Source organism: Nocardia sp. CC227C (assembly GCF_030767025.1).
GTDB lineage: Bacteria > Actinomycetota > Actinomycetes > Mycobacteriales > Mycobacteriaceae > Nocardia.
The window spans coordinates 1-56770 of sequence record NZ_JASITE010000023.1 but is presented as its reverse complement, the minus strand read 5'-3'; the positions used below and the strand labels follow the sequence as shown (position 1 = coordinate 56770).

Sequence of the window (56770 nt, the reverse complement as noted above, 5' to 3'; positions counted from 1 at the left end):
TCGGATCGGGCCGTAGTTCCTGGTCGGCTCGGAGCCCAGCACGAAATTGCGCCACACGCTCATCAGCGGCACCACCGCGAGATCCTGGTACACGGTGGCGATACCCCGATCCAAAGCCTCACGCGGGGAGGAGAACCGGGTCGCGGCGCCCTCGATCCGCAATTCGCCCCGATCGTGCTGATGCACCCCGGACAGGATCTTGATGAGCGTGGACTTGCCCGCGCCGTTGTCACCGAGCACGCAGGTGACCTCGCCCGCCCGGACCACGGTGGACACCTCCCGCAGCGCCACCACGCCACCGTAGCTCTTGCCGATGTCGACGGTCTCGATGAGTGGGGTGGTCATCGCCGTACCCTTTCCGCCTGCTTCTTGAAAGCATTGTTGACCAGGACGGCCGACAGCAGCAGCACACCGAGGAAGAGCATGAACCAATCGCTGTTCCAGTTGGCGTAGACGATGCCCTGCCGGGCCATGCCGAAGATCAGCGCGCCGATGGCCGCGCCGACCACCGACCCGAAGCCGCCGGTCAGCAGGCAGCCGCCCACCACCGCGGCGATGATGTACTGGAACTCCAGTCCCACCCCCTGATTCGCCTGCACACTGGTGAAGCGCAGCAGATTGCACGCGCCCACCACCCAGGCCGCGAACGCGGTGCCCATGAACAGCAGGATCTTGGTGCGCACGGCGGGCACGCCGACGGCGCGGGCACTGGGCAGCGCGCCGCCCACCGCGAAGATCCAGTTGCCGAAGCGGGTGCGCACCAGCAGCAGGGCGGCCAGCAGGGTCAGCACGATCCACCACACCACCGACGCCTGGATGTGGGCGTCGCCGATATCGGTGGTGGAGGCGAACACCCAGCCCGCCGACTCGTAGCCGTCGGCGCCGCGAATGCCCGAGACCTGCACGGTGCCCGTCGCCAGCCGGGTCACACCGAGATTCAAGCCCTGTAGCGCCAGGAAGGTGCCCAGCGTGACGATGAAGCTCGGCAGGCCGGTGCGCATGACCACCCAGCCGTTCAGCGCGCCGACGGCGAGGGCGAAAACCAGCGAGGCGGCCAGGGCGAACCACACGTTCCAGCCGAGCTCCACCGCCAGCAGCGCGGTGACCAACGCCGTGGACGCGGTCATCACGCCGGCGGACAGGTCGAACTCGCCGCCGATCATGAGCAGCGCCACCGCCACCGCCATGATGCCGAGCGTGGAGGCGTCGTCGAGCCAGTTCGCCACGCCGCCCGGACTGAGGAATTCGTCCGTGATCACCGAAAAGAAGAAGAACACCACCATCGCACCGAGCGCGGCACCGATCTCGGGCCGCACGATGAGCCGCCGCGTCAGCGGCGATCGGTCCTCCTGCCGATCTGCGGAGCCTGCGGGTTCCTTTGTCACAACAGCCATTTCGTTCTCCCGACCGGTGCTCACCGGGTGCCCTGGGCGACCAGGCCGCCGATGGCGTCGACATTGGATTCGTCCACGAAGGCCGGGCCGGTCTGCACCGGACGCCCGCCTCCGACGGTATCGAGATTGGTCTTGTACAGCTCCAGCAGCACCACCGGCAGATAACCCTGCTCGTACTGCTGCTGATCGACGGCGAAGAGCAGACTGCCCGCCCGAATCGCCTCCACCACATCGGTATTCAGATCGAAGGTGGCGATGGCGGCATCCGAGCGCGCCTCCCGGGCGCCGTCCACCGCGCGGGCGGCGATCTGCGAGTTCAGGGTCAGCACGGCGTCGATGGAGCGGTCCGCCTCCAGCGCGCCGCGGATCCGGGCCTGGGCGTCGGTGGGATTGTTGATATCGACCTGGAGGGTGGCGGCATTGCCGAAACCCTGGGTCGCACCCGCGCAACGCTCGTTCGCACCGATATTGCCCGCCTCGTGAATGACGCAGAGCATCTTGGTCTTTCCGGCGTCCTTCAGCCGCGCTCCGGCGGCCTCGCCCGCCAGCCGCTCGCTCTGGCCGACGTGGCCGATGGCGCCGAACTCGGCGCTCTCGGACTCACCGGAATTGATGGTCACCACCGGAATGCCCGCCGCCACCGCCTTTTCCACCGATTCGCGCAGAGCGTCCGGGTTGGCCATGGAGACCACCAGGCCGTCCACGCGCTGGGCCACGGCATTGTCGATGAGCTTGGCCTGCTGGCTCGGATCGCCGGAGGAGTTGTATTCGACTCGCACGCCGAACTTGTCGCCCGCGGCCTCGGCCCCGTTCTTCACCACGTTCCAGAAGGCGTCGCCGGGTGAGCCGTGCGTGACGAACGCGACCGACTCCAGGGTGCCGACCTCGACGGGTGCGCGGGTCTGGGTTCCCACCTCCGCCCCGGGGCCGGAACACGCCGCGAGCACGGCCGCCGCGACGGCCGCCAGCGGTAGCCACCGCCACCGTCGCGGTCTGGTCTGCTGAGACATCGTCGTCCTCACTTCCGGCTAAATCCGTGCGGCGGCGAGCGCGGAGCCGATGGCCGCCAGATACCGCAGACTGCGTTCGGCGTCGAGGGACGGCGTCCTCGCGGTGTCGCCGGGCCGCAGCGCCGTGTCCTGCTCGATCACATACCAGCCGGAATAACCGGCGCGGTGGACCTCCCGCACCAGCGTGTCGATATCGATATCGCCCGCGCCGAGCGGGGCGTAGATGCCCCGTCGCACCGCCTCGCTGTACTCCAGCGCGCCGTCGCGCACCTGATCGGCGAGGTCGAGACGAACATCCTTGAGATGGATGTGGCCGATGCGGTCGGGGTAGCGGCGGGCCAGACCGACCGGGTCGGTACCGCCGATGAGCAGGTGGCCGGTATCCAGGCACAGCGGTAGTTCGGAGTCAGCGAGGAAGCGCTCCACCTCGGCCTCGGACTCCACATGCGTGCCGACATGCGGATGCAGAGTGGTGCGCAGACCCGCCTCGGCGGCGATGGCCGCGATGGCTGCGGCGGTGTCGACGAGGGTGTCCCACTCGGTGTCGGTGAGCGCGGGGCGTTCGTCGTAACCGTCGAGGCCGGTGGCGGCCGCCAGGATCAGCACCTCCGCACCCGCCCGCGCGTAGCGGGTGGCCGTCTCGCGGGCGAAGCCGAGCGCCGCGTCGGACTCGCGGTGCAGGGGAAGCGCGAGGAAGCCGCCGATCGCGGTCAAGCCGTGCGCGCCGAGTTGCTCGCGCACGGCGAGCGGGTCGGCGGGCAGATAGTCCGGTGGCCCGAATTCGGTGGCGGTGATGCCGAGCGCGGCCATTTCGGTCAGGACGGTCTGCGCGTCGAGGACGTGGCCCCAGCCGGGAACTTCGCAGACTCCCCAGGAGATCGGTGCGGCGGCGATGCGCAGCGGGTGCAGCGGTGCGGTCATCGGAACTTCCTCGACCTGTCGTAGTCACACGGTTGTGGCTCCATGCGTTGGAGCGCTCCAACTATGTAATCTGGGTCACTCGCGTGTCAAGAACCCTCATCGGGTTACATGATCGTGAAAACCCTTGAAATTCGGGGTTTTACTGGGCGAACAGGGATGACGGGTTGCCGGAAAATGTCCGATTAGAGCGCTCTATTGATTGGTTCGCGTCCGGGCAGTAACGTGCCACACGCACCAGCACCGACACGGAGGGACATGTGACGCGACCGACGATGGAGGACGTCGCCGCTCGGGCGGGCGTCTCCCGCGCCCTGGTCTCGCTCGTCATGCGGGGCTCCCCCAAGGTGAGCGAACACCGCCGCCGCGCGGTGCTCGAGGCCGCCAGGGAACTGGGGTACCAACCGCATTTCCTGGCTCGCTCGCTGGCCAGCCGGACCTCGAACCTCGTCGGCGTCATGGTGTCGGACCTGCGCAATGCCTACTTCGCCGAAGTGGTGGAGGGAATGGACGCGGCGGCGCGGGAAGCCGAGTTGGAGCTGATACTCAATACCGGGCGGCGCAGCGCGGCACGGGAGCGGGCCGCACTGGAAAGCCTGCTGTCGTTCCGGCCCGGCGGGATCATCCTGCTCTCGCCGGTCCTTCCGGCCGCGGCCATTCGCGAGGCGGCCCAGCGGTGCCCGGTGGTGCTGGTGTCGCGAACCTCGAATATCGCGGGGGTGGACACGGTCAACGACGACGGTGAGACCGGTGCGGGACTGGCCGTGGATCACCTGGTGTCGCTGGGGCACCGGCGCATCGTGCACTTCGACGGCGGGGCCGCCTTCGCCGCCGGACCGCGCCGCAAGGGGTACACCGCGGCCATGGAGCGGCACGGCCTCGAACCGATGGTGATCCCGAGCGAGCACACCGACGCCGCGGGCGCCGCCGCGGTGCGGAAACTGTTGAACGTCTTCTCCCCCAGCACCTTTCCCACTGCGCTGGTCTGCGGCAACGACTTCAACGCCTTCGGTGCCATGTCGGCTCTCGACGAAGCCGGACTGCGGGTGCCGGAGGACGTGTCGGTGGTCGGCTACGACAACACCTCGCTCGCGGCCCTGCGCTACGTCTCACTCACCACCATCGACCAGCCGCGCACCCGCATCGGCCAGCTGGCCGTGGCGGCACTCACCCAGCGGCTGCGCGACGGACGCACCGAACCACTGCGCAGCCGCGTCGAACCCGCCCTGGTCGTCCGCTCGACGACGGCCGCACCTCGCACCTGAGCAACCAGGAGAATCATGACTTCCCTTCGCATCGGCCTGGCCGGAACCGGCCGTATCGGAACGTCCCACGCCGAAACCCTGAAAGCGCTGCCGGAGGTGGAATCGGTGGTCGTCGCCGACGTCGACACCGAACGGGCACGCGAGACCGCCCGCAAACTCGGCGTCGACTTCGCCCCCGATATCGACGCGCTGCTCGCCGCCGACCTCACGGGGCTGGTGATCACCACGGCCACCGATTCCCATCCCGAACTCATCCTCGCGGCCGTGGAACGCGGACTGCCGGTCTTCTGCGAGAAACCCATCGCGGCCGACATCACGGGGACGCTCGCGGTGATCGAACGGCTCACCGGATCGTCGGTGCCGGTGCAGATCGGCTTCCAACGGCGTTTCGACGCGGGCTACCGGGCCGCCCGCGCCGCCGTCGCGAACGGGGAGCTCGGCTGGTTGCACACCCTGCGCGCCACCACACTGGACCCGGCTCCGCCTCCGGCCGAATACATTCCGCGTTCCGGCGGCCTGTTCCGGGATTGCGGCGTCCACGATTTCGACATCATCCGCTGGGTGACCGGACGCGAGGTCACCGAGGTCTACGCCGTCGGCGCGAACCGGGGTGAGCGGTACTTCGTGGACGCGGGCGATGTGGACACCGCCGCGGTGGTGCTGCGCATGGACGACGGGGCCTTGGCGACCGTGTCCCTCACCCGCTACAACGGGGCCGGATACGACGTGCGGCTGGAGCTGTTGGGTTCGGTGGGCAATGCCATTGTGGGACTGGATGATCGAGCGCCACTGCACTCGGTGGAGCCCGACTTTCCGGCGTCGCCGCTGCCCGCGTACCCGGGGTTCATGGATCGCTTCCGGCGCGCGTACACCGAGGAGCTGGCGGCTTTCGTGGCGGTGGCCGACGGGGCGCGGGACAATCCGTGTCCGCCGACGGAAGCGCTCGAAGCGTTCTATGTCGCCGAGGCTTGCGAGCTGTCGCGCCGGGAGCAGCGGCCGGTGGCCATGCGCGAGGTGCGCCGCTAGCCGATGGCGGCGATGAGCATGTAGGCGGTGCCCAGGTCCATCACGACGTGCGGCACCACCGTCGCCGCGCCCGCGACACCCACATGGTGCGGAAGGAGTTGGCGCAGCGCCCTTCTCGTCACCGGAAAGGCCATTGCCAGCGCGTCGACGGTGAACAGGGCCGCCAGGGCGAGCATGGGGGCGGCCGGGGCGCCGCCATGGTGGCCTGCGGTGTGGCCGCTCATGGCGTAGAGCATGGCCGCGGCGGCGGTGAAGTGGTAGGCGAAGGGGACGACTCGGGCGGTGGGGGCCAGCGGGTTGCCATGCCATTGGATGACGCGGGCCAGGAACAGCAGGGCGTAGACCACGGTCATCGCGGTGAGGACGCTGTTCATGGCGTGGGGGTCTATGGCGGTGGGGAAGCCGATCATCGCCAGCATGACCAGGCACATCATGAGGTGGGCGGCGTCGGACTCCTGGTCGGTCGTGAGGGTGGGGGTGGGGGTGGCCAGGCGGGTTGTGACTATCGCGGCTGCGGCTACGAAGGATAGGAGAGCCAGCCATCGTAGGGGTTCGTATTGTTGGACGAATAGGGTCACAGCACACCACCTTCAGCGGCGACGCAGGCTTTCTCATGGTCGCATTGTCGAGGGGTGGGGGTGGGGGGATTCTGGTTATCGATATGGAGAAGTTGCGGCCTTGTCCATGTGTTGAGGTGTCGGGGGGCGTGGCGGTTCGAGGGTGTTGCCGCAGAGCTCGAAAAGATGAGTGTGGTGGCGTTGGGTGCCTTACCTGGCTTTCGCTGACGCCGGGTGGGGTGCCGCGCGCTTCTACCCCAGCCCACGGACTGGCTGGGGTTACGTTCTCGAGACAACCGTTTTCGGGGCGGCGGTCTACTGGCGTAAGTGATCGCCTCGGACCGGACCCGGCCGCTGGGCACGATACGGCGGCGTCGTGCGATCGCGACGCGTACTGCCCGCGCTATCGTCCGAGCGGTCACGGTCATGCTCAGGGCCGCCACGGTCGCCACATCCACGATGATCGGCATGGCCACGCTGGCCTCCATGCCCGCGATGATCATCGGCACGGCCGTGACGATCCGAGCCACGATGATCCGCATGCCCGCGACGATCCGGGCCGCGATGATCGGCATGCCCGCGATGATCGGCATGGCCGTGACGATCCGAGCCGCGATCATCGGCATGGCCGTGACGATCCGAGCCGCGATCATCGGTATGGCCGTGATGATCCGGGCCACGATCATCGGTATGGCCGTGATGATCCGGGCCACGATCATCGGTATGGCCGTGATGATCCGGGTGGGTGAGCCATTGGTCGGGGTGGTGATGCAGATTCACCCGAGCAGCCCGCGCCGGATCGATCCGGGTCGGCGGCAACCACACCACCCGACCGGGATACCGGCCACTACCGATGCCGATACGCCTACCACCACCGAGCCCACCACCGATACCACTGGCACCGTCGCCGCCACTGCCATAGCCGCTTCCACCGCCGGTGCCGTAGCCGCTTCCGGTGGCGTTGCCACGGTCGGGGGCATTACCACTGCCCGGGGCGTTGGCTCTGCTGGTGCTGGTGCTGGTGTCGCGTCCGAGGGTGGCCCACCCGGTCGAGTCCTCGACATCCTCGGGGATCTGAGCATGACAGCGATCACACACCAGGGTGAGGTTGTCGATATCGGTACGGCCACCGCGCAGCCACGGGATCATGTGATGCACCGCGCACATCGTCGCCGGAGCCTCACACCCCGGCCGCGTACAACCCCGATCAGCCGCGATACACGCCAACCGCTGCCACGGCGACGCCAACCGATACCTACCCCGCCCCAGATGCAGCGGCAACCCTTTCCCGTCGAACAGCATCAACAACGGATAGGAGCCCTCGGCCATGCGCAGGGCGTCGGGGATCGACATCACCGACCCCGACGCGGTGTGGGCGTAGCCCGACCCCGATTGCAGGTCGGTCAGGCTCAACGTCAGGACCACCGACACCGGCACGCCGCGATGGGTACCGAGTTGCTCGGGTCCTCCTCCGGCGGCCAGGAAGGCTTTGAGCGCATCGTGATTGCGTTGCCCGGCACTGCGCCGATCCCGCCCCGCCGCCACCTCCACCACGTCCTGGTCGATCACACCCGATCCCATGCGGGGACTGTCCGGGTCCTCCGGGTTGCACATCCCCGGACGCGCCCACTTGGCCAACACCACATCCACCAGGGCTCGCAGTTGGGGATCGAGCACACCGCGGATTTCGCTCATGCCATCGACACGCTGCTTGCCCACCACCAACTCCCGGCGTCGAGCGCGGTCGTCGTCGCTGGTGAGCACCCCGTCCGGATCCAGGCACGACAACAGCACGTGTCCGACCTTGGTGACGTACTCCGGCGGCATCTGCGTGGCCGCCTCGGCGAGCTGCCGTTCGGCCTCGACCTTGCGCTCGGCGGGGACCGCGTTCGGGATACGGTCCATCACCCGCAGGATCACCCGAGCGTGCTCGGGCGACACCACTCCTTCGGCCTGCAACCCGGCGGTGGTCGGCAACAGGGCGGGCGTTTCCTCCCCGCAGAAGGAGCGGGGCCGCAACGGAACCGACGCCCGCACCCGCGCCCCGGCCTCGGCCGCCGACAGGCGCAGCACATCGATCAGATACCCACGCATCCCCTTGGCCCCGGCGCGTTCCCACAGATGCCTGCCCTCGACCTCGGCGATCATCCGATGCGACAACGCCGCCATCCGACACCGCACCGACTCGACCTCCCGCATCACATCCACGAGAGCCGAATCCGACAGTCCGGTGAGATCGGTGCCCAGCAGGGTGTCCATCGCCGCCGACAAACCGGCCGCGGTATCACCGCCTCGCGTTTCCCCCTCCGGAATCATGCACCAATTCTACCGCGAAACACATTGCCGCAGAAGGGAAAACATCATCTGACCTGCACATCTTCACATCCGATTTGTCCCTTTTCTAGCCGGTGCCGACCGCTTTTACGGCTCCCGTCACGAATACCCGACCGGGTGTTTCCCCTCGGCACTACCATCGGCGGGTGTGCACCCGTTTCGCCGCACCCTGACGCGTCTCCTCGAGGCTCGTTTTCCGCTGATCTATATCGAAACCTTCGAGGAGCAACGGGTTCTCAGCGAGATCCGCGCGGTCCTGGATGAGTTGGAGCCGTCTCGGGCCTTGTGGCACTGGACGACCACGGAGGGAATGCGGCGATCGGGTGGGCTGACCGAACGCAATACCCGGGAACCGGCGCAGATGTTGCAGGGTGTTCGGCGGGTGGTGGAGCGGGCCGTGTTCGTCTGTACCGATCTGCATGCTTTCCTCGGTGACGACGGGCGTCCGGCCGATCCGCAGGTGGTGCGGGCGTTACGAGATCTGGTGCGGGACTTCGGGTCCGGTGAGGTGGCGCGCACGGTGGTCGTGGTGGCTCCGGTGCTGCGCATACCGGTGGAGTTGCAACGGGATGTCACCGTGGTCGATTTCGCGCTGCCGCCGGCGGCGGAGATCGGTGAGCTGTTGGACAGCATGGCGGAGGGCGGGGGCATCGTTATCGAGGAGGCCGTACGCGACCGGCTCGCTACGGCGGCGGTCGGTTTGACGCTCGTCGAGGCCGAGCGGGCGTTCGCGCTGGCCATGGTGGACGGCGGTCTCACGGAGTCGGCGGTGCAGGTCGTGTTCGAGCGGAAAGCGCAGGCCGTGCGCCGGTCCGGGGTGCTCGAACCGGTTCGGACGACTATGCGGCTCGAGCGGGTGGGTGGGCTCGCGAATCTCGCGGCCTGGCTGCTGGGCCACCGCGACCACTGGCTCACCGAGGCCGCCGCCTACGGTCTGCCCGCCCCCAAGGGAGTGTTTCTCGCCGGTGCGCCCGGCTGCGGGAAGTCCTCGATCACCAAGGCGATAGCCGCCGAGTGGGGACTGCCGCTCATCCGCCTGGATCTCGGCCGGGTGTGTGGCGGAACGGCCGGAGCCAGCGACCGTGAGGTGCGCGCCGCCCTGGCCACGGTCGAAGCCGCCGCACCCTGCGTACTCTGGGTGCGCGATGCAGGTCGGGCAGTTACCGGCGATAGTGACTACTGCACAAGGGTTTTCGGCACCATGCTGGCATGGTTGCGCGAGCGGACCCGGCCGGTGTTCGTGATCGTCACCGCAGACAGCGTCGACAATGTGCCACAGGATCTCTTCCGCGGGAGCCGTTTCGACCGGACGTTCTTCGTCGACCTCCCGAATTCGACCGAACGCGAATTCATCTGGCGTATCCATCTCGATGATCGGCTCACCGGCCCCGCCGCAGGACTGTCGCTCTCCGCTCCCCTGCTCCGCGACCTCTCCCAGGCTTCCGAGGGCTTCTCGGGCGAGCAGATCGAACAGTGCGTCGTCACCGGGCTTTTCGATGCCTACTCCGCCCGACGGCCCCTCGAGCGGTCGGACCTGCTCCGGGCCGCCGGGAACACCACTCCCCTGTCCACCGTGCAGGGTGCCGAACTCACGGCGCTGCGCGAATGGGCCAAGCTGCACGCCGTACCCGCGTCGCCGCTCGAATCCGGGCCGGACTTCGACGGCGCGAATCCCGTGGACTACGGGGATGGTTCGTCGCCGTGACCGTTCCGGATGCGCCGTGGATGGGTCCGCACCGGCCCACTCCGTATCGGTCGCCCGGGGTGAGCGATACGGAGGGGGCCGGGCGGTCGTACCGCGATCCGTTCAGGGGTGCACTGTGGCTGTCCGGATCGCTGGAACCCGCCGGGTAGGCGATGGCGGGTGGCACGGTTCTCAGGCCGTCGTACCGGCCCAGCGGGCGTTGAGTGCTTCCGTTCCGGCCGGGGTGAGCGAACCCAGGACGCGCAGGCGGGCGACGCCGCCGTCCGGGTAGATGTCCAGCCGGGCGTGGGTGGCGGGGCGTTTCGCCGCCGCCGCCACGCGGAAGCGGTGCGGGGTGTCGGGCTGTACGGCCGTTCGTGGCAGCAGTTCGAACCATTCGGCGGAATCGGCGGGCGGCAGCGGGTCGTCGCCGGAGTGGTCGATGCCGAGCAGCCGCACCTCGCCGGGGGCATTGAACAGCAGGTTGGTGGTGTCTAGCTCGATGAGCTCGGGGGTGCCCTGCGCGGCCAGGCGAATGACGGCCCAGTCGTTGCCGTCGTCGCGGCGGCGAGCGGTTTCCCAGCCCTCGGCCTGGTTGCGGGCCAGGCCGGGGGCCAGCATATTGTCGGCCGCCGAGTAGAAGAGGTTGGAGCAGGACAATGCGCGGGCCCCGTTCGCCAGGGCGGCGAGGTCGACGGTCAGACCGACGAGCAGATCCGGATCGGGAACGACCTCGCCGTGCACGCGCAGACGGGCGACGCCGCCGTCGGGGTGGATGTTCAGGCGGACGTGGGTGAAGATGCGGTCGTCGGAGACCGGGATCTCGTGTTTGGCGTCACCGCCCAGCGCCGTGCGGGGAACGATCTCCACCCAGTCGGCGGTGGAGTTCAGCTGGGCCGCGGAGGGGTAGCCAGATATCCGGCAGGCTTCCACGGAGGCGAAGGGCGGGTAGTTGCCCTTGAACCAGGCGGTGTCGATCACGACGCCGCGGATGATGCCGGGCATGCCGAGGCGGATGACGGCCCAGTCGTGGCCGGGGCTGCGGCGGCGGCGGGTTTCCCAGCCGTCGTACTCCTGGCCCTTGGGGCCGAAGGTTTCGGCGGAGAAGCGCGGTTCCCACGGATTGATGAGATTCTCGCGCTCCTCGAAGGATTCGTCGCTGGCGGCCACGACACCGGCGCGATAGGTGCGCAGGGCCAGATCCGGCAGGGTGGTGAAATCCGACATGTTTCTCCTACAGATGGTTTCGGGTCAGCGGGCGCTCCAAGCGGGCTTCGGCGATCCGGGCGGCCAACCGCTCCAGCAGTGCGCCAGCCCGCGTCATGCAGACCTGCGGATCGGACTCGATATCGGTGAGTGCGAAGGCATCCTCGAATCCGTGGTGGCGCAACCGTTCCCGGGACACCAGCCGCTGGCCGGACACCGCCACCACCGGCACTTCGGCGCGGGCGGCGGCGCGCGCCACCCCCATGGGGGCCTTGCCGTGCAGGGTCTGCTCGTCCAGCGAGCCCTCGCCGGTGATCACCAGCCGCGCACCCGCGAGCAGCGCGTCGAAATCCAACTGCTCCAACATGATCTCGATCCCGGGACGCAGGGTGGCGCCGAGGGCGGCGAGGGCCGTGAAACCCACGCCGCCCGCTGCGCCCGCTCCCGGGCGCTCCGCCGCGTTGACGCCAACATCGCGACGGACGATTTCGGCCAGCCGCGCCAATCCGGCGGCCAGCTGGGCTACTTCCTCCGGGCCCGCACCCTTCTGCGGCCCGTACACCTCGGCGGCGCCGCGCGGCCCGAGCAGTGGATTGTCCACGTCGGAGGCGACGACCACCGGCACCCGGATCATGTCCGAGATGTCGATGCGCGCCAGTCGCAGCAGCCCCGCGCCACCCGGCGGCACCGGCTGCCCGTCCTCGTCGAGCAGCCGGGCCCCCAGGGCGGTGAGCATGCCCGCGCCGCCGTCGGTGCAGGCGCTGCCGCCGAGGCCGAGCACGATGCGCCGCGCGCCGCGTTCGGCGGCGATGCGCATGAGTTCACCGGTGCCCGCGCTGGTGGCGGTGAGGCTGGTGGTGGCGGTGGGCCGGTCGGGGAGCCGCCGCAGCCCGGACGCCTCGGCGAGTTCCACCACGGCCGTCTCGCCCCTCATCGCGAACGAGGCGGCCACTTGATCTCCGACCGGCCCGGTGACACCCGTCTGCAGACGGGCGAAACCCGCGGCCACCATGGCGTCCACGGTGCCGTCACCGCCGTCGGCCACCGGCGCGCTCACCACCGGGACCTCCGGGCGCACGCGCCGGAGCCCGGCCGCGATGTGCGCGGCGACCTGCGGGGCGGTCAGCGACCCCTTGAACTTGTCGGGGGCCAGCAGCACGTGGCCCTCCTGCCATCCTTTCCTCACCCCACCGCGCGGTTGGATCACACCGTGCTCCCGCTCGCTTCGTACTCCAGGGCGGCGATGGAGGTGGGCGCGTCATCCATCGAGCCGGCCAGCTCCTCGAACTCGTTGATGCTGTCGATCTCGAGGCCCATCGACACATTGGTGATGCGTTCGAGGATGACCTCCACCAGGACCGGCACCCGGTGCTCGGCCATCAGCTTCTTGGCGTCCTCGAGCGCCTGCCCGATGCGGTCGGGTTCGGAGACGCGAATGGCCTTGCAGCCCAGCCCCTCCGCCACCTTCAGGTGATCGACGCCGTAGCCGCCCACCTCGGGGCTGTTGATGTTGTCGAACGACAGTTGCACGTAGTAGTCCATATCGAACTGCCGCTGTGCCTGCCGGATCAGACCGAGGTAGGAGTTGTTCACCACCACGTGGATGTACGGGATGTTGAACTGCGCGCCGACCGCCAATTCCTCGATGAGGAACTGGAAGTCGTAGTCACCCGACAATGCGACCACCGGGGTGTCCGGGTCGGCGGTGGCCACCCCGAGCGCGGCGGGCAGGGTCCAGCCCAGCGGTCCGGCCTGGCCCGCGTTGATCCAGTGCCGCGGCTTGTACACGTGCAGCAGCTGCGCCGCCTGGATCTGCGACAGGCCGATGGTGGTGACGTAGCGGACATCCGACCCGAAGGCCCGGTTCATCTCCTGGTACACCCGCTGCGGTTTGATCGGCACCGCGTCGAAGTGCGTCTTGCGCAGCAGGGTGCGCTTGCGCTCGCGGCACTGCGCGGCCCAGTTCGACCGGTCCGGCAGCCGCCCGTCGGCGGCCATCTCCCGCGCCACCTCCAGGAACACCGTCAGCGCGGCCCCGGCGTCGGAGACGATGCCGTAGTCGGGGGCGAACACCCGTCCGATCTGCGTCGGCTCGATATCGACATGCACGAATGTGCGTCCACGCGTGTAGGTTTCGACGCCGCCGGTGTGACGGTTGGCCCACCGGTTGCCGATGCCCAGCACGAAATCCGATTCCAGCAGCGTGGCATTGGCGTAGCGGTGCGAGGTCTGCAAGCCCACCATGCCCGCGTGCAGCGGATGGTCGTCGGGGATGGTGCCCCAGCCCATCAGCGTCGGCACCACGGGAACGCCGGTCAGCTCGGCGAATTCGACGAGCAGCTCGGCGGCGTCGGCGTTGACCACGCCGCCGCCCGCCACCAGCAGCGGCTTCTCGGCGGCGGCCAGCATGGTGAGTGCCTTCTCCGCCTGCGCCCGGGTGGCGGTGGGATGGTGCACCGCCAGCGGCTCGTAGGTGTCGATGTCGAATTCGATCTCGGCCAGCTGCACATCGAGGGGCAGGTCGATGAGCACCGGGCCGGGCCGCCCGGAACGCATGAGTGCGAACGCCTTCTGCAAGGAGCCGGGCACCTGCGCGGGCTCCAGCACCGTCACCGCCCACTTGCACACCGGAGCGGCGATCGAGGCGATATCGACAGCCTGGAAGTCCTCCTTGTGCAGCTTCGCCACCGGAGCCTGGCCGGTGATGCACAGGATCGGAATGGAATCCGCACTGGCGGAATACAGTCCGGTGATCATATCGGTTCCGGCCGGGCCGGAGGTGCCGACGCAGATGCCGATGTTCCCGGCCCGGGCGCGGGTGTAGCCCTCGGCCATGTGCGAGGCCGCCTCCACGTGCCGGGCGAGCACGTGGCGGATGCCGCCGTGCGCCCGCATGGCGCTGTAGAAGGGATTGATGGCCGCGCCGGGCAGCCCGAAAGCCTGTGTCGCGCCTTCCTTCTCCAGGATCAGGACGGCCGCGTCCACGGTGCGCATCCGTGTCACGCCCGCCCCTTTCCGGCCAGCGCCTCGGCCACCAGCAGCAGGGCCGAGTGGTCCAGGGAGCCGTGGCCCATGGCGCGGGCGGCGGCGATGAGCTGCGCGGTCTGCGCGCCCAGCGGGATCGGCACCTCGGCCTGGCGGGCGGCGGCCAGGATGATGCCCATATCCTTGTGGTGCAGGTCGATGCGGAAGCCGGGCTGGAAGCTGCGCTCCAGCATGGTCTTGCGCTTGAGTTCGAGAATGCGGCTGCCCGCCAGCCCGCCCGCGAGCACGTCGAGGCCCTTCTCGGCGTTCGCGCCCAGGGACTCCATGAGCAGGATGGCCTCGGCGATCAGGGCGTAGGTGCCGCCCACCACCAGCTGGTTGGCCGCCTTCACGACCTGACCGGACCCATTGGGGCCGACCAGCTCGAAGGTCTTGCCCACGGTCTCGAAGATCGGTGTGGCGGTGGCGAAGTCGTCCTCGCTGCCGCCGACCATGATGGACAGCGTGGCGTTCACCGCGCCGGGCTCGCCGCCGGAGACCGGGGCGTCGAGCACCCGCAGCCCGCGCTTGGCGCCCTCGGTGTAGGTCCACTCGGCGGTGCGCGGGGTGATGGTGGAGAAGTCGATGTAGAGGGTGCCCTCGGCGGCGTGCGCCAGCACCTCGGTGAACACCGCCTCCACATGCTCGTCCTGCGGCAGCATGGTGATGACGATGTCCTTGTCGCGCACCGTCTCCGCGATGTCGCCGCCGCCGGTCGCGCCGACGGTGGTCAGCTTGTCGATGGCGGTGGAGTTGACGTCGTAGACGGTGACGTCGTGACCGGCCTTCACCAGGTGTCCGGCCATCGGGCCGCCCATGATGCCCAGTCCGACGAATCCGATCTTGCTCACTTGATCCACTCCCAATCCAGTTCGGGGTCTTTGTATTCCAGGCCGATCCAGCCGTCGTAGCCGCTGGCGTCCAGGGCGGCGAACAGCGCGTCGAAGTCGAGCACGCCGCTGCCGGGCCGTCCGCGACCCGGCGAATCGGCGATCTGCACGTGGCCGATGTAGCGGGCCCAGGTGTCGATGACGGAGGTCAGGTTCTCGCCCATGCGGGCCAGGTGGTAGAGGTCGCAGAGGAAGCGCACATTGGTCTCGCCGACCTGTTCGATGACCCGCACGGCCTGCGCCGCGGAGACGATCGGATACGACTGCGACTCATAGGAGTTGAGCGCCTCGAGCAGTACGGTCGCCCCGATGCGCTGGGCGGCGCGGGCGGCCAGGCCGAGGTTCTCCAGGGCCAGCTCGTCCTGCTTGTCGGCGTCCTCACCGGGAATCCGATTGCCGTACAGGGCGTTCAATGCCTTGCAGCCGGTGCGCTCGGCGATGCCGACGGCGACCTCGATATTGTCGCGGAATCGGGTCTCCTCCCCCGACACCGAGACCAGCCCCCGGCCCGCGGGAATGAGGTCGATGAAGTTCAGGCCGACCAATTCCACCCCGGCGTCGCCGATGGCGCGCACGAAGGCGTCGACTTCCTTGTCGCCCGGCGTCGGATCCGCACCGAACGGCCACCAGAATTCGACGCCGTCGAATCCGGCCGCCTTGGCCGCCGCGGGCCGTTCCAGCAGTGGCAGGTCGGTGAAGAGAATCGAACAGTTGACGTCGAATTTCCGGGGCGACCCTCCGGGTCCGTATTTCATTTCTTTCCCTCGCGGTAAGTCGTCCAGCTGCCGAATTCGGTGATGTCGATCAGCTGCGGATAGGAAACGGGCGGGCGGCGCAGGACCATGGACAGCACCGAGCGGCCGTCCTCCAGTTCGATCACACCGAGTTCGAGTTCCGGCGGCTCCGCCGGAAGCAGGCTGGTGCGCAGCACGTCCATCGATACGTCGAACAATTCCCCGACAATCGGGGTGCCCCCGTCGGAAACGGGATGCAGGCCCGGGAACCGGTCGCCGACCGAATAGAACCGGTAGTGCGGAGCGGTTTTCACCTCACCCGCGAACGGAGCGCCCGCGAGCAGATGGTTGAGCGGTCCACCACGCATGGCTCCGCCATTCAGGAAAATGAGAGGCATCGCAATTCCTTCCTCCCCCGATGAACGAAAGTATGTCGGGAGTCACACCGCCCGCGATAGGCCGATGAGCACCAAACATCCGAATCGAATCGGGGCTGTTTTCGTAGATTCGTCCAGCCGGGCGTTCAGTCCCGGATGTCGTCGTCGATTCGTTCGCCGAACCCGTCGCGTTCGTCGGCGGCCGCGGTGAACACGGACGCGCCCGAGCGATTGCCGATGGTCACCTCGTTGAACAGGAGGTTGAGCAGTACGGCGACAATGGCGGTCGCGCTGATACCGGAGTGCATCACGACGCCCAGCCATTCCGGGAACGCGTCCCAGAATGTCGGGGCCGCAATGGGTATGACCCCGAAGGCGATCGAGACGGCCACGATCACCATATTCAGGTTGTCCTCGTACCGGACCCGGGCCAGCATCCGGATGCCGCTGGCCGCAACCGATCCGAACAACACCACCGCCGCCCCGCCGAGTACCGGATCCGGGATGGCGGCCACCACCGCACCGATGACGGGCACCAGGCCGAGCAGCATCAGCACCAGGCCACCGGTGGCCACGACGAACCGGCTCTTGATGCCGGTGAGCGCCACCAGCCCCACGTTCTGCGCGAACGCGCTGCACGGAAAGGTGCCGAACAGCGGCGCGAAGGCCGAGGACGCCATATCGGCGCGCAGGCCGGCCGCCACCCGCTTGGTGTCGACCTCGGTCTCCACGATCTCGCCGATCGCCAGGATGTCCGCGGTCGCCTCGGTCATGATCACCAGGATCACGATGGTCATCGCGACGATGGCCCCGACCTCGAAGGTCGGTGGACCGAACGGGAACAGCGGTGGCAGCGCCACCAGCGGGCTGTCGCCGACGTCGGAGAAGTCGGCGCGGCCCAGCACCACGGCCACCACGGTGCCCAGTACCAGTCCGATGAGGATCGACAGCCGGGATATCGCGCCCTGGAAGACCCGGCTGATCACCAGGATCACCAGCAGCGTCAAACCCGCGAAGCCGATATTGGCCATGGACCCGTAATCGGGCTGCGCCGGATCGCCGCCCATGGCCCAGCCCAGCGCGACCGGCAGCAGGGACAGCCCGATCACCGTGATGATGGTGCCGGTCACCACCGCCGGGAACAGCCGCACCAGATGCGCGAAGACCGACGACAGCACCAGGCCGATCACACCGGCCACGATGATGGAGCCGTAGACCGAGCTCAGGCCGCCGCTTTCGGAGATGGCCACCATGGTGGAGACGCTCACGAACGACACGCCCTGCACGATGGGCAGTCTGCTGCCGACCGGACCGATGCCCAGCGCCTGGAGCATGGTGGCCAACCCGGAGACGAACAGGCCCGCGGTGACCAGCAGGGCCATCTCCCCCGCCGACAGTCCCGCCGCACCGCCCACGATGAGCGGCGGCGCGATGACCCCGCCGTACATGGTCAGAATGTGCTGGGTGCCGTAGGCGAGGGTGGTCAGCGGCGGATAGGTCTCGTCTTCCGGGCCCGGGGTCCGGTTCTTGTCGAAGAGTTTCACGGAAGCTTCACTCCCTCAACAGAATCCGGGTACGGCGAACCACGCCGCCCCGGGGTCGGAGGCGTCGTCGCGGTGCACGCTCGCCTCGATCAGTCCGTACGGGCGGTCGGCGGCGATGAAGACCTCACCGGGGTTCTCCACGTGGAACGGGCTCAGGTCCACCAGGAAGTGGTGCTTGTTGGGCGCGGAGAACTTGATCTCGGCGACCTCCGGAAGCTGCTCCAGCACAGCGCGTCCCATGCTGTAGAGGGTCTGCTGCAAGGCCAGCGAGTGCACCGCGGCGAACTGCCGCAGCAGGATCGAGCGGATGGCGTCGAAGGATTTGTCCCAGTTCACGTCCAGATGGTCGTAGCGCCACCGGGCCACCAGCGAGGTGGCCATGACACGGTCCTCGGTGGGCCGCAGGGTGGTGTACTTGTCCTCGAAGAAGCCGTGGAACTCCGACCCGGTGGACTTGAGAAGCACCAGATCGCGCAGGCCGGAGACCACGTGGGCGCGGCGGTCCGGCCCGTAGCCGTCCATGTTCACCACCGTGGTGCGCACCTCCGAGCTGCCCCGGACGAAGGAGTGGTCGTGTCCCGCGCCGTCGACCGGAATGCGATCCCAGGCGTATTCCTCGATCTCGATGCGCGCCCCGTCCGCGCCGGGGGTGCGGGAGATGAAGTGGTCGGCCAGCACCAGCGCGAAATCCTCGACGGCCTCCACGCCCTTCTCCTTGGCGAAGGCGAAGGCGGTGTTCTTCTGGGTGTCGGTGGGCAGCACATCCTTCTGGTCGCCGGTGATGTGCGCATCGTCGAACCTGCCCCGCAGCGAGGTGGAGACGTTGAGGTCCCGGATCCGGTGCCGGTCGGTGTCGCGGTAGACGCGCACGATCCGGTTCTCGGCCTTCCCGTATTGGTTGGGGCCCAGCTGAATGGCCACGGTGATCAACTCCCTCTGTAGACGGAACAGGCGAAGGGGCTCAGCAGCAGCGGGACATGGTGGTGGCCGCTGTCGGTGGGGGTGAAGGTGATGTCGACGGCGGAGAGGAAGTAGTCCTGCCCGGTGGTCGCGGCGTAGTAGGCGACACCGAAGACCAGGCGGTAACCGCCGGGGTCCAGCCGGTCGAGGCCGAAGTCGCGAATGCGCCCGTCGGCGTCGGTGACCGCGATGGCCAGTACCTCGGGGGTATCGCCGTCGACGCGTTCCAGCCGCACCGGTACGCCGACGGCCGGGCGGCCCAGGGCGGTGTCGAGGACGTGGGTGGTGACGGCGCTCATGCGGGCACCACGACGCGGCGCAGCCGCAGCAGCGCGATCTTGCGCAGTTCCACCGCCACCACCGCCGCCTCGGTCTCGGGGTCGTTGCCCAAGCGCAGCAGCAGGGCGGCGAGCACCTCGGAGCTGGTCAGGCCGGTGGCGCAGATGAGGAAGACGCGACCGAAGCGCTTCTCGTACAGCCGGTTCGCCGAATGCAGGGCGGCGGCGGTCTCCACGTCGGCGTCGATGCGGGACTGCTCCTCGCGCGACCAGGCAGCGCCGCGACCGGGCCCCGGGGCGCTCTCACCGATGCGGGGATGGGCGGCGAGCGCGCGTTCCACCGCCTCGGGGCGCAGCGCTGCGGCCAGTTGTTCGGCGGTACCCAGCAGGCTGTCGAGATCCGGGTAGGGCCGGGCGTCGAGCAGCGCGTCGGCCCATTCGGGCACATCGCAGCAGTCGAGCAGGGCCGGGCGCAGCCAGGCGGCCTCCATACTGTTGAACTCGTCGAGAACGACCATGAGCTGCACTTTCTCGTATCGCGGAAATTGAATTCCGACTAACGAAATAGTGGCACAGGTCACGTGCTGTCGTCAACAGTTTGTTGAAGTTCCGTGGGGACAGTGTGCGCGCGACACCGGTATCACACCCCCGGAAACAGCGAATCCCGCTGCTGTACAGCGGGATTCAGCGCTACTACCGGAAAGAGCGGCTCAGGACCGAGTGCGGTTGAGGTAGTTGTAGACGGTGAACCGGGTGACCCCCAGCGCCTCGGCCACCTTCTCGGCGGACTTGCGGTAGCTGAACGCGCCCCGCTCCTCCAGCAGCCGCACCGCCCGCTGCTTCTCGTCACGCGGCAGATCGGCCAGCCGACAGCCGAATTCGGCCGCGACATCACTGAGCAGCCGGTCGATACCCTGATCGGTCTCGGCCCCCGGAGCGGGCAGCCGCACCCCGGCGAGGGTCGCACCCTCCCAGACCAGCGGGACATCGTCGGGGGCGCATTCCTCCGGCGGAACCAGGGTCGCGCCCACCCGCTCCAGCAGCGGGGCCACCGTCACCAGCACCGGATGGCCGGTGTCCAGCGTCGCGCGCCTACTCATCGACCCGCTCGACCTGCAAGGTCACCCGGGTGGCACCGTGCGCGAAGGCGGCGGCGAGCATCTCCCGCAACGCGGGCAGCAGGATATCGCCGGAACCCGATACCGCGGTGCCCAGCGGGCCGAATTCACACGCCAGACCGGCGTTCTGGAGAACGTCGAGCGTTTCGGTGGCGTGCGGCGGCGGCTGCCCCTCGCCGTGGAAGGGTTCGGTGGTGAATTCCGCGCGCAGCCGCATGGCCCTCAGGCTACCGCCACCGCTCCCCGGTAAACTTCCGCCATCCGGAAAACGTGGACGAGGCAGGTCGGTGACAGCGGTGAATTCAACCAGCGGACGCTCCGGCGGCGTGCAGTCGGTGGAGCGGGCGTTCGCACTGCTGGAGACCATGGCCGACCAGGGCGGCATGATGGGGCTCTCGCAGCTGGCCGAGGTGTCCGGCCTGCCGCTACCCACGATCCACCGGCTGGTGCGCACCCTCGTCGATCTGGGCTATCTGCACCAGGACCCGTCGCGGCAGTACGTGCTGGGGCCGAAGCTGATCAAACTGGGCGAGAGTTCGGCGCGCATGCTCAGCTCGCAGGCGCGACCGCATCTGGCGCGGCTGGTCGACGAACTCGGAGAATCGGCCAATATGGCCATGCTGGACGGAGATCGGATCGTCTACGTCGCCCAGGTGCCCTCGCGGCATTCGGTGCGCATGTTCACCGAGGTGGGTCGCCGGGTGCTGCCGCACTGCACCGCGGTGGGCAAGGTCATTCTGGCCGGGATGCCGCCGGAGCGGGTGCGAGAGCTGTTGCAGCGCACCGGTATGCCGCGCTACACCGACCACACCGTCACCGATGCCCGGGAATTCACGCGGCAGCTGGAACACGCCGCCGAGACCGGTTACGCCATGGACGACGGTGAGCAGGAGGTGGGAGTGCGCTGCGTCGCCGTCGCGGTGCCCGAAGCCCCGGCGCGGCTGGCTGTCTCGATCTCCGGACCGGCGGGGCGGATGAGCGACGAACTGGTGGCACGGGCGGTGCCCCTGCTCGCGCAGGTCGGCCGCGCACTGGCGGCCGACCTGCGGTGAAACACTAGCCACCCAGCACGAGTTCGATACCGGAGATGGCGAAGTAGGCGGCGAAGACCGCGCTGACGATCCACACCAGTCCGTGGATCTCCCCGAACTTGCCGCGCGCCGCCTTGATCACCACGTAGGCGATGAGGCCCGCGCCGACGCCATTGGTGATGGAGTAGGTGAACGGCATGAGCACGATGGTCACGAAGGCCGGGATGGCCACCTCGAGGTCCGACCAGTCGATCTTGCGGGCCTGGGTCATCATCAGCGCGCCCACCAGCACCAGTGCGGGTGCGGCGGCCTGAATCGGCACCACCGCCGCCAGCGGCGTGAAGAAGATGGCCGCGCAGAACAGTCCACCGGTGACCACACTGGTGAGTCCGGTACGGGCCCCCTCACCGACGCCCGTAGCGGATTCCACGTACACCGTGCTGCCCGCACCGCCGCTGGCCCCGCCGATGATCTGCGCGATGCCGTCGGTGGTCAGGATCTTCCCGAAACCGGGCATGCTGCCCTTCTCGTCCAGCAGTCCGGCCTCGTCGCAGACGCCGAAGACCGTTCCCATGGCATCGAAGAAGCCGGTCAGCACCAGGGTGAACAGCACCACGCTGGCGACCAGCGCACCCGCCTCGGCGAAGCCGCCGAACAGGTCGACATTGAACATGAGGCCGAAGTCCGGTGCCGCGAACAGGGATTCGGGTGTTTCCGGAACAACGGTGCCCCAGGCCAGCGGGTCGATCGTGGCCACGGAGTTGATGACGATGGCGAGCACCGTGGCCACCGCGATGCTGATCAGCATGGCGCCGGGCACCTTGCGGGCGAACAGCGCCAGCATGAGCAGCAGTCCGACCGCGAACACCACCACCGGCCAGCCCTCGAGATGCCCGTCCACGCCGAGCGTGACCGGCGGTCCACCGGCCGCGCCATTGCCCACCACCCCGGAGGACACCAGGCCGATCATGGCGATGAACATGCCGATGCCAACGCCGATGGCGTTCTTGAGCGCCAGCGGGATGGCGTTGATGATCATGGTGCGCAGGCCGGTGGCGGCCAGCACCACGATCACCGCGCCCATGAGCACCACCAGGCCCATGGCCTGCGGCCAGGTCATGTGCGGGGCGGCCTGATAGGCGACCACCGGCACCAGGCCCAGGCCCGCGGCCAGGGCGAGCGGCACATTGCCGACCAGTCCCATGAGCACGGTCGAGAGACCGGCCGCGAGCGCGGTGGCGGTGGTCAGCTGGGGAATGCTGAGCTTGTCACCGTTGATATCGGTGACCCCGCCGAGAATCAGCGGAACCAGCAGGATCACATAGGCCATCGCCACGAATGTGGTGATGCCGCCGCGGACTTCACGGGATACGGTGGTCCGTCGTTCGCTCAGTTTGAAGTACCGGTCGAGTGGAGACCGGACGGCGACGGTGTCCGGCTGTGATCGGCCGGACGGGGACTGGATCTGGGTCATGGCTGCCCTCCTCAGGGCATAGCCGACCTGCGGTCCGACTCGGTTGTGCCGGACCGAGGATTCGGTCGTTGCTGTTGTGGAGTCTCTACCGCGTGGAATGCGGTCTGCCCCTGTTGATCAACTGCTCCGGAGTAAGGCTCCGGTGTCCTGTGTGTCCTTCCGTGCGCTCGTGGGGTTCATCGGGATTGCTGCCGCAGCAGCCGTTGCCGGGCCAAGACCCCGGCGTGGCCGACCATGTCGTGCGGCAGGGTGCGCAATTCGTCGTTCTCGACCACGGTGCGCCCGCCGACCAGCAGCCGCGCCAGCGGCGGGGTGGGGCCGAACACCAGCGCGCACACCGGATCCTCGACCGCGGCCCGGAAGCCGTCGACCCGCCAGACGGCGATATCGGCGAGCTTGCCGGGCTCCAGCGAGCCGATCTCGCGCTGGCGGCCCAGATTGCGCGCGCCGCCGAGGGTGCCCAGTTCCAGCGCCTGGCGGGCGGTGAGCGCGGTGGGGCCGTGCACCGCGCGCTGGAAGAGCATGGCCTGACGCATCTCCCCGGCCAGGGAGGTGAGTTCACTGGAGGCCGCGCCGTCCACCCCGAGCCCGACCGGCGCACCGGCCGCGAGGAGTTCCGACACCCGGGCGATACCCGCGCCGAGCCGGGCATTGGAGCTCGGGCAGTGCGCCGTGCCGGTGCCGGTCTCGGCGAAACGGCGGATATCGGCATCGTGCAGGTGCACGGCGTGGGCGAACCACACGTCGTCGCCGAGCCAGCCCAGCTTCGCCATGTATTCGACCGGGGAGCAGCCCATCTGCTCACGGCAGTGCTGCTCCTCGTCGAGGGTTTCGGCGAGGTGGGTGTGCAGCCGCACGCCCTTGGTGCGGGCCAGGGCGGCGGCGTCGAGCATGAGGCCCTCGGTCACCGAGAACGGCGAACAGGGCGCCACGGCCACCCGCAGCATGGAGTCGAACGACGGATCGTGGTAGGTGTCGATGAGTTCGGCTGTGCTGGCGAGGATCTCGTCGCGGTTCTCGACCACCTCGTCGGGCGGCAGGCCACCGTCGGACCGGCCGCGGTCCATGGAACCCCGGCACGGATGGAAGCGCAGCCCCACCTCCTGGGCGGCGCGCACCTCGGCCGCGAAGAGGTCACCACGCCCCTTCGGGAACAGGTAGTGGTGGTCGCTGGAGGTGGTGCAGCCGGTCAGCGCCAGCCAGCTCAGCGCGGCCGTGGCCGCGCCGTAGACGACGTCGGCGTCCATCCGCGCCCAGGTGCGGTACAGGCCGGTCAGCCATTCGAACAGCGTCGCGTCCTGGAACAGGCCCTGGGTGGCCCATTGGTAGAGATGGTGGTGGGTGTTCACCAGGCCCGGGGTCACCAGGCAGCCGGTGGCGGAGAGGCGTTGCGCGCCCACCACCGTCGGCGCCGGTCCGGCGCCGAGGCTTCGGATACGGCCACCCTCGATCACCAGGTGGCCGTGCGGGATCTCATCGCCCACCACCGGTGCGATGTAAGCGTTTTCGATGATCAGTGTGCTCATGGTGTCGCGTACCGATCCTCAGGACGTAGGAGATCCATTGCGCCGCTAGTACTCTCAATCCCAGGCGGGACCGGCGGTAGGGACCGAGCGCACCACCGTGCCCTCGATGAGACCGTACGGACGATCCGCGGCCCAGAACACCTCGTTGTCGTTGACCTGGCCGAACGGGCTCAGATCCACCTCGAAGTGGTGCTTGTTGGGCAGTGCCAGCTTGACTTCCACGATGTCGGAGACGGTTTCCAGCACCCGCTCACCCATCGCGTACAGCGTCTGCTGCAACGACAGGCTGTGGGTGTCCGCGAACGCCTGCAACAGGCAACGGCGCACGATCTCGTAGGACTTGTCCCACTCGGCGGTGTCGCCGGAGTGCCGCCACTGCGCCTCCACCTCGGTGGCCAGCACCCGGTCGCGGGTCTCGCGCAGGGTGGTGTACTGGTCGCGGATGTAGCCGTGGAACTCCGAGCCGGTGGAGTTCAGCACGGTGAGGTCCTTCAGGCCCGACACCACCCACGCCTTGTTACCGTCGTAATGGATACGGGCGGTGCGGGTTTCGCGGCCCGAGCGCACGAACGAGTGCGGGTGGGCGTTGAGCCCGACCACATTGCGCTCCCAGGCGTACTCCTCGATCTCCACCCGGGCGTGGTCGATGGTGGGCTGGGAGTCCACGAAGTGCCGGGCCAGGCGCAGCCCGAACTCCTCCGGCGAGGCGATGCCGAACTGCTTGGCGAAGGCGAAGACGGTGTTCTTCTGGGTGTCGGTCGGCAGCACCGCGCCGTTGTCCCCGGTCAGGTGCACGTCCTCCATATCGCCGGACAGCGCCACGCTGACATTCAGATCGCGCAGATCGTGCTTGTTGCCGTTCTTGGTGACCCGGACGACGCGCGTTTCCGCCTTGCCGTATCGGTTGGGACCGAGCGTGATCGACATTGTTCAGCTACCTCGATAGGTGGAGAAGGAGTACGGACTCAGCAGCAGGGGCACGTGATAGTGCTCCGCCGGGTCGGTGACCGTGAAAGCGATGGTCACCGACGGGTAGAACGGACTGATTTCGCCGGTGTCGAAGATCAGCCGATGCGTCCCGGCACCGGGCGCGGGCAGATCCCTGATCCGGCCGTCGGCGTCGGTGCGGTGCTCGGCGAGCACCGTCCCGTCGGCGGCCTCCAGTCGCACCGGCAGCCCCGCCGCCGGGCGGCCGGTGGCCGCGTCGAGTACATGGGTGGACAGACTCACAGCAGCCCCAACAGTTTTCGGATACGCAGGACGGTGATGTCGGCGAGTTCGGCGCGCACCTCGACGCGCTCCTCCTCGACCGAGTTGTGCAGCCGCCGATGCAGCGCGGTCAGGATCTCGGTCGCGCTGCGACCGGTGGCACGGATCAGGAAGACGTGGCCGAAGCGCTCCTCGTAGGCCAGATTGCGGGCGACGAGTTCGGCCTTGACGGCATCGTCGGCGGTGGCGGCGTCGGATTGCTCCTGCCGCGACCACTGCGCCTCGCGCTGCGCGTCCTCGGCGGACATGCCCTCGCGCCGGGCGGCCTCGGCCCGCTCCCCGATGCGCGGATGCGCCGACAGCGCCTCCTCCACATCGGCCCACCCGAGCTCCCGCACCCCGTCCACCGCGGCCGCGAGCAGACTCGCCTCGTCGGCGTAGGGCCGGTTTGCCACCATCTTGCGCACCCACTGCCGCGAGGCGCAGCAACTGAGCAACTGCGCTTCGGCCTCTTCGAGGGGCAGCGAACCGAGCCATTCCAGGCGACTCGACATCCGACCTCCATCCCTTGTCAGCTACGCCGGTAAGTACACAGGGCGGCCGTGACCAGCGGCAGGGACGAGACCTCCGAAGATGTGGCCTGCTTCACAGCGGTCGGTTTGTAGATACATCCAAGTTCCGTAACCTGGCTGTCACTGGCTGTTAGCCTCGGCAATCATGCGGTTGCATTCTCTGCTGGCCATGACGGACCTCGGCCTGCGACTCGTCACCGGTGAGAGCGAGTTGGAACGGTTCGTGCGCTGGGTCGTCACCACCGACATGCTCGACCCGAGCCGATATCTTTCCGGCGGCGAACTGGTGCTCACCGGCCTGCAATGGTGGGGCGAACCCGCCGACAGCGAGGCGTTCGTCTCGGCGCTGTCACGTGCCAAGGTAGCCGGGCTGGCCGCCGGGGACGCGCTCTACGGACAGGTGCCCGCCGATCTGGTCGAGGCGTGCGAGCGGCATCGCATCCCGCTGTTCCGGGTGCCCGAGCACATCGCCTTCGCCACGGTGACCGAGCAGGTCAACCGCTATCTGTCCACCGGCCGCGCCGCCGATCTGTCGGCCATCCTGGACCGGCACCGCCGCCTCGTCTCCGGCGAGGGCCTGGACTCGGTGCTGGAACTGGTGGAACGCAATCTGGGCATGCCCTGCTGGGTGGTGTCGTCCACCGGGCGGGTGATCTCCGGACCCGCCGAACCACCGCCCGTCGCCCTGCGCACCGCCTTCCTGGCCGCGCGGCGGCTACCGCACGTGTCGACCGTCGACGGCACCCGCTATTCGCTGTTCGCGGTCGACCCCGACGGCACCTCGCGGGTCGCCGACTGGTTCCTGGTCTTCGCGGGCGACTACAAGGACTGGCACGAGGAACGGCGCACCCTGGTCGGCGAGCTGGCCGCCGTGGTGTCGCTGGAACGGGCGCGGCTGGACGACCGGCAGAGTTCGGAGGGGCGGCTCGCGCAGGAACTCATCGAACTCATCGTCTCCGACGCCAAGACGGCCGAGATCGTGTCGCGGCTGGAACTCACCGGCCTCGCGCTCTCCGACCGCTATCTGGCGGTGGCCGCCACCGCCGACTCCGGGGCCGTGCGCCCGCGCGAGCTGCGCGCACTGCTGCGCGAGATCCTGCACGACCGCAGCCCCGCCGCCGGCGTGGTCGACGGCGAGGCCATCGTGCTGGTCGCCCTCGGCGGCGACACCTCGCTCGACGACCGCATCCACCGCGCCGTGGAAGCACTCGGCCCCGGTCTCCAGGGCAGCCGGCTGTCGGTCGGGATCAGCGGCGCGGTGGAGGGCGAGGGCCTGCGCGGCGCGATCGAGGAGGCCCGCTACGCGCGGCGCATGGCCGCCGAACGCCCGCAGCCGACCAGCGTGGTGCGCCACGACGAACTGGCTACCCACATGCTGCTGCTGGCCAGCGTGCCGGACGAGGTGCGCCGGATGTTCCGGGTGCGGCTGCTGGACCCGCTCATCAACTACGACAAGGACAATCGCGCCGATCTGGTGAACACGCTGGAGACCTTCCTCGAACTGTCGGGTTCGTGGGCCCGCTGCTCGGAGGTGCTGCACGTGCACGTGAACACGCTGCGCTACCGCATCCAGCGCATCGAGGAGCTCACCCAGCGCGATCTGTCCCGGCTCGAGGACCGCGTCGACTTCTTCCTGGCGCTGGCCCTGCGCTGACCCGCTATTCCACGGTCACGCTCTTGGCGAGGTTGCGCGGCTTGTCGATATCGCGGCCCAGGGCGCGGGCCAGGTGATAGGCGAACAGCTGCAACGGCACCGTGAGCAGGATGGGATCCAGTTCGCGGGTGGTGTGCGGGGCGCGAATCACCGCGTCCGCCAAGCCTTCCGGGAGATCGGCATTGGTGACGGCGATGACCGGGCCGCCGCGGGCCTTGATCTGCTCGATGGTGGCGATGTTCTTGGTGAGCAGTTCGTCGTCCGGAACCAGCACCACCGACGGCATATCCGGGTCGATCAGGGCCAGCGGGCCGTGCTTGAGCTCGGATGCCTGATACGCCTCGGCGTGCACGTAGGAGATCTCCTTGAGCTTCTGCGCACCCTCGCGGGCCACCGGCCAGCAGCGCACGCGGCCGATGAAGAACATGCGGGTGGCATCGGAGAACTGCTCCGCGACCGCGGCGATCTCGGCGTCCATGGCCAGCACCTCGGCCACCCGGTCGGGCAGTTCGCTCAGCGCCGAGACGATGCGGGAGCCGTCGGCGACGCCGAGGTCGCGCACCCGGCCGAGCAGGGTGGCCAGCAGGGCGAAACAGACGCTCATATTGGTGACGGCCTTGGTGGAGGCCACCGAGACCTCAGGACCGGCGTGCAGGAAGACACCGCGACCGCATTCGCGGGCGATGGCGCTGCCGACGCCGTTCACCACGCCGATCACCTGGCCGCCCTTGCGTTTGAGCTCCTGCACCGCGGCCAGGGTGTCGGCGGTTTCGCCGGACTGGCTGACCGCCACGTACAGGGTGTCGTGTTCGACCACCGGGTTGCGGTAGCGGAATTCGGAGGCGGGTTCGGCGTCCGCGGGTAGTCGGGACAGCTCCTCCACCAGGCTCGCGCCCAGCTGACCCGCGTAGTAGGCCGAACCGCAGCCGAGGAACTTCACCCGGCGGATGGCCCGCAGCTCACGCGGGTCCAGGCGCAGGCCGTCCAGCCGGGAGGTGGCGAAACGCTCGTCGAGGCGACCCAGCAGCGCGCGGCGGATGGCGTCGGGCTGCTCGCTCATCTCCTTGTGCATGAAGTCGTCGTGGCCGCCGAGGCGATAGTCGGCATCGTCGACCGCGACGGTGGTGGCGGTCTTGGCGGTGCGCACCGCCTGCAGGGTGCTGGTGTGGAAGTCGTCGGCGGTCACCGTGGCCAGTTCGCCGTCGTCGAGGAAGACCACCCGCTGGGTGTGACGGACCAGGGCGGCGACGTCGGAGGCCACGTACATCTCGCCCTCGCCGATGCCGAGCACGATGGGGCTGCCGTTGCGGGCCACCACCAGTTCGGTCGGGGTGCGCAGGTCGAGCACGACCAGCCCGTACGCGCCGTCGACCTCGGTGAGCGCGGCCCGCACCGCGTCCTCCAGGGTCGCCGCACCGGCCTCCATCCGCGCCGCCACCAGGTGCGCGATGCATTCGGTGTCGGTGTCGGAGACGAAGTTCACCCCGGCGCTGGTGAGTTTGGCCCGCAGTACATCGGCGTTCTCGATGATGCCGTTGTGCACCACGGCGATGCGCTTGGCGGTGTCGAAGTGCGGGTGCGCGTTGGCCTCCGACGGCTCACCGTGGGTGGCCCAGCGGGTGTGGCCGATGCCGATGGTGCCCGGACCGCCGTCCCCGACCAGGTCGCGCAGTTCGTCGACCCGCACGGCGGCCTTGGTGACCTTCATCCGGCCCCGGTGCAGCACCGCGATCCCCGCGGAGTCGTAGCCGCGGTACTCCAGCCGCCGCAGCCCCTCCAACAGGATCGGTGTCGCCGCCTTGTGGCCGACGTAGCCGACGATTCCACACATACGCTCGCTCTTTTCCTCGGATATCGGACAGGGATATCAGCCAGTTGGGACGCGGACGCTCAGCCGTACACGATGCGACGCAGCTGCCGTTCGGTCAGCTCCCCCGCCCGAACGGGCCGGTTGGCCAGTTCCTCGGCCAACTCCGCCCAGATCTCCGCGTTCTTGCGCCCACGCCCACGCAACTCCGCATGCCGCCGCCGCACATAGTCCTCGGTCGTCTCACCGAAATAGGCGATCACATCGGCGACCACCCGGGCCGCCACCGCCAGGGGCAGTCCGGTGGACCCGGCGACATGCCGAACCAGATCGCGCGGCGGAGCTTCGGTAGCAGGCACGGCGACCACCATAGCCATCCCACGACCCAATAGTGGAACTTCCTGCCCGATTTCGGGCACAAATTCGCTAATACTAGCCTGATGAGCATGATGGTGGGGTTCGACCTGGATATGACGCTGGCGGATACGCGGGCCGGGATCGGGGCCGTGTATGCGCGGCTGGCGGCGGAGACCGGGGTGTTCATCGATGTCGAACTGGTGACCTCGAGGCTGGGACCGCCGTTGGAGGTCGAGTTGGCGAACTGGTTTCCGGCCGGGGAGCTCGATGCCATGGTGGCGCGGTATCGGGAGCTGTATCCGGGGATCGCGGTTCCGGCGAGTGTGACCATGCCGGGGGCGCGGGATGCCATCGAGGCAGTACGTGCCAGGGGCGGGCGGACCATGGTGGTGTCGGCCAAGAATCATCGGGACACCGTCGCGACGGTGGAGTTCCTGGGGCTGCCGGTCGATGTGGTGCGGGGCGGGCTGTGGGCCGCGCGGAAGGGGATCGCGCTACGGGAACACGGGGCCTGGCTGTATGTCGGTGACCATCCGGGCGATGTCGACGCGGCACGGGCTGCCGGAGCTGTCGGTCTCGCCGTGGCGACCGGCGGGTACAGCGCCGAGGTGCTGCGGGACTACGGCGCGGACGCGGTGCTGTCGGAGCTGACCGCTTTTCCGTCCTGGTTGCGCGACAATCCGATCCGGTCACCGAGGATTCCGCCCAGCGCGGCCACCGCCACGGCCAGCAGCGCGAACACCACCACCAGGATCACCAGGCCGAACGTCATCGACCAGTAGCCCTGGCCGCGCGGGTCGATGAACGGATACGGATACCAGTCCACGATCGGCCCGCGCACCAGCGTGTACACGCCGTACAGCACGGGATATACCAGCCACACCCCCACCAGGCGCGCACCGACGGTGAGCCGGGAGGGCACCAGCAGCCAATCCACCAGGATGACGATGGGCAGCAGACGATGCATCAGGTCGTTGAGCCACTTGTCTTGAAGCATCACATCGATATTCGCCAGCAGCACCGCGTAGACCACGCCGGTGATCACCAGGTAGAGCGTGGCGGCGCCGCGGAACAGCTGCCAGCGGTGCGATCGCGGATCGAGAAGACCGCCGACCAGCAACGCGAGCACGCCGATCACATTGGACTGGATGGTGAAATAGCTGAAGTAGTTCGCGATCGACCAGTCGGCCACGCCCAGATTCTGCGCCGGAATCCAGATCAGGCCGAAGAGGCCGAGCAGACCGAACGCAATCCGCGCCAGACGGATCCACCGTGGTGTCGCTGAACTGGTCACCATGACGAGAATGGTCCCACAGCCGGCCTGGACAGCAGCGGCGAATCGCCCATATGGCAACCTTCCCGCTAGCCCTGACCGGGGGTTGGCCCACCGCCGCCGCGCAAACCGGGCAAAGACTTCGCTACGCTGGTTGACGCAATGACCAGGACCGCCGCCACCTTCCGCGAGCTTCGTTCCCGCCTGGCCGATCTCTCGATCCGCGACGAGCACCGTCTGCGTCGGCGGCTCGACAAGGTCCGCGGCGGCGATCTCAGCCAACTCGAAGCCGATATCGACGCCGCCGCCCAGCGCGTCGCCGCCCGCCGCGCCGCGGTGCCGACCATCCGCTATCCGGAGCAGCTGCCGGTCTCCGCGCGCCGCGAGGACATCGCGAAGGCCATCGCCGCCAACCAGGTCGTGATCGTGGCCGGTGAAACCGGTTCGGGCAAGACCACCCAGCTGCCGAAGATCTGCCTGGAGCTGGGCCGCGGCATTCGCGGCACCATCGGGCACACTCAGCCGCGGCGGCTGGCCGCACGGACGGTGGCCGAGCGCATTGCCGACGAGCTCGGCACCGAACTGGGCGATGTGGTGGGCTATACGGTCCGCTTCACCGATCAGGCATCGGACCGCACCCTGGTCAAGCTCATGACCGACGGCATCCTGCTGGCCGAGATCCAACGCGACCGGCTGCTGCGCCGCTACGACACCATCATCATCGACGAGGCGCACGAACGCAGCCTCAATATCGACTTCCTGTTGGGCTACCTGAAGCAGCTGCTGCCCAAGCGCCCGGATCTCAAGATCGTCATCACCTCGGCCACCATCGACCCGGAGCTGTTCGCGAGACATTTCGCCGACGAGAAAGGCACGCCCGCACCGATCGTCGAGGTGTCGGGGCGCTCGTACCCGGTGGAGATCCGCTATCGCCCGCTAGCCCTGGAGATCCCGCTCACCTCGGACGATCCCGATGACGAGGACACCGAGATCGTGGACCGCGATCCCACCGACGCCATTGCCGACGCGGTCCGCGAACTCCAGCGCGAGGGTGACGGCGACATCCTGGTCTTCCTGTCCGGCGAACGCGAAATCCGGGACACCGCCGACTCGTTGCGCGATCTGAAGCTGCCGCGCACCGAGATCCTGCCGCTGTACGCGCGCCTCTCGGCGGCCGAACAGCACAAGGTGTTCGCACCGCATACCGGCCGCCGCGTGGTGCTGGCCACCAATGTGGCCGAGACCTCGCTCACCGTGCCCGGCATCCGCTACGTCATCGACCCCGGCACCGCGCGCATCTCGCGGTACTCCATGCGCACCAAGGTGCAGCGGCTGCCCATCGAACCGATTTCCCAGGCGTCGGCGCGGCAGCGCTCCGGCCGCTGCGGCCGGGTGGCGGACGGCATCGCGATCCGCCTGTACTCCGAGGACGATTTCGAGTCGCGGCCCACCTTCACCGAACCGGAGATCCTGCGCACCAATCTGGCCGCGGTCATTCTCCAGATGACGGCGCTGGGACTCGGCGATATCGAGAGCTTCCCGTTCGTGGAGGCACCCGACAGCCGGGCCATTCGCGACGGCATCGCGCTGCTCGAGGAGCTGGGCGCACTCGGCCGCCGTTCCGAGTCCGAACCGGCTGCGCGGCCCGGCATTCCGGACGCCGGGCTGGTGCTGACCCCGATCGGCCGCGATATGTCACAGCTGCCGGTGGATCCGCGCATGGCGCGCATGCTGGTGGAGGCGCACCGCAACGGCACCCTGCCCGAGGTGCTGCGCATTGTCGCGGCGCTGTCGATTCAGGATGTGCGCGAGCGGCCGGTGGAGCATCAACAGGCGGCCGATACCAAGCATGCGCGGTTCACCGTGGAGGGTTCGGACTTCCTGGCCTACCTGCGGCTCTGGGACTACCTGTCGGAGCAGCGGAAAGCGCTGTCGTCCAATCAGTTCCGCCGCCTGTGCCGCGACGAGTTCCTACACTACCTGCGCATTCGGGAATGGCAGGATCTGCACGGGCAGCTGCGCACCATCACCCGCGGGCTCGGGTGGACGGTCGAGGAACGCACCGAGAGATCCGTGCTCGGTGACGACGCCCTGCCCTGGGACACCACCTCGATCCATCAGGCGCTGCTGTCGGGCATGCTCTCGCATCTCGGTGTGCGCGAGGCAGAATCGCGGGAGTTCCTCGGTGCGCGCAATACCAAGTTCATGATCTTCCCGGGCTCGTCGCTGGCAAAGAAGCCGCCGCGCTGGGTAATGGCCGCCGAACTGGTGGAGACTTCGCGGCTGTGGGGCCGCATGGCCGCGCGGATCGAGCCGGAATGGGCCGAGCGCCTCGCCGGGGAACTGGTGAAACGCACCTACTCCGAACCGCATTGGTCCGCCAAGCGCGGCGCGGCCATGGCCTACGAGCGCGTCACCCTCTACGGGGTGCCGCTGGTGACGCAGCGGCGGGTGGACTTCGGGCGCATCGATCAGCAGCTGTCCCGCGAACTGTTCATCCGGCACGCGCTCGTGCAGGGCGAATGGCAGACCAGACATGCCTTCTTCCAACGCAATCGGGACCTGCTCGAGGACGTCGCCGATCTGGAGCACCGGGCGCGACGGCGCGACATCCTGGTCGACGACCAGGTGTTGTTCGACTTCTACGACCGGCGGATTCCGGCCGACGTCGTCTCGGTGCGGCATTTCGACAGCTGGTGGAAGAAGGAGCAGCGCAAGGATCCGGACCTGCTGGATTTCACCGCCTCCACCATTGTCAACGAGGATGCGGCCCTGCTGGATCCGACCGCCTACCCGGACAGCTGGCGGCAGGGTGAGCTGACCTTCCCGCTCACCTATCAATTCGAGCCGGGTCAGGCCGATGACGGTGTGACCGTGCACATTCCGGTGGCGCAGCTGGCGCATGTGCGCGCGGTCGGCTTCGACTGGCTGGTGCCGGGGATGCGCGAGGAACTGGTGACCGCCCTCATCAAGACGCTGCCGAAGCAGTTGCGGCGCATGGTGGTCCCGGCGCCGGACTACGCGCGCGCCGCGCTGGCGACGCTCACTCCGCGCGCCGAACCGCTGCGGACCGGGCTGGCGCGGGAACTGTCGCGGCTCGGCTCGGTCACCATCGCGCCCGGACAGCTCGATCCGGCGGGCCTGCCCGATCATCTGCGCATGACCTTCGCCGCGGTCGACCGGTCCGGGGCGATCGTGGCCCGCAGCAAGAACCTGGCGGAGCTGAAGAACGTTCTGGCCGAACAGGTGTCGAAGTCGGTGGCGCGGGCCAATACCGCCGCCGAACGCGCGCCCGCCACGGTGTGGACCTCCGAATCGCTCGGCGAGCTGCCGGCCTCGGTCAAGCGGCAGGTGGGGGGTCAGACCATCACCGGCTATCCGGCCCTGGTGGCCGAGCCGGAAGGGGTGGCGGTGCGCGTGCTCAGCTCGCCGGGCGAACAGGCCGCGGCCATGCGGGTCGGCACCCGCACGCTGCTGCTCGGGGCGCTGCCGACCTCGCCGCGTGCGGTCACCGCGGGACTGCCGCCCACGGATCGGCTTGCGCTGAGCCAGAATCCGTATGGTTCGCTGGATGCGCTGCTGGAGGACTGCCGGGCCTGCGCCGCCGATGAGCTCATCGCCGCCGCCGGTGGTCCGGTACGCGGTCCGGACCAGTTCCAGGCGCTCGTCGAGCGGGTGCGGCCGAAGTTCGGCGAGACCGTGGCGCGGATCGTGCGCCTGGTGGTGCCGGTGCTGGCCGAAGCGCACCGGGTGCGTTCGACGCTCGTGGACACCCGTGACCGTGAGGCGGCCGAGGATGTACGCCATCAGCTAGACGATCTGGTGTTTCCCGGATTCGTCTCCGAATGGGGCAGCGCCCGATTGCGCGAACTGCCCCGCTACCTGGAGGCCGCGCGGCTGCGCTTGGCGGCGCTGCCCGCGGCCGCCGGACGGGATCGGCAGGGGATGATCGAGCTCGATCGGGTGCACGCCGCCTACGATCGGCTGGTCGACGCGCTGCCCGAGGGGCGGCGCGGCGGGCGCGATGTGATCGAGATCTGGTGGATGATCGAGGAATTGCGGGTGAGCCTGTTCGCGCAGCAGCTGGGAACGCCGTATCCGGTGTCGGCCAAGCGAATCGAGAAGGCGATCGAGGGAGTGCGGAAGGCCCCGGCGGGTCGGCGGTAGAGTTTCGGCGCGCGGCGGAGCGAGCGGATGCGGCCGTTCGGAATATGCCGCGCTCGCCCACCGTGCGCCCAGCACGGACCACCCGAGCGCAGCCGGACCGCTCAGCCGGCAGCACGCGGATCCCGCAGTGGCAGCGCGCGGATCGCTCAGTCGGCAGCACGCAGGTCGCTCAGTCAGCGGTCGCGCCGACCGACTGTTCCTCGCGGTGTTTGCGTAGTTCGGCGATCTCGCGTTCGAAATCCTCTGCGGAGCTGAAGGATCGGTAGACGGAGGCGAAGCGGAGGTAGGCGACCTCGTCGAGATCGCGCAGCGGGCCGAGGATGGCGAGGCCGACCTCGTGGCTGGGCACTTCCGGGGAGCCCTTGGCGCGCACCGCGTCCTCCACCTGCTGGGCGAGCAGGTTGAGGGCGTCGTCGTCGACCTCGCGCCCTTGACAGGCGCGTCGCACGCCGCGGATCACCTTTTCGCGGCTGAACGGCTCGCTCACGCCGCTGCGCTTCACCACCGAGAGAATCGCGGTTTCGACCGTGCTGAACCGCCGCCCACACTGCGGGCAGGCACGTCGCCTCCTGATGGCGGTGCCTTCCTCGGCCTCACGCGAGTCGACCACCCGGGAATCCGGGTGACGACAGTACGGGCAATGCATTCCGGATCCTTCGTCGATGCCTGGGGTCCTCAGCAATCCGAGGATACCCGGCGGGACACGATTACCGTGCGCCCGGTCTTGACATCAGGCCGTCAGCTGCCACTGCGAGGTCACGTCGGCGAGCAGATCCGGCAATCTGACCAGCAGGCGGCCGTTCGCCAGCTTGGCCGGGAACGGTTCGGCCAGTATCGGCCTCGCGAGGGCGGGCTCGGCGACCATGGCCAGGTAGCTGGGCAGCAGATCGTTGACGATGTAGTGCCAGCGCGTGGCCCGGTCGGCCCAGTTGAAATCGGGCAGTGGGGTGCGCAGTGAGATGGTGCGTCCGCCCGACTCGGCGGTGAGGGTGGTCGGTGCGAAGACGCCGGGGGCACGCACACCGGGTACGGCGGCCTTTCCCGCGACGGTGCTCACGTAGGTCATCACCCGGCCCATGGCGCCGCGCCCCCGGGAGGTCTCATCCCACTGGTCGGCGATGATCTGGTTCTGTTCCCGATCGGTCATGCGCACCGCCGCGTCCGCCAGTCCCGCCGGTGTGCCGCCCGCGATCCCGCGCCAGGCCAGGATGGCGTTCTCGTCCAGGACCCCGGCCCGGTACATCTCCTCCACCGCGGCCGGTCCCCCGGCGGCGTATGCCTCGTGCATGGGCACCTGGTCGATGAAGATGTGCTTCTGCATGATCATCAGCCGGGTCTGGTACCAGGCCAGATCCGCGGCGGTGAGCCGTGCGCCCGCGGTGGCGAGCAGCCGGATATCGGCGGGCAGGATGTCGAGCAGTTCCGGGGGCGCGGTGCGCAGCAGATCCGCGACCGCATTGCCGAGTTGGTGCACGCCGGGCACGCTCACGATCGCGCCCATATCGCTCATATCGAAGAATCCGGAGGCGAACGAGCCGCCCGCCAGCCCTGCGAGACCCACCCAGTAGAAGTCCGGATGCTCGTTGTTGAGCCGCAGGTAGTTCACGTACACCTGGGTGAAGGTGCGAGTATTGGCGGCCACGCCGCGGCCGGGGTCCCAGGTCGCCAGGTCGATATCGGCATTGCGGGTGGCGACAGTGAGCCAGTACTGGTGCAGCAGGGTGGCATAGCGGCGGGGTGCCACGCCCGCCGCGCGGGCCTCGTCGAGCGCCGGGCGCAGCGACTCCGGGTCGAGCGGCAGCGCCGGGTGCAGCCCGCCGCCACCGGCCCCGTCGCCGTTGACCGGCGGCAGATCCAGGTAGGCGGTATAGGCCGCTTCGGCATGGGCCGCGGGTGCCGCGACCAGGGCGGCCGGTACCGCGACCATGCCCATGGACAGGCAGGTCGCCATGCCCAGAAGTCGAACCACTGCCCCGGTCCGCCGGTTTGCCTTGCTACGGCCGCTCATCGATCGCACGTTCCCCTGTTGCCTCGGTCACATCCCCGAGGAACGTAGCAACACGTTTCAGATTGCGATCAACAATTCCGGCCACACCGTGTGGCCATCCGACGCAACTTCCGCGGCGACCTTCCCCAGTCGCCGCGGAAGTCGCCCGTCTAGCGCGGGGCCGCGGGCGGAACCTGGGCGGGGGCGACCTCGGCAGGCATGATCTCGGCGGGCATGATCTCGGCGGGCACGGTCTGCGAGCCGAACTCGCCGGCGCGCAGCTGCGCCAGCGCGATCAGACCCGCCACCGCCATGGCGCTCACCAGCGCCGCGATGGCCAGCGCCGCGAATCCGGCCTGTGCGCGCCGCACCCGACTGAACGAGCGGCGGCGGCGCAGCGCCTCGGGTTCGCCGCGCATCACGATATGGTCGCGACGCGCCCGCGCCCGGCCATAGGACATGACACCGGGGCGCGGCCGGTTCCGACACGGCCGCCGCGCGGCGACCGGGCGCGACGCGGCATCGACGACACGCGCGGGCGCGAAATTGGCGCGAATGGCGCGCGGGATGGTGTCGAAGCCGAGATCGCTTCCCAGGGTGTCGAATTCGCTGACCACAGTGCGCATCGAACATACCTCCGAAGTGGGCTTATGGTGGATGTGCCGAACATGTTCGCTCATGTGTTCGAAGAACTGATGTTCGAATTTCTACCACGCCCCACCGACAGAATCCAGCATTTCCGCGACATGCGTCGAACAGATGTTTGATCCAGCGCGGCCCTCGGACTACAGTCGAAGCACGAATTCCGGGTGACTACCCACGATTCCGGTACAGCAGCATTCCGGTGTGACACAGCAGGGAACGGAGGACGACGGCGGTGAGCGAACACGGCGGCGTGGACGGTGACAACGAACCGGTCGGCGACGACAGCACCGAAACGTCCGGCGCCGGGGCGGATCTCACCGTCCGGCAGCGCAAGGTGCTGGAGGTCATCCGCACCTCGGTGAGCGACCGCGGCTATCCGCCGAGCATTCGCGAGATCGGCGACGCCGTCGGCCTCACCTCCACCTCCTCGGTCGCCCATCAGTTGCGCGCCCTGGAGCGCAAGGGCTACCTGCGTCGCGATCCCAATCGGCCGCGCGCCGTGGATGTCCGGGGGCTGGACGAGACGGCCGTGCGCGCCACCGGGGTGACCCAGCTGCGTCCGGTCACCGCGGAGCCCGCCGATTCCGGCGATCAGCCCACCCCGACCTACGTGCCCGTCCTGGGCCGGATCGCCGCCGGTGGTCCCATCCTGGCCGAGCAGGCCGTGGAGGACGTCTTCCCGCTGCCGCGCGAACTGGTCGGCGAGGGTTCGCTGTTCCTGCTGAAGGTGGTCGGCCAGTCCATGGTCGACGCCGCCATCTGCGACGGCGACTGGGTGGTCGTGCGCCAGCAGAACGTGGCCGACAACGGCGATATCGTGGCCGCCATGATCGACGGCGAGGCCACGGTGAAGACCTTCAAGCGCACCGGTTCCCAGGTGTGGCTGATGCCGCACAATCCGCTGTTCGAGCCCATCCCGGGCAATGACGCGCAGGTTCTCGGCAAGGTTGTCACGGTGATCCGCAAGATCTGACCGTGCCGAGCCGCCGTGGCCGGGCGCCCGCCCCGCAGACCGGGCGCCGGGCCACGGCGGTTTTTCCGTATCTGATTCTTCGTGTCTACGTCTTCTTCGTGTCTATGTCGACGTGATGCCGCCCCACACCGCACGTGAGCCGCTCTCGCCGACACGGTAGACCTGCACGCTCGCCGCGACCCCGGCGACTACCGCGAGCACGATGACTACGCTCACGACGGCACGTCCGACGGTCGCGCCGCGCTGTTCGCGCCAATGCCAGAGCAGTAGCAGCAGTGCCACCACCAGCAGCGGGATCACGTAGTAGAGGGTGGTGCGACCGAGCTCGACGTGCTCGTCGATGGCGGGCGTGCTGCCCACCTCGGCGTACAGCCACTCCCCCGCGTCGATGGTGAGCGGCGTCAGCGCGACCACGACCACCGCCAGGATCACGGTCGGCCAGACCAGTCGCCGGCGCGCGGCCGCCCAGAGCGCGCAGATGACCACCAGTACCGAGGTGAGCGGCACCAGGACCACCAGTGCGTGCACCAGCAGGACGTGTGCGGGCAGTCCGTCGAAGGTGGTCATGGCAGCGCCTCCGTTCCGTCGCGCGGATACCGGAACAACGTATCCCGGCGCGCCACGGTTCAGGTGTCAGCCGCCCGCGACTTCCGTCCGCACCGTGTCGGCGGGCTCGATCCGGGACATGAGGACCGTCGTCTCGTTGTCCGCGGCCGGTTCGACGGGCTTGGCGTCGGTAGGACCCGACAGGGGCACGGTCAGATAGCCGAGCAGTTCGTACCGCACCGGAAGCGTGAGCGCCGCCGAATGGCGGTCGTGGGCGATGAAGGCGAGCCCGGGGCCGAGCACGGAGCGCACGGCGTCGAGCCAGCGTCCGTCGGTCACCCGGCAGTCCGCCCACGGGAAGTACTCCAGCCCGGTGCGCAGGAAGAACCGTTCGCCGATACCCGCGCGGCGCAGCAGTTCACCATGCCACTCGTCGACGCGGGGTTTGGCGGTCCCGGCGTAGATGCGTTGGTTGGGCGCGGGATTGGCGGTACCGAAATCCGCGAGCGTGTCCAGCAGCTGCTGGGGCAACTCGTCGGCACGCACGAACCCGAGGACCTCCAGCCCCTCCAGGAGCCGGGGTAGTTCACTCGCGCGCCGCTGATCCTCGTGGAGCTTGAACTTGCGTCGAATGCTGTCGCTGCGCATCTACGTCCTCGCCGAACCGTTCACGTCGACGCGCTCAGCACCACACGAATTCGCTTGCGCCGGAATGTCGCCAGCGGTAACCAACATCGTCGAACCTTCCAACTTCCCTCATCGCGATCCGCGGCATTCTGCCCATTGCGGGCGATGTGCCCCGGATCACAGGCACCATAACATGGTCAATCGTACGAATAACACTCGTAGCGATCCGTCGGTAAACGTTTATTCCGTGGTCATCGGGGGTACGCGCCGCCGACGATTTCGCCCTGCGTGACCAGTCCGGGATTGCCCGCGTCCCAGTAGCCGCCGTGCGCCCACGGCTCTCCCGGGAACACCGTGAGGAACGGCAATTGCAGCAGCGTGCCCGGCGCGGACTCGAAAACCGTTGCGCCGAACGCCCGTTCGATCGGACTGATGCCGTGCGCCACGGTACCGAAGACGGCGACCGGATCGGCGGCGGCCGCGGTGGCGAAGATGTGCCGGTGATTGTCCGCGGACGGTACGCCGTCGAGCCGGAGTTCGGTGACATGGTCGGCCCGCACCCCCGGACTGCCGACGAAGATCACACTATCGGCCGCGAGGGATCCCCCTCCGCCGGCGGCGACGCCGATCACGGTACTGCCGTAACTGTGGCCCACGAGTGTGGTGTGCGCGGGCGGGCCGGAGTGGGTGGCGCGCAGCCCGTCCAGGAAGCGATCGAGCGCGGGGGCGGCGGCGGTGGCGTGGTCGGGACGCAGCGCGGCGATCAGGTCGGGCGGCGCGCGATAGCCGTACCAGGCGATTACCGCGGTGCGCTCGGACGGATTCGCCCGCACGGCCGCCTCCAGCAGCGCGCGGGAGCGGTCGACACCCGCGCCGATGGTGCCCAGCCGCGCGCCGGTGCCGGGCAGGAAGGCCGCGATATTGCGGGCGGCATCCGGATTGCCGAGCGCGATCGCGCCGCGCCCGCTGTCGTCGACCGACAGCAGATAGCGGGGCGGGTCGCCGCCAGCGCCGAGCTGCTGGCGGACCACCTGATAGTCGGCCAACCGGGTGTGCGCCTCCTGCCGGGCGGTATCCCACTCGCGCAGACGGATCCACTCCGCGGGTGTACTGGGCGGGTTCCGCCCGGCCGCCCAGTCCGGATGCAGTCCGTCGAGGTGGGCGAGTTCGGCGTGGGCGGCCGACTCCAGCCGCGTCAGATACCGCCGGTTGTAGAAGTCACGGGCCACCGCCGGAATGCCGTCGCGGTTCCCGATGGCCGGGTCGTAGGCGTAGAGCGCGTCGCGATCGGCGGGCGTGAGCGATTCCCACAGCCGGTGCACGGCGCGCGGATCGTCGGGGAACAGCGCGGTACCGTCCAGGATGGCGACGACCCGGGAATCCGGCCGTGCGCCCCGAGCATGCACCGTCGAGGCGGCCAGTTCGGCGCGCGCCTCGTCGAGTCGGGCGGCCACGTCGCGGTCCAGCCCGTCGGCGGCCGCCAGCAGCGGCAGCAGCCGCGCCTGGAGTGCGGCCGCCTTGGTGTCGAGACATGCCTGGAGTGCGAGGTCCAGGGCGGGATTGCCGGTGTGCGCCACCGGTGCGGTGACCGTCCCGTCGTCGGCGACCACGCAGCCGTGCGCGGATGCGTCGTCTTCGAGGCCGAGGACAGCGTCGCGGATCTCCGCGAGGTTGCCGGCATCCGCGCACGCGTCGGCGATATCGAGCACGGCCGCCGCGAGACGGCCGGCCGCCAGCTGCGACTCCAGCGCTCGCAGCGCGGCCGCGGCGGCGGCATCACCGCGCCATCGCCCCAATACCTCGTCGACATGGCGGCCGACCCGGTGCCGGGCCTCGGCCACGCGCAGATTCATCGCCGCCAGCGAATCGGCGGTGGCGGCCACGGTCGCGGGATCCCAGCCGCGCACCCGGGACAGGCTCGCCGACGACACGACCGCACCCCGCTAGGAGGGGGCCCGCAGGTATCCGTCCAGCCGCTCGGTGAGCGCCTGGTCCAGCGCCTCATAGGTGGTGGCGCCGCTATCCGCCGCAGCGGCGAAGCCCCGCACCTGCCCAGCCATACCGCGCAGCGCCGTCCGCAGCGGCTCGCTCAGTTCCACGGCGGCGGAGCCGATGGCCGAATTCGGCATGGCCCGCCCCACCGTCGCGATCAGTCCGACCGGATCGATTCCGCCGATGGCATCGGCCTCCCCACGCACCCCCGCCGCCATGACGCGCAGGGCCTCGACATCGGTTCGCAGCATCTCCCCCATTGGAAATCCCCTTTCTGCCGGGAAATCTAGCAGCCGCACGCCGCTCCCGGCCGGGTGAGAACCTTCGGCTGGGGATGATCAGCACGCTGTTCACATCTCGACGCGCGGTGGTCGCGCCCGCCCGATGGGTGCGGTAGAGAGGACATATGCACGCATCCCGATTGCGTCGCCTCGTCATCACGCCGGTGTTGCTCTGCGTCGCGGCCGCGTTCACCGCCGCCGCGGCCACGCCCACGGCTCCGCCGTTCGACGCCTACGTCGCGCTCGGCGATTCCGCGGCGGCCGTGGGTTCGCTCGACAGACTCCAGCCGGGCAGTCCTCGGTTCTGCGACCGCGCCGCCGACAACTACCCGTCGGTCGTGGCCCGCACCCTGCGGGTACGCGACTTCGTCGATGTCAGTTGCAGCGGCGCGAAGACCGCGAATATGACCGCGCCGCAGTTCGGCCGGGGCGGAGCGGTCAATCCGCCGCAGCTCGACGCGCTAACGGCCGACACCGACCTGGTCACGCTCACCATCGGGGGCAACGACATCGGCGTATTCGACGTCAATGTCATCACCGCCGCGCAGTTGGCCGTGCTCACCGACCGCATCGGCGCGACACTCACCGAGATCCGCCGGCGCTCCCCGCACGCCACCGTCGTGCTGACCACGTATCTGCGGTATCTGCCCACCAGCGGCCCGTGTTTCGGGGTGCTCGACCACGGTGGCGGACAGCGCCTCACCGACACCCTGCGCGAGCTGGCCCGCACCCACGGCGCCCGCTTCGCCGACAGCTACGCCGCGACCGGACACGACATCTGCGCACCGGCCGAGGTCCGCCGGGTCAACGGCCCGCGCCCGCGGACCCCGACCGTGCCGCTGCACGCCAATGTCGCGGGCCAGGCGTATCTGGCCTCGGTGGTCGTGCACGCGGCACTGGCCTGACCGCCCAGGATTCCGCCGCCCCTCCCGGTTCCCCGACTTTCCGGCTACGCTGGCCCCGGCGCGCAATCTCGTTGCCGCCCTGAATAATTGGTCGCCCACTCCGCACGGAATCCTGGACAACGACGTCCCCACCGACCTGGCGGACCTGCCGTGCCCGAGCCTGTGGGATCGACAGTTAGGACTGGGACAGAGTGCATTCACTCGACAGCTTCTCCACCCGCAACGGCGGCTTCCGCGATGTCGTGGTGACAGCGGTGGAGATGACCACCTCGATCGCCGCCGACACCGCAGGCACCTGGCAGGGCCTGCTGACCGGGGCGAGCGGAATCAGAGCCCTGACCGATCCGGACATCACCCGCCACGAGCTACCCAACGCCATCGGCGGCACCCTGGTCGACGACCCCACCGCCGGTGTGGACCGGGTTCGCAAACGCCGGATGTGCTACGTGCAACAGATGGCGTACGCCATGGGAAAACGCCTGTGGGAGAACGCCGGAACACCCGAGGTCGACTCCGACCGGCTGGGCGTCTGCATCGGCACCGGGCTCGGCGGCGCGGACACCATCGTGGCGGCCGACGCGGCCATGCGCGAACACGGATACCGGAAGGTGTCGCCGTTCGCGGTGCCCATGTCCATGCCCAATGGCGTATCCGGCGTGGTGGGTCTGGAGGTCGGCGCACGCGCCGGCCTGGTCACGCCGGTGTCGGCGTGCGCCTCCGGCTGCGAGGCATTGGTGCACGCCTGGCGTTCCATCGTGCTCGGTGAGGCCGACATGGTCATCGCCGGTGGCGTCGAGGGCTATATCAATCCGGTGACCCTCGCCGGCTTCTCGATGGCGCGGGCGCTCAGTGCCCGTGTCGACGAACCGGCGCGGGCCTCGCGCCCCTTCGACCGCGACCGCGACGGTTTCGTTTTCGGGGAGGCGGCGGCGCTGCTGCTCGTGGAGGCCGAGGAGCACGCGCGGGCGCGCGGCGCCACCCCGCTGGCGCGCCTGCTCGGGGTCGGCCTCACCGCCGACGGCTACCACCTGGTGGCCCCGGATCCGGAAGGGCGGGGCTGCGCCCGCGCCATGCGCCGCGCCGTCGCTACGGCCGGGGTGAGCGCGAACGAGGTCGACCACGTCAACGCCCATGCCACCGGCACCAGCATGGGTGATCTGGCCGAGGCCCGGGGTATCGCGGCAGCCATCGGCCACCATCCGTCGGTGTACGCGCCGAAATCGGCGCTGGGGCATTCGGTGGGTGCGGTCGGTGCGCTGGAGGCCGTCCTTTCGGTGCTCACGCTGCGCGATCAGGTGGTGCCGCCCACCCTCAATCTGGACAATCAGGATCCCGAAATCGAACTGGACATAGTGCATTCCACTCCGCGTCACACGAATATGGAGTTCGCCCTCAACAATTCGTTCGGCTTCGGCGGGCACAATGCCGCCGTACTCTTCGGACGCTACTGATCACGGATGGGGCGGCGAATATTTCGGGGTCCCCGGCACCGCCCGGGCGGCGGATGAGATCATGCCGTATCGGCGTGGTCAGCCGTACCTCGTGGTCTGCAAACCGATTGGGAGCCACGGGAGTACGAGCACCCGGCAGCACCGCCGAACCGCAGAGGAAATGAGGACGATGAGCGAGAACCCAGAGATCCCGGGAGCGGAACCACCGACACGCGGCAATCGCGTGATCGTCGCTCTCATGGCGATCGCCATTATCGGCGCGCTGTTCACCGCCGCCATGATGGCGGGGTGACCGAACTCAGTCGCCGTCGCCCGAGCGCGTCGCGGTGACTCGCCGCTCGTAGCGGGCGACCGCGACGGCCACCTCCGGCCACCAGGTCAGGAAATCCTCGCGCATCCCATCGGTGCCCAGCACGCACAGAGTGCCGACGGCGGTGCCGACCTTGCGCGCCAACGGGGTGAGTTCGGGTGGCAGCGTCATCTGCCGGAACACATTGGACAGCCGGATGGCCACGATGTCGTTCACCTGCTCACGCAGCCATTCGATGGACATCCGGAAGTCGTCGTGCAGCAGCACGTCGAGGAAGGGCGCGGCCACGCGCAGCAGTTCCTCGGCGTCGAAATCGGTTCCGGGACGCACGAATCCGTGCTTGCGCAGGGTGGCGTCCAATTCCGCGGGCGTACCGTTGAACAGCGCCTCGCTGATATCGGCCACGATGGCGCGGAAGTCGCGCGGGTATCCGGCGCAGGCGCCGAAGTCGACGACGGCGAGGCGGCCGTCGGGCAGGATCAGGAAGTTGCCGGGGTGCACGTCGCTGTACAGCAGACCGCAGCGACGATAGGACATCTCGAGGAAGCGGAACACCCGCCGTCCCCAGTGGCTGCGCTCGTCCACCGCGACACCGCCGGTAATGAGTCTGGTCAGCGCGACGCCCTCGACCCAGTCGCTGACCAGGACGTGTTCGGTGTGTTCGACGACCGCGGGCACCAGGAAATCGGGATCCCCGGCGAAGGCGTCGGCGCAGCGCTGCTGATTCGTGGCCTCCCGGTGGTAGTCCAGTTCGTCGCCGACCATGGAGCACACCATGTCGACCACCGCGTGCACATCCGCGCCGGGCATGACCGCGCCGATAATTCCGGTCACGCTACGCAATTGGCTCAGATCGCACGCCACCGCCTGCTGCGCGCCCGGGTACATGACCTTGACCGCGACCTCGCGGCCGTCATGCCAGACGGCGCGGTGCACCTGCCCGAGCGAGGCCGCCGCGGCCGGTCGCTCCGCGAATTCGCGGAATCGTTCCCGCCATCGCGGGCCGAGATCCTCGGCAAGCACCTGATGGACGAGCGCGGGCAGCATGGGTGGCGCGGAATCCTGCAATCGAGTGAGTGCGGTGCCCGCGATCTCACCGAATTCCAGGGGGACCAGCGGTACGGCCGAACGGTAGACCGAGGCCATCTGCCCGAGTTTGGCCGCGCATCCACGTAGTTCGCCGAGCACGTCGACCAGGTGCTCGGCGGTGCGCACCTGGATGTCGCGATCGATCTCCGCCGCGGTCCGTCCGAGCATGCGCTGACCCAGTCCGGCCGCGCGTCGTCCGGCATAGGCGACGGGCACGGACGCGAGTTTCGCATCGCGCCGCAACCGCCCCGCCGGCGCCGCTCCCGCGTCCTTGCGGTGCCGCCCCGGGAAAGGAATGACCCGCCCCGAGGTCTGCCTGCCACTCACCATTCACACACCGCCCACTGTTCCCTGCGGTGTGTAGTCTGTCACACGCTCCGGCGACTTGCGAATAGCGCTGTTCGTCAACCGCGAGCGCCCGAACTCACCCGATCCCGATCAGGCCAGACCCCAGGCGTGCAGGATGTAGGTGATGTTCGCGGCGATATTGGTGACGACATTGGCGAGATTCAAGGCGGCGGAACCGAGATCGATGATGGGCATGGCTGTTCCCTTGCGGCTGGACGATACGAACCACTTCAAAAGTAGTCAGGCGTCCAGAACTTGGCGATCTTCGATGGCATACCGCACAGCGGGCACGACGACGTGACCGACCTCTCATCCGTGTCGCTGACGGGGGTCACGGCAATCGGCGGGTAACACTCTGGGGATGAGGATCCTGGAGCGCGGCACGGCGGCGCTGCTGGCCGTGGAACGCGCCATTCGGCCGAATTACCCCGGTGTCGTGGTCGCGGCCATCTTCTTCGCCTGGTCGGTATCGCCGTCGCTGCTCCCCCGCACCTGGCTCTTCCAGGGGCTCGTCAGCGGAGTGAGCGCCGTGATCGGGTATGCCGTCGGCTGCGTGCTGGAGTGGGCGTTCACGCGCTGGCTACGGCCGCGGCTGCCGGAGCGCGCATGGATCGCCACGCTCATGAATCCGCCGCAGCGCGTACGGGATCTGCTCAAGGCGTGCACGGTGGTGGCGGTGGTCGTCGGGGCGGCGCTGGTCCTGGTGCGCTCGGCCCGCTGGCAGCGCAACCTCCAGACCATGATGGGCATGGAGCCGACCACCACCTCGAGCTACCTGCGCACCGAACTGCTGGCCTTCGCCACCGTCGCGGTGATCATCCTGGTGTTCCGACTGCTGCGGTGGGCGGTGCGGCGCCTCACCCGGGCGCTCAATGTCGAGCTGCGCGTGCCACGCCCGATCGCCCTGCCCGGCGCGGTGGTGCTGGTCGCGGTGTTCTGCGTGCTGTTGTGGCAGGGCGTGCTGGTCAATGCCTTCTTCTCGGTGGCGAATTCGGCCTTCGGCCTGCGCAACGGCCATACCTCCGCGGCGGCCCGGCAACCCGTGCTGCCGGAGCGGTCGGGCAGTCCGACGTCGCTGGCGCCCTGGGACACACTCGGTTCCGAGGGGCGCTGGTTCGTGTCCTACGCGCCGTCGGCGGAGCACATCACCGCCGTCACCGGAAAGCCCGCGCGCGAGCCGATTCGGGTCTACGCCGGGTTGGAGTCCGCGCCGACGCCCGAGGCCGTCGCCGATCTGGTGGTCCGCGAGCTCGACCGCACCGGCGCTTTCGACCGGCGGGTGCTGGTCGTGGTCACCACCACCGGCACCGGGTGGGTGGACTCCACCACGGCCGCGGCCATCGAGTACATGTACGGCGGCGACACCGCCATCGCGGCGACGCAGTACTCGTATCTGCCGAGCGTGCTGTCGTTCCTGTCCGACCGGGACAAGGCCACCGAGGCCGGGCGGCTGCTCGTGCACGCCGTGCACGAGCGCTGGGCCGCACTGCCGCCGGACGCGCGGCCGAAACTGCTCGTCTACGGCGAGAGTCTGGGCTCGCAGGGTTCCGAGGGAGCGTTCACCGGACTCGATGACATCCGCACCCTGGTGGACGGGGTGATGTGGGTGGGACCGCCGAATTCCAATCGCATCTGGAGCGCGCTCGAGGCGCGGCGCGATCCCGGCACCCCCGAGATCCTGCCCGTCTACGCCGATGGGCTCGTTGTTCGATTCGCCGGAAGCGCTGAGGATTTGAACCGGCCCAACGCCCAGTGGCTCGATCCGCGCGTGGTGTATCTCCAGCACGCCTCGGACCCGATTGTCTGGTGGTCGCCGGATCTGCTGTTCTCCCGCCCGGATTGGCTCGCCGAACCGCGGGGTTCGGATGTCTCACGGTCGGTGCGCTGGTGGCCCATCGTCACCTTCTGGCAGATCAGCGCCGATCTGGCCAACGCCCAGAAGGTTCCGGCCGGGCACGGCCACAAGTACGGCACCCTGGTCTTGGACGGCTGGGCCGCGATCACCCGGCCACCGGACTGGACTCCGGAACTCGCGCAGCGTATCCGCGTGGCCCTCGACGCGGACATCGACTGGGAGTACGCGCACAAGTGAAGCGGTGCGCGCGCCTAGCTGACGGCGCGCAGATGGCCGCGACGGCGGAATTCGTCCTTGCGCTTGCGACGTTCCCGCTCGGACAGGCCGCCCCAGATGCCGAAGCGCTCGTCATGGGCCAGCGCGTACTCCAGGCACTCTCCCTGCACTTCGCAACGGCCGCACACCAGTTTGGCCTCGCGGGTGGAGCCGCCCTTCTCCGGGAAGAAGACGTCCGGATCGGTCTGGGAGCACAGTGCCAGTTCACGCCACGCCGGATCTTCGGCCTCCACCAGCGGAACGATGGCTAGCTGTTTGATTGCCATTGGAACCTCCCTCGTCTGTGATGCGTCTTCGATCGTCAGATACTCGCAGTGATTTCTTGTGAATCACTTCTAGTCGAATTAGGTAACCATAAGGTAACTGTCGCGCGAGTAGTTGTCATCTCGAGACCCAGCGACCCGCCCGCACGTCACAATCCACCAGGTAGGACCACCCGCCACACACCCGGACACCCGTCCAGCAAGACTCGAGTAGCGGTTGCTGAAATCCGGAGCTACAATCCTGGCGACCTTCGAAACCGCTTGTCGGCCATGTTTTTTGAATGGTTGCGACAGGGGGGTACACAGCCCGGAGACCGTATGCGTCTCCCGTGGTCGACGCGAGTGCGGAAGTGCGGAACTTGTCAGAATCATCCAGTCCCCCGGACGGCGAACCGACCTCACCCAGCATTCGCGGTACGCGCCAGCCCTATACGGCGCTGCTGGTCTGCGCGATCCTGACCACGGCACTCGGCGCCGCCGCGGTGTTCTTCGCCCCCGACGATGTCCGACTGCCGATAACCATCGGTGTACTGGTGGCGGCGATCACGTTGTGCGCCAGCGTGACAGCGGCCTTCCACTACCGCGTGGAGGCCGACCGGGCGCGCGCGGAGGCCGCGGAGATCCGGCGGGTCGCCGACACCGCGGCCGCCGAGGCCGTGGGGCGCGCCGACGCGGCCACCGAGGCCGCGACCGGACTCCTGGAACAGGCCAGAAGCGCCGAAGCCCGCCGGGCCGCGGCCCTGGCCGCCTTCGCCGGCGCGGCGGGACGCATGCAGGCCATGACCACCAGCATGCTGGCGGAACTACGGGAGATGGAGCATCGGCACGCCGATCCCACCGTGCTCGCCGACCTGCTGCACCTGGATCACCGCACCGCGCAGGCCGGGCGACTGGCCGACAGCATCGCGGTACTCAGCGGCGCACGCTCGGGACGGCGCTGGGCCAAACCCATTGCCATGGAATCGATTCTGCGCGGGGCCATGGGGCGGGTGGCAGGCTACCAGCGGGTTCGGCTGCGCGCCGTCACCGAGATCGCCGTCGCCGGGCACGCGGCCGAGGGCGTCATGCACGCGCTCGCCGAACTGCTCGACAATGCCTGCAACTTCTCCCCGCCCACCACTGAGGTGCACGTCTACGCCGCCGAGGTGCCCGCGGGCGTGGTGATCACCATCGAGGACAGCGGACTCGTGATGAGCGAATCCGCGCTGCGCCGCGCCGAGGCGGCGGTATCGGGGACCGACGGGCGCGACGCGCGCGCGGACCTGTCCTCGCTCACCGGCACTCGGCTCGGGCTCGCGGTGGTGGGCCATCTCGCGCGCAAGCACGGACTCACCGTGTCGTACCGGCCCTCGGCCATCGGCGGCACCGCGGTGGTCGTGGTGGTGCCGCGTGACCTCACCACGCGGGTCGAAATGGCGCCCCGCACGCTGTCCACCATCGCCTCGGCCATCGCCGAGAAGCCGCGGGAGCCCGCCGGGCGATCCGACAGCACCGGCGAGAACCCGGCACTCGCACCGGCCGCCCCCGAATCGGCGCTCCCCAAACGCCGCCGGGGCAGCACCCTGGCCGCGGTGCACCCCGAGGGTCTGTCCACTCCGAAATCCGATGCGGTCCCGCCCGCCCCGTCGTCACCGTCGTCGCTGGGAGCCTTCCAGCGCGCGGTGGCCGGACGCGAGAACGGAGACACCGCAACCTCTTCCCCTGCCGTGGAGGCCGATCGATGACTACGTCCGCGCCCGCACAACTCGGCTGGCTGCTCGAACAGCTGCTCGGCCGCACCCCGCGCACCAGGCACGCAGTGCTGCTGTCCAGCGACGGGCTGAAAATCTGTCACACGCCGGAACTCACCGTCGACAAGGCCGACCAGCTGGCCGCCATCGCGGCGGGCATCCAGAGCCTCTCGCACGGGGCCTCGGTGGAGTTCGGTGCGGGGCACAGCGGCGTGCGCCAGTCCATGACCGAGTTCTACGGCGGCATCCTGTTCATCGTGGAAGCCGGAATGGGCGCGCACATCGCGGTGATCGCGGCCGAGGACGCCGACGCCGGGCTGGTCGGCCACAATATGCGCGAGCTGGTCGAACAACTCGGCGAACATCTCGCGGCGGCACCGCGCGGGGGGACGAGAGTGCCGTGAGCAGACCAGGCCGCGACGACTCCCCCGATCGGCTCTACACCCTGACGGGGGGCCGGACCAGACCCGACTCCGATGCCTTCGACCTCGTGACTCTCGTTGTGAGCGAATGCGATCCGACGCCGGGAATGCAATCCGAGCACGCGGCCATTCTGCGGATGTGCACGGCGCCGACCGCCGTGGTGGAAATCGCGGCGGAGCTGCGCATCCCGGTCGGAATCGCCACCATCCTGCTGTCGGACCTGCTGCACGCGGGCCGGATCACCGTACGCCACCCGCACACCGGCACGGCCATCCCCGGCTCGCCGTGGTCCCCGGTGCCGGATGCCACCACCCTCGAGAAGGTACTCGTTGGACTCCGCAAGCTTTGACCCCCGGCCCGCCCGCGCCGACGCCCCCTTGGACAGCACCGCCCGACAGGGGCTGAAGATCGTCGTCGTCGGCGGTTTCGGAGTCGGCAAAACCACGATGGTGCGATCCGTCAGCGAGATCCGCCCCCTCGACACCGAGGCCACCATGACCGATGCCGGTGTGGGCGTGGACGATCCCGGCAGCGTGCCGGGGAAGTCGACCACCACCGTGGCCTTCGACTTCGGCCGCATCACCATCGACGCGGAGCACGTGCTGTACCTGTTCGGCGCGCCGGGGCAGGAACGGTTCTGGTTCCTGTGGGACCGGTTGTTCACCGGGGCGCTGGGAGCCATCGTGCTGGTGGACCCGCGCCGGATCGCGGACTGCTGGTACGCCATCGACCGACTCGAGCATCAACGCACCCCCTTCGTGGTGGCGTGCAACGATTTCGGCGGGCATCCACACATGCCCGGCGATGTGCGCGACGCACTCGATCTGGATCCCGGTGTGCCGCTGCTGAATTGTGATGCCCGCTCACGCGAGTCCAGCAAGCGGGTACTGATCACCCTCGTCGAGCACCTCTACGCCGAGGCCGCTCGGCGTCACGACCTCACCCCGGAGACCGCCTCATGACCTCGCCCGACCTCGTGCCGGAGCGTTCCGGCGGGTGCCCGGTGCACCGTGATTCCGCCGTGCCGCTGAGCGGACCGCGCTTCCACACCGATCCGTTCCGGCTCTACGCGGAGATGCGACGCGAGCACGGGCCGGTGGTGGCGGTCGAGCTGCCGGGCGGCATTCCGGCCTGGCTGGTGATCGGCTACCGCGAACTGCATCAGGTGACCAGCGATCCGGAGCTGTTCCCGCGCGATGTCGCCCGGTGGAACCAGTGGCCGAATATTCCGCCGGACTGGCCGCTGCTGCCCATGGTCGGCTCGCCCATGCCGTCCATCTACTTCACCGCCGGGGCCGAACACCGGCGGCACGTCGCCATGGTGGAACCCGCGCTGGAGACGGTCAATCCCTTCGAATTGCGGGCCACCTGTGAGGAATTGGCGGACCGGCTGATCGACTCGTTCTGCGGGCGCGGTGAGGCCGACATGGTCGCCGACTTCGCCGAACCGCTGCCGGTGCTGGCCTTGGCGCGCATCATGGGCTTCCCCGACAGCGAGGCGCTGGAACTCGCGACCATCATGAAGCACATCGCCGACAGCGGGGCGGAGGCGCAGGCCGCGTACGGGCGTTTCAATCAGGCGATGGCGAATCTGGTGGCGGTCAAGCAGCGGCATCCGGCCGGTGACCTGGTGTCGATGATGCTGGCGCACCCCGAGCCCTTCACCGCCGAGGAGTACACCCTCGATCTCCAGGCGATCCTGGCCGCCGGGCATCTGACCACCGCCGACTGGCTGGTGAACTCGCTGCGGCTCATGCTCACCGACGACCGGTTCGCGGCGGCGTTCGGCGGCGGGCGCAGCAGTGTCGGCCAGGCCATGAACGAGGCGCTGTGGGAGGACACCCCGACCCAGATCCTCGCCGGACGCTGGGCGGCCCGGGACACCCGGCTCGCGGACAAGACGGTGCGGTCCGGGGATCTGCTGCTGCTCGGGCTCGGCGCGGCCAATACCGATCCTCATGTGCGGCAGGGTATTTCGGATGGTCCCGAATCGGCGTATCTCGGCAACAGCGCGCACTTCGCGTTCAGTTACGGCGAATACCGGTGTCCGTATCCGGCGCAGCAGATCGCCGAGGTCATCGCGCGCACCGGCATCGAGGTACTGCTCGACCGGTTGCCGGATGTCGACTTGGCGGTGCCGCCGCAGAACCTGATGCGGCGACCCTCGCCGTTTCTGCGCGGGATGACTTCTCTTCCCGTGGTCTTCACCCCAGTTCGTGCTGTCGGAGGTTTCTCGTGAGTAGTCAATGCCCCATCGCCATCGATCCCATGATCGGTGATCTGGCCGGGGAGACCGACCGGTTGCGCGCGGCCGGGCCGCTGGCCCGCATCGACCTGCTGGGCGCCACCGCCTGGACGGTCACCGATCACAGCGTCGCCCGGCAGCTGCTGGTCGACACCCGCCTGGTCAAGGACATCAACGCCTGGGGCCTGTGGAATTCGGGCGTCGTCACCCGGCAGTGGCCGCTGATCGGCATGATCGACGCGGGGCGGTCCATGTTCACCGTCGACGGCGCGGAGCACCGCCGCCTGCGTATCAAGACCACCCAGGCGTTGACCCCACGGCGACTGGAGGCCCTGCGGCCCACGATCGAACGGTTCGTCGCCGAACTGCTCGACGATCTGGAGGCGGCGGGCAAGGACGGTGCGGTAGTGGACCTCAAACAGGTGTTCGCGTATCCGCTGCCCATGCGGGTGGTCAGCGAGCTCATGGGCGTCGACAAGGCCGACCACGGGTATCTGCTGGAGTCGTACAAGAAGTTCTTCTCCATGCTGACGCCGCACGAGGAGCGACTGCGGCTGCTCGAGGAACTGGACGTCTACTACTTGAAGATGGTGCGTGACAAGACGGCCACCCCGACCGACGATCTCACCAGCGCCTTCATCCAGGCCGACGAGGGCGGCGAACCGCTCACCGAGGAAGAGGTGGTCGGCAATCTCAAGGCCCTGGTCGCCGCGGGCCACGAGACCACCGTCAGCCTGATTCTCGCCGCCGTGCGCGCGCTGCTCACCCGGCCGGAACAGCTCGACAAGATCCGTTCGGGTGATTACGAATGGAAGAACGCCATCGAGGAGACTCTGCGCTGGGACGGGCCGGTCATCCACCTGCTGATGCGCTTCGCCACCGAGGACATCACCGTCGGTGACACGGTGATCGAGAAGGGCGAGGGCGTGGTCATGTCGTATCGGGCCATCGGCCGCGACACCACCATTCACGGCGAGGACGCCGACGAATTCGACATCACCCGGCCGACCGCGCACCGCAATATCTCCTTCGGCTACGGTCCGCACATCTGCCCCGGCGCGGCCCTGGCCCGCATGGAAGCCGCCATCGCGCTGCCTGCGCTGTTCGAGCGGTTCCCCGAGCTGCGGCTCGCGGTGCCGGTGGAGGAGATCGGCAACCTGCCGGTACTCACCCAGAACGATCTGGCATCCTTCCCGATCCAGGTGAGCTGACCGTCCCGGCCGGGCCGCCGTCGCGGCGGCGGCCCGTCGCCTGCGCATCCCGCGTGTTCCGTCGTACCGTGGGGGTTCGGTCCCCGGCGAAAGGTGTATCGCGGAATGAAGAGCACTCGGATCGTCCTGGCGTCCCGGCCCACCGGCATGCCCACCGAAGAGAACTTCCGCACCGAGACGGTGGAGCTCGACCCGCCCGGGGCGGGCGAGGCGCTGCTACAGACGCTCTATCTCTCGCTCGACCCGTACATGCGTGGACGCATGAGCGACGCACCCTCCTACGCACCACCGGTGGGAATCGGCGAGACCATGGTCGGCGCGACGGTCTCACGTGTGCTCGAATCCACCGATCCCGCAGTGCGATCCGGCGACTATGTGCTCGGATACGGTGGCTGGCAGACACATTCGGTGGAGCGGGTGAAACACCTGCGCAAGCTCGATCCGGAAGCCGCACCGCTCACCACCGCGCTCGGTGTGCTGGGCATGCCCGGATTCACCGCCTACTCGGGACTGCTCACCATCGGCCGTCCGCAGCCGGGCGAGACGGTGGTGGTCGCCGCCGCCACCGGGCCGGTCGGGGCCACGGTCGGGCAGATCGCCAAGATCGAGGGGGCGCGGGCGGTCGGTATCGCGGGCGGGCCGCAGAAGGTGGCCCTGCTGCGCGACCATTTCGGTTTCGACGCCGCCATCGACCACCGGGCACCCGACTTCGTGGAACAGTTGGCAGCGGCTACGCCGGACGGTATCGACGTCTACTTCGAGAATGTCGGTGGTGCGGTATTCGACGCCGTTCTACCGCGTCTCAATTCGTTTGCTCGAATTCCGGTGTGTGGGTTGATCGCCCAGTACAACGCGTCGTCGCTGCCGCCGGGGCCGGATCGGATGGGGCTGCTGATGTCGCTCGTGCTCCGGAAGTCGTTGACTGTGCGGGGGTTTATTCAGACGGAGTTCTCGGGGCAGTTCGGGGAGTTCTATTCGAAGGCTTCGGGGTGGGTTCGGGAGGGGCGGGTTGCTTATCTCGAGGATGTGGTTGAGGGGTTGGAGAACGTGGTGGAGGCGTTTCAGGGGTTGTTGACCGGGAAGAATGTGGGGAAGGTTGTTGTGCGGGTTGGGGAGTGAATTGTTGGGCGGTAGTTGCGGCCTTGTCCATGTGTTGAGGTGTCGGGGGGCGTGGCGGTTCGGGGGTGTTGCCGCAGAGCTTGAAAAGATGAGTGTGGTGGCGTTGGGTGCCTTACCTGGCTTTCGCTGACGCCGGGTGGGGTGCCGCGCGCGTCTACCCCAGCCCACGGACTGGCTGGGGTTACGTTCTCGAGACGACCATTTCGGGGCGGCGGTCTACTGGCGTAAGTGATCGCCCCGGGCCGGACCCGGCCGCTGGGCACGATACGGGGGCGTCGTGCGATCGCGACGCGTACTGCCCGCGCTATCGTCCGAGCGGTCACGGTCGTGCCCAGCGCCGCCACGGTCGCCACATCCACGATGATCGGCATGGCCACGCTGGCCTCCATGCCCGCGATGATCATCGGCACGGCCGTGACGATCCGAGCCACGATCATCGGCATGCCCGCGATAATCGGCATGGCCGTGTCGATCCGGGCCGCGATGACCGGTATATCCGTGATGATCGGGGTGGGTGAGCCACTGCTCGGGGTGGTGATGCAGATTCACCCGAGCAGCCCGCGCCGGATCGATCCGGGTCGGCGGCAACCACACCACCCGACCGGGATACCGGCCACTACCGATGCCGATACGCCTACCACCACCGAGCCCACCACCGATACCACTGGCACCGTCGCCGCCACTGCCATAGCCGCTTCCACCGCCGGTGCCGTAGCCGCTTCCGGTGGCATTGCCACGGTCGGGGGCATTACCACTGCCCGGGGCGTTGGCTCTGCTGGTGCTGGTGCTGGTGTCGCGTCCGAGGGTGGCCCACCCGGTCGAGTCCTCGACATCCTCGGGGATCTGAGCATGACAGCGATCACACACCAGGGTCAGGTTCTCGATATCGGTACGGCCACCGCGCAGCCACGGGATCATGTGATGCACCGCGCACATCGTCGCCGGAGCCTCACACCCCGGCCGCGTACAACCCCGATCAGCCGCGATACACGCCAACCGCTGCCACGGCGACGCCAACCGATACTTGCCCCGACCCAAATGCAACGGCACACCCTTACCGTCGAACAACATCAACAACGGATACGAGCCCTCGGCCATCCGCAAC

54 protein-coding genes and 1 pseudogene (1 of these 55 cut by a window edge) are annotated in these 56770 nt (G+C 68.7%); 19 read left to right on the top strand and 36 right to left on the bottom strand.

Features of this window, described 5'->3' with window-relative positions; all coding sequences use genetic code 11:
- The 4 genes in view from QMO76_RS31925 to QMO76_RS31910 are tightly spaced (at most 20 nt apart) and all read right to left on the bottom strand, a layout consistent with a single transcriptional unit that may run on beyond the window.
- On the bottom strand, positions 1-345 hold the start of the coding sequence (locus QMO76_RS31925; RefSeq protein ID WP_306365082.1) for an ATP-binding cassette domain-containing protein. Its footprint begins 441 nt before the window's first position; only the first 345 of its 786 coding nucleotides appear in the window; its start codon is at positions 343-345; its stop codon lies beyond the left edge, outside the window.
- Positions 342-1394 (bottom strand): ABC transporter permease, encoded by a 1053-nt coding sequence (locus QMO76_RS31920; protein ID WP_306365081.1) that lies wholly within the window; start codon positions 1392-1394, stop codon positions 342-344. The genes QMO76_RS31925 and QMO76_RS31920 overlap by 4 nt, the downstream gene beginning before the upstream one ends.
- A gap of 20 nt (positions 1395-1414) precedes the next feature.
- Positions 1415-2404: a sugar ABC transporter substrate-binding protein gene (locus tag QMO76_RS31915; protein WP_306365080.1), complete on the bottom strand. Its 990-nt coding sequence runs from the start codon at positions 2402-2404 to the stop codon at positions 1415-1417.
- An 18-nt stretch (positions 2405-2422) separates the two neighbouring features.
- Positions 2423-3325: a TIM barrel protein gene (locus QMO76_RS31910; RefSeq protein WP_306365079.1), complete on the bottom strand. Its 903-nt coding sequence runs from the start codon at positions 3323-3325 to the stop codon at positions 2423-2425.
- A 257-nt stretch (positions 3326-3582) separates the two neighbouring features.
- Here QMO76_RS31910 and QMO76_RS31905 point away from each other — a divergent pair, with 257 nt between their 5' ends.
- Together QMO76_RS31905 and QMO76_RS31900 are read left to right on the top strand one after the other, a co-directional pair.
- The gene (locus tag QMO76_RS31905; protein ID WP_306365078.1) at positions 3583-4587 is read left to right on the top strand and encodes a LacI family DNA-binding transcriptional regulator; all 1005 of its coding nucleotides are present in this window, start codon (positions 3583-3585) and stop codon (positions 4585-4587) included.
- Between the two features lie 15 nt (positions 4588-4602).
- Positions 4603-5613, top strand: a complete 1011-nt coding sequence (locus QMO76_RS31900) for a Gfo/Idh/MocA family oxidoreductase (protein ID WP_306365077.1) — start codon at positions 4603-4605, stop codon at positions 5611-5613.
- Here the strand turns inward: QMO76_RS31900 and QMO76_RS31895 are convergent.
- Positions 5610-6191: a DUF5134 domain-containing protein gene (locus QMO76_RS31895; RefSeq protein ID WP_306365076.1), complete on the bottom strand. Its 582-nt coding sequence runs from the start codon at positions 6189-6191 to the stop codon at positions 5610-5612. The two genes, QMO76_RS31900 and QMO76_RS31895, sit on opposite strands and share 4 nt — an antisense overlap.
- A 294-nt stretch (positions 6192-6485) precedes the next feature.
- Positions 6486-8486, bottom strand: coding sequence for an HNH endonuclease signature motif containing protein (locus QMO76_RS31890; protein WP_306365075.1), 2001 nt, complete (start codon positions 8484-8486; stop codon positions 6486-6488).
- Positions 8487-8652: 166 nt separating this feature from the next.
- Here QMO76_RS31890 and QMO76_RS31885 point away from each other — a divergent pair, with 166 nt between their 5' ends.
- The gene (locus QMO76_RS31885) at positions 8653-10209 is read left to right on the top strand and encodes an AAA family ATPase (RefSeq protein ID WP_306365074.1); all 1557 of its coding nucleotides are present in this window, start codon (positions 8653-8655) and stop codon (positions 10207-10209) included.
- 171 nt (positions 10210-10380) lie between these two features.
- Here QMO76_RS31885 and alc read toward each other — a convergent pair whose 3' ends face one another.
- The 12 genes from alc to QMO76_RS31825 all read right to left on the bottom strand — a co-directional run bounded on the left by alc (position 10381) and on the right by QMO76_RS31825 (position 20536).
- The gene (alc, locus tag QMO76_RS31880) at positions 10381-11415 is read right to left on the bottom strand and encodes an allantoicase (RefSeq protein WP_306365073.1); all 1035 of its coding nucleotides are present in this window, start codon (positions 11413-11415) and stop codon (positions 10381-10383) included.
- Positions 11416-11422: 7 nt separating this feature from the next.
- A complete protein-coding gene (locus tag QMO76_RS31875; RefSeq protein WP_306365072.1) occupies positions 11423-12580 on the bottom strand; it encodes a glycerate kinase in 1158 nt (385 codons plus the stop codon).
- A 17-nt stretch (positions 12581-12597) separates the two neighbouring features.
- The gene (gene gcl, locus QMO76_RS31870; RefSeq protein WP_372342131.1) at positions 12598-14388 is read right to left on the bottom strand and encodes a glyoxylate carboligase; all 1791 of its coding nucleotides are present in this window, start codon (positions 14386-14388) and stop codon (positions 12598-12600) included.
- Positions 14389-14393: 5 nt separating this feature from the next.
- A complete protein-coding gene (locus QMO76_RS31865; RefSeq protein WP_306365071.1) occupies positions 14394-15269 on the bottom strand; it encodes an NAD(P)-dependent oxidoreductase in 876 nt (291 codons plus the stop codon).
- Positions 15266-16063 (bottom strand): hydroxypyruvate isomerase family protein, encoded by a 798-nt coding sequence (locus QMO76_RS31860; RefSeq protein ID WP_306365070.1) that lies wholly within the window; start codon positions 16061-16063, stop codon positions 15266-15268. The genes QMO76_RS31865 and QMO76_RS31860 overlap by 4 nt, the downstream gene beginning before the upstream one ends.
- Positions 16060-16440, bottom strand: coding sequence for a gamma-glutamylcyclotransferase (locus QMO76_RS31855; RefSeq protein WP_306365069.1), 381 nt, complete (start codon positions 16438-16440; stop codon positions 16060-16062). The genes QMO76_RS31860 and QMO76_RS31855 overlap by 4 nt, the downstream gene beginning before the upstream one ends.
- A 125-nt stretch (positions 16441-16565) precedes the next feature.
- Positions 16566-17963 (bottom strand): nucleobase:cation symporter-2 family protein, encoded by a 1398-nt coding sequence (locus QMO76_RS31850; protein WP_306365068.1) that lies wholly within the window; start codon positions 17961-17963, stop codon positions 16566-16568.
- Positions 17964-17978: 15 nt separating this feature from the next.
- Positions 17979-18884 (bottom strand): factor-independent urate hydroxylase, encoded by a 906-nt coding sequence (gene pucL / locus QMO76_RS31845; RefSeq protein ID WP_306365067.1) that lies wholly within the window; start codon positions 18882-18884, stop codon positions 17979-17981.
- 5 nt (positions 18885-18889) lie between these two features.
- Positions 18890-19222, bottom strand: coding sequence for a hydroxyisourate hydrolase (uraH, locus tag QMO76_RS31840; protein ID WP_306365066.1), 333 nt, complete (start codon positions 19220-19222; stop codon positions 18890-18892).
- Positions 19219-19719 (bottom strand): 2-oxo-4-hydroxy-4-carboxy-5-ureidoimidazoline decarboxylase, encoded by a 501-nt coding sequence (uraD, locus tag QMO76_RS31835; protein ID WP_306365065.1) that lies wholly within the window; start codon positions 19717-19719, stop codon positions 19219-19221. Before uraD (QMO76_RS31835) ends, uraH (QMO76_RS31840) begins: the two co-directional genes overlap by 4 nt.
- A gap of 192 nt (positions 19720-19911) precedes the next feature.
- Positions 19912-20301 carry a helix-turn-helix domain-containing protein gene (locus QMO76_RS31830; protein WP_306365064.1) on the bottom strand — a complete coding sequence of 130 codons (390 nt, stop codon included), beginning with the start codon at positions 20299-20301 and terminating at the stop codon, positions 19912-19914.
- The gene (locus QMO76_RS31825; RefSeq protein ID WP_306365063.1) at positions 20294-20536 is read right to left on the bottom strand and encodes a thiamine-binding protein; all 243 of its coding nucleotides are present in this window, start codon (positions 20534-20536) and stop codon (positions 20294-20296) included. Before QMO76_RS31825 ends, QMO76_RS31830 begins: the two co-directional genes overlap by 8 nt.
- Positions 20537-20615: 79 nt before the next feature.
- Between QMO76_RS31825 and QMO76_RS31820 the strand changes: the two genes are divergently transcribed.
- A complete protein-coding gene (locus tag QMO76_RS31820; protein ID WP_372342128.1) occupies positions 20616-21371 on the top strand; it encodes an IclR family transcriptional regulator in 756 nt (251 codons plus the stop codon).
- 4 nt (positions 21372-21375) lie between these two features.
- Here the strand turns inward: QMO76_RS31820 and QMO76_RS31815 are convergent, their stop codons facing one another.
- The 5 genes from QMO76_RS31815 to uraD (QMO76_RS31795) all read right to left on the bottom strand — a co-directional run bounded on the left by QMO76_RS31815 (position 21376) and on the right by uraD (QMO76_RS31795) (position 26113).
- Complete coding sequence (locus tag QMO76_RS31815; protein WP_306365061.1) at positions 21376-22824, bottom strand: NCS2 family permease; 1449 nt, start codon at positions 22822-22824, stop codon at positions 21376-21378.
- Positions 22825-23000: 176 nt separating this feature from the next.
- On the bottom strand, positions 23001-24350 hold the full coding sequence (locus tag QMO76_RS31810; RefSeq protein ID WP_306365060.1) for an 8-oxoguanine deaminase: 1350 nt from the start codon (positions 24348-24350) through the stop codon (positions 23001-23003).
- Between the two features lie 54 nt (positions 24351-24404).
- The gene (gene pucL / locus QMO76_RS31805) at positions 24405-25277 is read right to left on the bottom strand and encodes a factor-independent urate hydroxylase (protein ID WP_306365059.1); all 873 of its coding nucleotides are present in this window, start codon (positions 25275-25277) and stop codon (positions 24405-24407) included.
- Positions 25278-25280: 3 nt separating this feature from the next.
- Positions 25281-25580 carry a hydroxyisourate hydrolase gene (gene uraH / locus QMO76_RS31800; RefSeq protein WP_306365058.1) on the bottom strand — a complete coding sequence of 100 codons (300 nt, stop codon included), beginning with the start codon at positions 25578-25580 and terminating at the stop codon, positions 25281-25283.
- Positions 25577-26113 carry a 2-oxo-4-hydroxy-4-carboxy-5-ureidoimidazoline decarboxylase gene (gene uraD, locus QMO76_RS31795; protein ID WP_306365057.1) on the bottom strand — a complete coding sequence of 179 codons (537 nt, stop codon included), beginning with the start codon at positions 26111-26113 and terminating at the stop codon, positions 25577-25579. Before uraD (QMO76_RS31795) ends, uraH (QMO76_RS31800) begins: the two co-directional genes overlap by 4 nt.
- A 163-nt stretch (positions 26114-26276) precedes the next feature.
- Between uraD (QMO76_RS31795) and QMO76_RS31790 the strand changes: the two genes are divergently transcribed.
- The gene (locus tag QMO76_RS31790) at positions 26277-27785 is read left to right on the top strand and encodes a PucR family transcriptional regulator (RefSeq protein ID WP_306365056.1); all 1509 of its coding nucleotides are present in this window, start codon (positions 26277-26279) and stop codon (positions 27783-27785) included.
- A gap of 4 nt (positions 27786-27789) precedes the next feature.
- Here QMO76_RS31790 and glmS read toward each other — a convergent pair whose 3' ends face one another.
- Together glmS and QMO76_RS31780 are read right to left on the bottom strand one after the other, a co-directional pair.
- Complete coding sequence (gene glmS / locus QMO76_RS31785) at positions 27790-29616, bottom strand: glutamine--fructose-6-phosphate transaminase (isomerizing) (protein ID WP_306365055.1); 1827 nt, start codon at positions 29614-29616, stop codon at positions 27790-27792.
- Positions 29617-29675: 59 nt separating this feature from the next.
- Positions 29676-29951, bottom strand: a complete 276-nt coding sequence (locus QMO76_RS31780; RefSeq protein WP_306365054.1) for a hypothetical protein — start codon at positions 29949-29951, stop codon at positions 29676-29678.
- 81 nt (positions 29952-30032) lie between these two features.
- Here QMO76_RS31780 and QMO76_RS31775 point away from each other — a divergent pair.
- Positions 30033-30542, top strand: a pseudogene (locus QMO76_RS31775) (HAD family hydrolase); the annotation flags it as partial.
- A 26-nt stretch (positions 30543-30568) separates the two neighbouring features.
- Here QMO76_RS31775 and QMO76_RS31770 read toward each other — a convergent pair.
- Positions 30569-31246: a Pr6Pr family membrane protein gene (locus QMO76_RS31770; protein WP_306365053.1), complete on the bottom strand. Its 678-nt coding sequence runs from the start codon at positions 31244-31246 to the stop codon at positions 30569-30571.
- A 138-nt stretch (positions 31247-31384) separates the two neighbouring features.
- On the opposite strand from QMO76_RS31770, the gene hrpA reads away from it, so the two are divergent.
- The gene (gene hrpA, locus QMO76_RS31765; protein WP_306365052.1) at positions 31385-35389 is read left to right on the top strand and encodes an ATP-dependent RNA helicase HrpA; all 4005 of its coding nucleotides are present in this window, start codon (positions 31385-31387) and stop codon (positions 35387-35389) included.
- 169 nt (positions 35390-35558) lie between these two features.
- Here the strand turns inward: hrpA and nrdR are convergent, their stop codons facing one another.
- The 3 genes from nrdR to QMO76_RS31750 form a co-directional block, all read right to left on the bottom strand.
- Entirely contained in the window at positions 35559-36035 is a 477-nt protein-coding gene (nrdR, locus tag QMO76_RS31760; RefSeq protein ID WP_306365051.1) for a transcriptional regulator NrdR, read from the bottom strand.
- An 84-nt stretch (positions 36036-36119) separates the two neighbouring features.
- Positions 36120-37340 (bottom strand): hypothetical protein, encoded by a 1221-nt coding sequence (locus tag QMO76_RS31755; protein ID WP_306365050.1) that lies wholly within the window; start codon positions 37338-37340, stop codon positions 36120-36122.
- 206 nt (positions 37341-37546) lie between these two features.
- Positions 37547-38002, bottom strand: a complete 456-nt coding sequence (locus tag QMO76_RS31750) for a hypothetical protein (protein ID WP_306365049.1) — start codon at positions 38000-38002, stop codon at positions 37547-37549.
- A gap of 269 nt (positions 38003-38271) precedes the next feature.
- Here QMO76_RS31750 and lexA point away from each other — a divergent pair, with 269 nt between their 5' ends.
- On the top strand, positions 38272-38994 hold the full coding sequence (gene lexA, locus QMO76_RS31745) for a transcriptional repressor LexA (protein WP_306365113.1): 723 nt from the start codon (positions 38272-38274) through the stop codon (positions 38992-38994).
- A gap of 102 nt (positions 38995-39096) precedes the next feature.
- Here lexA and QMO76_RS31740 read toward each other — a convergent pair whose 3' ends face one another.
- The 4 genes from QMO76_RS31740 to QMO76_RS31725 form a co-directional block, all read right to left on the bottom strand.
- On the bottom strand, positions 39097-39561 hold the full coding sequence (locus QMO76_RS31740) for a DUF2231 domain-containing protein (protein WP_306365048.1): 465 nt from the start codon (positions 39559-39561) through the stop codon (positions 39097-39099).
- A 66-nt stretch (positions 39562-39627) separates the two neighbouring features.
- Positions 39628-40188 (bottom strand): hypothetical protein, encoded by a 561-nt coding sequence (locus QMO76_RS31735; RefSeq protein ID WP_306365047.1) that lies wholly within the window; start codon positions 40186-40188, stop codon positions 39628-39630.
- Between the two features lie 230 nt (positions 40189-40418).
- The gene (locus tag QMO76_RS31730) at positions 40419-42098 is read right to left on the bottom strand and encodes an alpha/beta hydrolase (RefSeq protein ID WP_306365046.1); all 1680 of its coding nucleotides are present in this window, start codon (positions 42096-42098) and stop codon (positions 40419-40421) included.
- Positions 42099-42110: 12 nt separating this feature from the next.
- On the bottom strand, positions 42111-42410 hold the full coding sequence (locus QMO76_RS31725) for a hypothetical protein (RefSeq protein ID WP_306365045.1): 300 nt from the start codon (positions 42408-42410) through the stop codon (positions 42111-42113).
- Between the two features lie 155 nt (positions 42411-42565).
- Here QMO76_RS31725 and QMO76_RS31720 point away from each other — a divergent pair, with 155 nt between their 5' ends.
- From QMO76_RS31720 to QMO76_RS31710, 3 genes are all read left to right on the top strand, one after another.
- The gene (locus QMO76_RS31720; protein WP_306365044.1) at positions 42566-43345 is read left to right on the top strand and encodes an SGNH/GDSL hydrolase family protein; all 780 of its coding nucleotides are present in this window, start codon (positions 42566-42568) and stop codon (positions 43343-43345) included.
- Between the two features lie 191 nt (positions 43346-43536).
- Complete coding sequence (locus tag QMO76_RS31715; protein ID WP_306365043.1) at positions 43537-44796, top strand: KasA/KasB family beta-ketoacyl-ACP synthase; 1260 nt, start codon at positions 43537-43539, stop codon at positions 44794-44796.
- A 169-nt stretch (positions 44797-44965) separates the two neighbouring features.
- Entirely contained in the window at positions 44966-45088 is a 123-nt protein-coding gene (locus tag QMO76_RS31710; RefSeq protein WP_306365042.1) for a hypothetical protein, read from the top strand.
- A 6-nt stretch (positions 45089-45094) separates the two neighbouring features.
- On the opposite strand, the gene QMO76_RS31705 is transcribed toward QMO76_RS31710, so the two are convergent.
- Complete coding sequence (locus QMO76_RS31705) at positions 45095-46411, bottom strand: AarF/ABC1/UbiB kinase family protein (protein WP_306365041.1); 1317 nt, start codon at positions 46409-46411, stop codon at positions 45095-45097.
- 493 nt (positions 46412-46904) lie between these two features.
- Between QMO76_RS31705 and QMO76_RS31700 the strand changes: the two genes are divergently transcribed.
- On the top strand, positions 46905-48635 hold the full coding sequence (locus QMO76_RS31700; RefSeq protein ID WP_306365040.1) for an alpha/beta hydrolase: 1731 nt from the start codon (positions 46905-46907) through the stop codon (positions 48633-48635).
- Positions 48636-48649: 14 nt separating this feature from the next.
- Here the strand turns inward: QMO76_RS31700 and QMO76_RS31695 are convergent, their stop codons facing one another.
- Complete coding sequence (locus tag QMO76_RS31695) at positions 48650-48940, bottom strand: WhiB family transcriptional regulator (protein WP_029932929.1); 291 nt, start codon at positions 48938-48940, stop codon at positions 48650-48652.
- Between the two features lie 356 nt (positions 48941-49296).
- On the opposite strand from QMO76_RS31695, the gene QMO76_RS31690 reads away from it, so the two are divergent.
- From QMO76_RS31690 to QMO76_RS31660, 7 genes are all read left to right on the top strand, one after another.
- Positions 49297-50661, top strand: coding sequence for a sensor histidine kinase KdpD (locus QMO76_RS31690; RefSeq protein ID WP_306365039.1), 1365 nt, complete (start codon positions 49297-49299; stop codon positions 50659-50661).
- Positions 50658-51071, top strand: a complete 414-nt coding sequence (locus tag QMO76_RS31685; protein WP_306365038.1) for a roadblock/LC7 domain-containing protein — start codon at positions 50658-50660, stop codon at positions 51069-51071. Before QMO76_RS31690 ends, QMO76_RS31685 begins: the two co-directional genes overlap by 4 nt.
- Positions 51068-51439 carry a DUF742 domain-containing protein gene (locus QMO76_RS31680; protein WP_306365037.1) on the top strand — a complete coding sequence of 124 codons (372 nt, stop codon included), beginning with the start codon at positions 51068-51070 and terminating at the stop codon, positions 51437-51439. The genes QMO76_RS31685 and QMO76_RS31680 overlap by 4 nt, the downstream gene beginning before the upstream one ends.
- On the top strand, positions 51420-52052 hold the full coding sequence (locus QMO76_RS31675) for an ATP/GTP-binding protein (RefSeq protein WP_372342127.1): 633 nt from the start codon (positions 51420-51422) through the stop codon (positions 52050-52052). Before QMO76_RS31680 ends, QMO76_RS31675 begins: the two co-directional genes overlap by 20 nt.
- Positions 52049-53329 carry a cytochrome P450 gene (locus QMO76_RS31670; RefSeq protein WP_306365036.1) on the top strand — a complete coding sequence of 427 codons (1281 nt, stop codon included), beginning with the start codon at positions 52049-52051 and terminating at the stop codon, positions 53327-53329. The genes QMO76_RS31675 and QMO76_RS31670 overlap by 4 nt, the downstream gene beginning before the upstream one ends.
- On the top strand, positions 53326-54546 hold the full coding sequence (locus QMO76_RS31665; RefSeq protein WP_306365035.1) for a cytochrome P450: 1221 nt from the start codon (positions 53326-53328) through the stop codon (positions 54544-54546). Before QMO76_RS31670 ends, QMO76_RS31665 begins: the two co-directional genes overlap by 4 nt.
- A gap of 105 nt (positions 54547-54651) precedes the next feature.
- Complete coding sequence (locus tag QMO76_RS31660; protein WP_306365034.1) at positions 54652-55665, top strand: NADP-dependent oxidoreductase; 1014 nt, start codon at positions 54652-54654, stop codon at positions 55663-55665.
- Positions 55666-55881: 216 nt separating this feature from the next.
- Here the strand turns inward: QMO76_RS31660 and QMO76_RS31655 are convergent, their stop codons facing one another.
- Positions 55882-56583 (bottom strand): HNH endonuclease, encoded by a 702-nt coding sequence (locus tag QMO76_RS31655; protein WP_306365111.1) that lies wholly within the window; start codon positions 56581-56583, stop codon positions 55882-55884.
- Between the last annotated feature and the right edge of the window lie 187 nt (positions 56584-56770).

What these genes read in the sequence shown, in the direction of transcription:
- QMO76_RS31920 (WP_306365081.1), bottom strand. Translation starts at nt 1,394, where the DNA reads ATGGCTGTTGTGACAAAGGAACCCGCAGGCTCCGCAGATCGGCAGGAG.
- QMO76_RS31915 (WP_306365080.1), bottom strand. Translation starts at nt 2,404, where the DNA reads ATGTCTCAGCAGACCAGACCGCGACGGTGGCGGTGGCTACCGCTGGCG.
- QMO76_RS31910 (WP_306365079.1), bottom strand. Translation starts at nt 3,325, where the DNA reads ATGACCGCACCGCTGCACCCGCTGCGCATCGCCGCCGCACCGATCTCC.
- QMO76_RS31900 (WP_306365077.1), top strand. Translation starts at nt 4,603, where the DNA reads ATGACTTCCCTTCGCATCGGCCTGGCCGGAACCGGCCGTATCGGAACG.
- QMO76_RS31890 (WP_306365075.1), bottom strand. Translation starts at nt 8,486, where the DNA reads ATGATTCCGGAGGGGGAAACGCGAGGCGGTGATACCGCGGCCGGTTTG.
- alc (WP_306365073.1), bottom strand. Translation starts at nt 11,415, where the DNA reads ATGTCGGATTTCACCACCCTGCCGGATCTGGCCCTGCGCACCTATCGC.
- gcl (WP_372342131.1), bottom strand. Translation starts at nt 14,388, where the DNA reads ATGCGCACCGTGGACGCGGCCGTCCTGATCCTGGAGAAGGAAGGCGCG.
- QMO76_RS31860 (WP_306365070.1), bottom strand. Translation starts at nt 16,063, where the DNA reads ATGAAATACGGACCCGGAGGGTCGCCCCGGAAATTCGACGTCAACTGT.
- QMO76_RS31855 (WP_306365069.1), bottom strand. Translation starts at nt 16,440, where the DNA reads ATGCCTCTCATTTTCCTGAATGGCGGAGCCATGCGTGGTGGACCGCTC.
- uraH (WP_306365066.1), bottom strand. Translation starts at nt 19,222, where the DNA reads ATGAGCGCCGTCACCACCCACGTCCTCGACACCGCCCTGGGCCGCCCG.
- uraD (WP_306365065.1), bottom strand. Translation starts at nt 19,719, where the DNA reads ATGGTCGTTCTCGACGAGTTCAACAGTATGGAGGCCGCCTGGCTGCGC.
- QMO76_RS31830 (WP_306365064.1), bottom strand. Translation starts at nt 20,301, where the DNA reads ATGAGTAGGCGCGCGACGCTGGACACCGGCCATCCGGTGCTGGTGACG.
- QMO76_RS31825 (WP_306365063.1), bottom strand. Translation starts at nt 20,536, where the DNA reads ATGCGGCTGCGCGCGGAATTCACCACCGAACCCTTCCACGGCGAGGGG.
- QMO76_RS31815 (WP_306365061.1), bottom strand. Translation starts at nt 22,824, where the DNA reads ATGACCCAGATCCAGTCCCCGTCCGGCCGATCACAGCCGGACACCGTC.
- QMO76_RS31810 (WP_306365060.1), bottom strand. Translation starts at nt 24,350, where the DNA reads ATGAGCACACTGATCATCGAAAACGCTTACATCGCACCGGTGGTGGGC.
- pucL (WP_306365059.1), bottom strand. Translation starts at nt 25,277, where the DNA reads ATGTCGATCACGCTCGGTCCCAACCGATACGGCAAGGCGGAAACGCGC.
- uraD (WP_306365057.1), bottom strand. Translation starts at nt 26,113, where the DNA reads ATGTCGAGTCGCCTGGAATGGCTCGGTTCGCTGCCCCTCGAAGAGGCC.
- QMO76_RS31790 (WP_306365056.1), top strand. Translation starts at nt 26,277, where the DNA reads ATGCGGTTGCATTCTCTGCTGGCCATGACGGACCTCGGCCTGCGACTC.
- glmS (WP_306365055.1), bottom strand. Translation starts at nt 29,616, where the DNA reads ATGTGTGGAATCGTCGGCTACGTCGGCCACAAGGCGGCGACACCGATC.
- QMO76_RS31770 (WP_306365053.1), bottom strand. Translation starts at nt 31,246, where the DNA reads ATGGTGACCAGTTCAGCGACACCACGGTGGATCCGTCTGGCGCGGATT.
- hrpA (WP_306365052.1), top strand. Translation starts at nt 31,385, where the DNA reads ATGACCAGGACCGCCGCCACCTTCCGCGAGCTTCGTTCCCGCCTGGCC.
- nrdR (WP_306365051.1), bottom strand. Translation starts at nt 36,035, where the DNA reads ATGCATTGCCCGTACTGTCGTCACCCGGATTCCCGGGTGGTCGACTCG.
- QMO76_RS31755 (WP_306365050.1), bottom strand. Translation starts at nt 37,340, where the DNA reads ATGGCGACCTGCCTGTCCATGGGCATGGTCGCGGTACCGGCCGCCCTG.
- QMO76_RS31750 (WP_306365049.1), bottom strand. Translation starts at nt 38,002, where the DNA reads ATGCGCACTGTGGTCAGCGAATTCGACACCCTGGGAAGCGATCTCGGC.
- QMO76_RS31740 (WP_306365048.1), bottom strand. Translation starts at nt 39,561, where the DNA reads ATGACCACCTTCGACGGACTGCCCGCACACGTCCTGCTGGTGCACGCA.
- QMO76_RS31735 (WP_306365047.1), bottom strand. Translation starts at nt 40,188, where the DNA reads ATGCGCAGCGACAGCATTCGACGCAAGTTCAAGCTCCACGAGGATCAG.
- QMO76_RS31725 (WP_306365045.1), bottom strand. Translation starts at nt 42,410, where the DNA reads ATGCTGCGAACCGATGTCGAGGCCCTGCGCGTCATGGCGGCGGGGGTG.
- QMO76_RS31720 (WP_306365044.1), top strand. Translation starts at nt 42,566, where the DNA reads ATGCACGCATCCCGATTGCGTCGCCTCGTCATCACGCCGGTGTTGCTC.
- QMO76_RS31710 (WP_306365042.1), top strand. Translation starts at nt 44,966, where the DNA reads ATGAGCGAGAACCCAGAGATCCCGGGAGCGGAACCACCGACACGCGGC.
- QMO76_RS31700 (WP_306365040.1), top strand. Translation starts at nt 46,905, where the DNA reads ATGAGGATCCTGGAGCGCGGCACGGCGGCGCTGCTGGCCGTGGAACGC.
- QMO76_RS31695 (WP_029932929.1), bottom strand. Translation starts at nt 48,940, where the DNA reads ATGGCAATCAAACAGCTAGCCATCGTTCCGCTGGTGGAGGCCGAAGAT.
- QMO76_RS31685 (WP_306365038.1), top strand. Translation starts at nt 50,658, where the DNA reads ATGACTACGTCCGCGCCCGCACAACTCGGCTGGCTGCTCGAACAGCTG.
- QMO76_RS31670 (WP_306365036.1), top strand. Translation starts at nt 52,049, where the DNA reads ATGACCTCGCCCGACCTCGTGCCGGAGCGTTCCGGCGGGTGCCCGGTG.
- QMO76_RS31660 (WP_306365034.1), top strand. Translation starts at nt 54,652, where the DNA reads ATGAAGAGCACTCGGATCGTCCTGGCGTCCCGGCCCACCGGCATGCCC.
- QMO76_RS31655 (WP_306365111.1), bottom strand. Translation starts at nt 56,583, where the DNA reads ATGATCCCGTGGCTGCGCGGTGGCCGTACCGATATCGAGAACCTGACC.